The organism is Streptomyces bikiniensis, from assembly GCF_000716625.1.
Taxonomy (GTDB): domain Bacteria; phylum Actinomycetota; class Actinomycetes; order Streptomycetales; family Streptomycetaceae; genus Streptomyces; species Streptomyces bikiniensis.
Window position 1 is genome coordinate 1 of record NZ_JNXJ01000052.1, and the last position, 56,124, is coordinate 56,124.

51 protein-coding genes, 1 tRNA gene, 1 pseudogene and 1 riboswitch (1 of these 54 only partly in view) are annotated in these 56,124 nt (G+C 73.4%); of the genes and pseudogenes, 33 read left to right on the top strand and 20 right to left on the bottom strand.

Annotated features, from left to right (window positions below; translation table 11 throughout):
- Positions 1 to 78: 78 nt before the first annotated feature.
- Entirely contained in the window at positions 79 to 828 is a 750-nt protein-coding gene (locus tag OO47_RS29130) for a DUF4190 domain-containing protein (RefSeq protein ID WP_030216623.1), read from the bottom strand.
- Positions 829 to 1,017: 189 nt separating this feature from the next.
- Between OO47_RS29130 and OO47_RS29135 the strand changes: the two genes are divergently transcribed.
- The 5 genes from OO47_RS29135 to OO47_RS29155 all read left to right on the top strand — a co-directional run bounded on the left by OO47_RS29135 (position 1,018) and on the right by OO47_RS29155 (position 6,599).
- Positions 1,018 to 3,195, top strand: a complete 2,178-nt coding sequence (locus OO47_RS29135; protein ID WP_234323334.1) for an N-6 DNA methylase — start codon at positions 1,018 to 1,020, stop codon at positions 3,193 to 3,195.
- Between the two features lie 114 nt (positions 3,196 to 3,309).
- Positions 3,310 to 3,960 (top strand): hypothetical protein, encoded by a 651-nt coding sequence (locus tag OO47_RS29140; RefSeq protein ID WP_030216617.1) that lies wholly within the window; start codon positions 3,310 to 3,312, stop codon positions 3,958 to 3,960.
- On the top strand, positions 3,957 to 5,567 hold the full coding sequence (locus tag OO47_RS29145) for a serine/threonine-protein kinase (RefSeq protein WP_030216615.1): 1,611 nt from the start codon (positions 3,957 to 3,959) through the stop codon (positions 5,565 to 5,567). Before OO47_RS29140 ends, OO47_RS29145 begins: the two co-directional genes overlap by 4 nt.
- A 154-nt stretch (positions 5,568 to 5,721) precedes the next feature.
- Complete coding sequence (locus OO47_RS29150) at positions 5,722 to 6,102, top strand: LppU/SCO3897 family protein (RefSeq protein WP_030216577.1); 381 nt, start codon at positions 5,722 to 5,724, stop codon at positions 6,100 to 6,102.
- Positions 6,103 to 6,197: 95 nt separating this feature from the next.
- Complete coding sequence (locus tag OO47_RS29155; protein WP_033210711.1) at positions 6,198 to 6,599, top strand: FKBP-type peptidyl-prolyl cis-trans isomerase; 402 nt, start codon at positions 6,198 to 6,200, stop codon at positions 6,597 to 6,599.
- Between the two features lie 3 nt (positions 6,600 to 6,602).
- On the opposite strand, the gene OO47_RS29160 is transcribed toward OO47_RS29155, so the two are convergent.
- Together OO47_RS29160 and OO47_RS29165 are read right to left on the bottom strand one after the other, a co-directional pair.
- The gene (locus tag OO47_RS29160) at positions 6,603 to 6,800 is read right to left on the bottom strand and encodes a DUF397 domain-containing protein (protein ID WP_030216040.1); all 198 of its coding nucleotides are present in this window, start codon (positions 6,798 to 6,800) and stop codon (positions 6,603 to 6,605) included.
- Positions 6,782 to 7,624 carry a helix-turn-helix domain-containing protein gene (locus OO47_RS29165; protein WP_030216037.1) on the bottom strand — a complete coding sequence of 281 codons (843 nt, stop codon included), beginning with the start codon at positions 7,622 to 7,624 and terminating at the stop codon, positions 6,782 to 6,784. The genes OO47_RS29160 and OO47_RS29165 overlap by 19 nt, the downstream gene beginning before the upstream one ends.
- 175 nt (positions 7,625 to 7,799) lie before the next feature.
- Between OO47_RS29165 and OO47_RS29170 the strand changes: the two genes are divergently transcribed.
- The 3 genes from OO47_RS29170 to OO47_RS34225 all read left to right on the top strand — a co-directional run bounded on the left by OO47_RS29170 (position 7,800) and on the right by OO47_RS34225 (position 10,711).
- On the top strand, positions 7,800 to 8,192 hold the full coding sequence (locus OO47_RS29170) for a hypothetical protein (RefSeq protein WP_030216035.1): 393 nt from the start codon (positions 7,800 to 7,802) through the stop codon (positions 8,190 to 8,192).
- Between the two features lie 72 nt (positions 8,193 to 8,264).
- Positions 8,265 to 8,882 (top strand): hypothetical protein, encoded by a 618-nt coding sequence (locus tag OO47_RS29175; protein ID WP_030216033.1) that lies wholly within the window; start codon positions 8,265 to 8,267, stop codon positions 8,880 to 8,882.
- A 95-nt stretch (positions 8,883 to 8,977) separates the two neighbouring features.
- Positions 8,978 to 10,711: an FG-GAP repeat domain-containing protein gene (locus OO47_RS34225; RefSeq protein WP_051716133.1), complete on the top strand. Its 1,734-nt coding sequence runs from the start codon at positions 8,978 to 8,980 to the stop codon at positions 10,709 to 10,711.
- Between the two features lie 71 nt (positions 10,712 to 10,782).
- Here the strand turns inward: OO47_RS34225 and OO47_RS29185 are convergent, their stop codons facing one another.
- Genes OO47_RS29185 through OO47_RS29195 form a run of 3 tightly spaced genes read right to left on the bottom strand, consistent with a single transcriptional unit; the run spans position 10,783 to position 12,394 of the window.
- Complete coding sequence (locus OO47_RS29185) at positions 10,783 to 11,400, bottom strand: GNAT family N-acetyltransferase (protein ID WP_030216028.1); 618 nt, start codon at positions 11,398 to 11,400, stop codon at positions 10,783 to 10,785.
- Positions 11,401 to 11,438: 38 nt separating this feature from the next.
- A complete protein-coding gene (locus OO47_RS29190) occupies positions 11,439 to 12,026 on the bottom strand; it encodes an HAAS signaling domain-containing protein (protein WP_051716132.1) in 588 nt (195 codons plus the stop codon).
- Positions 12,023 to 12,394: a PadR family transcriptional regulator gene (locus OO47_RS29195; RefSeq protein ID WP_030216023.1), complete on the bottom strand. Its 372-nt coding sequence runs from the start codon at positions 12,392 to 12,394 to the stop codon at positions 12,023 to 12,025. The genes OO47_RS29190 and OO47_RS29195 overlap by 4 nt, the downstream gene beginning before the upstream one ends.
- 60 nt (positions 12,395 to 12,454) lie before the next feature.
- Here OO47_RS29195 and OO47_RS29200 point away from each other — a divergent pair, with 60 nt between their 5' ends.
- Together OO47_RS29200 and OO47_RS34230 are read left to right on the top strand one after the other, a co-directional pair.
- Positions 12,455 to 13,003 carry a GNAT family N-acetyltransferase gene (locus tag OO47_RS29200; protein ID WP_051716131.1) on the top strand — a complete coding sequence of 183 codons (549 nt, stop codon included), beginning with the start codon at positions 12,455 to 12,457 and terminating at the stop codon, positions 13,001 to 13,003.
- A gap of 49 nt (positions 13,004 to 13,052) precedes the next feature.
- Positions 13,053 to 13,670, top strand: a complete 618-nt coding sequence (locus OO47_RS34230; protein WP_051716130.1) for a VanZ family protein — start codon at positions 13,053 to 13,055, stop codon at positions 13,668 to 13,670.
- Here OO47_RS34230 and OO47_RS29210 read toward each other — a convergent pair.
- On the bottom strand, positions 13,630 to 15,939 hold the full coding sequence (locus OO47_RS29210; RefSeq protein ID WP_030216017.1) for a YfhO family protein: 2,310 nt from the start codon (positions 15,937 to 15,939) through the stop codon (positions 13,630 to 13,632). The genes OO47_RS34230 and OO47_RS29210 overlap by 41 nt on opposite strands.
- A gap of 261 nt (positions 15,940 to 16,200) precedes the next feature.
- On the opposite strand from OO47_RS29210, the gene OO47_RS29215 reads away from it, so the two are divergent.
- From OO47_RS29215 to OO47_RS29265, 11 genes are all read left to right on the top strand, one after another.
- On the top strand, positions 16,201 to 16,887 hold the full coding sequence (locus OO47_RS29215) for a SurA N-terminal domain-containing protein (protein WP_051716129.1): 687 nt from the start codon (positions 16,201 to 16,203) through the stop codon (positions 16,885 to 16,887).
- A 55-nt stretch (positions 16,888 to 16,942) separates the two neighbouring features.
- Positions 16,943 to 17,902, top strand: a complete 960-nt coding sequence (locus OO47_RS29220) for a nucleoside triphosphate pyrophosphohydrolase (RefSeq protein ID WP_030216011.1) — start codon at positions 16,943 to 16,945, stop codon at positions 17,900 to 17,902.
- 109 nt (positions 17,903 to 18,011) lie between these two features.
- Positions 18,012 to 19,433, top strand: a complete 1,422-nt coding sequence (locus OO47_RS29225; protein ID WP_051716128.1) for a cytochrome P450 family protein — start codon at positions 18,012 to 18,014, stop codon at positions 19,431 to 19,433.
- Positions 19,434 to 19,608: 175 nt separating this feature from the next.
- Positions 19,609 to 20,670, top strand: a complete 1,062-nt coding sequence (locus tag OO47_RS35640) for a transglycosylase family protein (protein ID WP_324606532.1) — start codon at positions 19,609 to 19,611, stop codon at positions 20,668 to 20,670.
- A 258-nt stretch (positions 20,671 to 20,928) separates the two neighbouring features.
- A riboswitch (cyclic di-AMP (ydaO/yuaA leader) is annotated at positions 20,929 to 21,102 on the top strand.
- A gap of 3 nt (positions 21,103 to 21,105) precedes the next feature.
- Entirely contained in the window at positions 21,106 to 21,831 is a 726-nt protein-coding gene (locus tag OO47_RS29235) for a LysM peptidoglycan-binding domain-containing protein (RefSeq protein ID WP_030216002.1), read from the top strand.
- Positions 21,832 to 22,155: 324 nt separating this feature from the next.
- Positions 22,156 to 23,442, top strand: a complete 1,287-nt coding sequence (gene eno / locus OO47_RS29240; RefSeq protein ID WP_030216000.1) for a phosphopyruvate hydratase — start codon at positions 22,156 to 22,158, stop codon at positions 23,440 to 23,442.
- A 100-nt stretch (positions 23,443 to 23,542) separates the two neighbouring features.
- Positions 23,543 to 24,013, top strand: coding sequence for an FtsB family cell division protein (locus OO47_RS29245; protein ID WP_030215997.1), 471 nt, complete (start codon positions 23,543 to 23,545; stop codon positions 24,011 to 24,013).
- A 38-nt stretch (positions 24,014 to 24,051) separates the two neighbouring features.
- Complete coding sequence (locus OO47_RS29250; protein ID WP_030215994.1) at positions 24,052 to 24,678, top strand: DUF501 domain-containing protein; 627 nt, start codon at positions 24,052 to 24,054, stop codon at positions 24,676 to 24,678.
- A complete protein-coding gene (locus OO47_RS29255; protein WP_030215991.1) occupies positions 24,675 to 25,589 on the top strand; it encodes a Ppx/GppA phosphatase family protein in 915 nt (304 codons plus the stop codon). The genes OO47_RS29250 and OO47_RS29255 overlap by 4 nt, the downstream gene beginning before the upstream one ends.
- Positions 25,590 to 26,002: 413 nt before the next feature.
- Positions 26,003 to 27,382 (top strand): NAD(P)/FAD-dependent oxidoreductase, encoded by a 1,380-nt coding sequence (locus tag OO47_RS29260; protein WP_078490025.1) that lies wholly within the window; start codon positions 26,003 to 26,005, stop codon positions 27,380 to 27,382.
- 208 nt (positions 27,383 to 27,590) lie between these two features.
- Positions 27,591 to 28,898 carry an SAM-dependent methyltransferase gene (locus tag OO47_RS29265; RefSeq protein WP_030215973.1) on the top strand — a complete coding sequence of 436 codons (1,308 nt, stop codon included), beginning with the start codon at positions 27,591 to 27,593 and terminating at the stop codon, positions 28,896 to 28,898.
- Positions 28,899 to 28,973: 75 nt separating this feature from the next.
- On the opposite strand, the gene OO47_RS29270 is transcribed toward OO47_RS29265, so the two are convergent.
- Positions 28,974 to 31,505, bottom strand: a complete 2,532-nt coding sequence (locus OO47_RS29270) for an ABC transporter permease (protein ID WP_030215971.1) — start codon at positions 31,503 to 31,505, stop codon at positions 28,974 to 28,976.
- An 80-nt stretch (positions 31,506 to 31,585) separates the two neighbouring features.
- Positions 31,586 to 32,356: an ABC transporter ATP-binding protein gene (locus OO47_RS29275; RefSeq protein WP_030215959.1), complete on the bottom strand. Its 771-nt coding sequence runs from the start codon at positions 32,354 to 32,356 to the stop codon at positions 31,586 to 31,588.
- Between the two features lie 388 nt (positions 32,357 to 32,744).
- Between OO47_RS29275 and OO47_RS29280 the strand changes: the two genes are divergently transcribed.
- The 4 genes from OO47_RS29280 to OO47_RS29295 all read left to right on the top strand — a co-directional run bounded on the left by OO47_RS29280 (position 32,745) and on the right by OO47_RS29295 (position 36,111).
- Positions 32,745 to 32,829, top strand: a tRNA-Leu gene (locus OO47_RS29280).
- A 358-nt stretch (positions 32,830 to 33,187) separates the two neighbouring features.
- Complete coding sequence (locus OO47_RS29285; RefSeq protein WP_033210695.1) at positions 33,188 to 34,582, top strand: DUF2079 domain-containing protein; 1,395 nt, start codon at positions 33,188 to 33,190, stop codon at positions 34,580 to 34,582.
- Between the two features lie 183 nt (positions 34,583 to 34,765).
- Positions 34,766 to 35,668 (top strand): Bax inhibitor-1/YccA family protein, encoded by a 903-nt coding sequence (locus OO47_RS29290; protein ID WP_030215948.1) that lies wholly within the window; start codon positions 34,766 to 34,768, stop codon positions 35,666 to 35,668.
- A 113-nt stretch (positions 35,669 to 35,781) separates the two neighbouring features.
- Complete coding sequence (locus tag OO47_RS29295; RefSeq protein ID WP_033210697.1) at positions 35,782 to 36,111, top strand: hypothetical protein; 330 nt, start codon at positions 35,782 to 35,784, stop codon at positions 36,109 to 36,111.
- Positions 36,112 to 36,194: 83 nt separating this feature from the next.
- On the opposite strand, the pseudogene OO47_RS33665 reads toward OO47_RS29295, so the two are convergent.
- From OO47_RS33665 to OO47_RS29310, 3 genes and pseudogenes are all read right to left on the bottom strand, one after another.
- Positions 36,195 to 36,991: pseudogene (locus OO47_RS33665) on the bottom strand (hypothetical protein).
- A 302-nt stretch (positions 36,992 to 37,293) separates the two neighbouring features.
- Positions 37,294 to 38,514, bottom strand: coding sequence for an acetyl-CoA C-acetyltransferase (locus tag OO47_RS29305; RefSeq protein ID WP_030215936.1), 1,221 nt, complete (start codon positions 38,512 to 38,514; stop codon positions 37,294 to 37,296).
- A gap of 256 nt (positions 38,515 to 38,770) precedes the next feature.
- Complete coding sequence (locus OO47_RS29310; RefSeq protein WP_234323335.1) at positions 38,771 to 39,856, bottom strand: SGNH/GDSL hydrolase family protein; 1,086 nt, start codon at positions 39,854 to 39,856, stop codon at positions 38,771 to 38,773.
- 103 nt (positions 39,857 to 39,959) lie between these two features.
- Between OO47_RS29310 and OO47_RS29315 the strand changes: the two genes are divergently transcribed.
- Both OO47_RS29315 and OO47_RS29320 read left to right on the top strand, forming a co-directional pair.
- On the top strand, positions 39,960 to 41,348 hold the full coding sequence (locus OO47_RS29315) for a cystathionine beta-synthase (RefSeq protein WP_030215923.1): 1,389 nt from the start codon (positions 39,960 to 39,962) through the stop codon (positions 41,346 to 41,348).
- A gap of 431 nt (positions 41,349 to 41,779) precedes the next feature.
- The gene (locus tag OO47_RS29320) at positions 41,780 to 42,625 is read left to right on the top strand and encodes a MurR/RpiR family transcriptional regulator (RefSeq protein WP_030215921.1); all 846 of its coding nucleotides are present in this window, start codon (positions 41,780 to 41,782) and stop codon (positions 42,623 to 42,625) included.
- 22 nt (positions 42,626 to 42,647) lie between these two features.
- On the opposite strand, the gene OO47_RS29325 is transcribed toward OO47_RS29320, so the two are convergent.
- From OO47_RS29325 to OO47_RS29350, 6 genes are all read right to left on the bottom strand, one after another.
- A complete protein-coding gene (locus tag OO47_RS29325; RefSeq protein WP_030215919.1) occupies positions 42,648 to 43,019 on the bottom strand; it encodes a hypothetical protein in 372 nt (123 codons plus the stop codon).
- Between the two features lie 103 nt (positions 43,020 to 43,122).
- A complete protein-coding gene (locus OO47_RS29330; RefSeq protein WP_051716127.1) occupies positions 43,123 to 43,623 on the bottom strand; it encodes a roadblock/LC7 domain-containing protein in 501 nt (166 codons plus the stop codon).
- Positions 43,624 to 43,664: 41 nt separating this feature from the next.
- On the bottom strand, positions 43,665 to 44,441 hold the full coding sequence (locus OO47_RS29335) for a hypothetical protein (protein WP_030215913.1): 777 nt from the start codon (positions 44,439 to 44,441) through the stop codon (positions 43,665 to 43,667).
- Positions 44,438 to 44,863, bottom strand: coding sequence for a hypothetical protein (locus tag OO47_RS29340; protein WP_030215910.1), 426 nt, complete (start codon positions 44,861 to 44,863; stop codon positions 44,438 to 44,440). The genes OO47_RS29335 and OO47_RS29340 overlap by 4 nt, the downstream gene beginning before the upstream one ends.
- A 163-nt stretch (positions 44,864 to 45,026) precedes the next feature.
- Positions 45,027 to 45,506: an SRPBCC family protein gene (locus OO47_RS29345; RefSeq protein WP_030215907.1), complete on the bottom strand. Its 480-nt coding sequence runs from the start codon at positions 45,504 to 45,506 to the stop codon at positions 45,027 to 45,029.
- 4 nt (positions 45,507 to 45,510) lie between these two features.
- Positions 45,511 to 46,920 (bottom strand): type III PLP-dependent enzyme domain-containing protein, encoded by a 1,410-nt coding sequence (locus OO47_RS29350; RefSeq protein WP_078490028.1) that lies wholly within the window; start codon positions 46,918 to 46,920, stop codon positions 45,511 to 45,513.
- 129 nt (positions 46,921 to 47,049) lie between these two features.
- Here OO47_RS29350 and hutU point away from each other — a divergent pair, with 129 nt between their 5' ends.
- From hutU to hutI, 4 genes are read left to right on the top strand one after another with little or no spacing between them, the layout of a single operon-like run.
- Positions 47,050 to 48,759 carry a urocanate hydratase gene (gene hutU, locus OO47_RS29355; RefSeq protein ID WP_030215902.1) on the top strand — a complete coding sequence of 570 codons (1,710 nt, stop codon included), beginning with the start codon at positions 47,050 to 47,052 and terminating at the stop codon, positions 48,757 to 48,759.
- A complete protein-coding gene (locus tag OO47_RS29360; protein WP_033210700.1) occupies positions 48,756 to 49,997 on the top strand; it encodes an allantoate amidohydrolase in 1,242 nt (413 codons plus the stop codon). Before hutU ends, OO47_RS29360 begins: the two co-directional genes overlap by 4 nt.
- Positions 49,988 to 51,328 carry a formimidoylglutamate deiminase gene (locus OO47_RS29365; protein ID WP_030215898.1) on the top strand — a complete coding sequence of 447 codons (1,341 nt, stop codon included), beginning with the start codon at positions 49,988 to 49,990 and terminating at the stop codon, positions 51,326 to 51,328. Before OO47_RS29360 ends, OO47_RS29365 begins: the two co-directional genes overlap by 10 nt.
- 17 nt (positions 51,329 to 51,345) lie before the next feature.
- Positions 51,346 to 52,629, top strand: a complete 1,284-nt coding sequence (gene hutI, locus OO47_RS29370) for an imidazolonepropionase (RefSeq protein ID WP_030215895.1) — start codon at positions 51,346 to 51,348, stop codon at positions 52,627 to 52,629.
- Positions 52,630 to 52,684: 55 nt separating this feature from the next.
- Here hutI and OO47_RS29375 read toward each other — a convergent pair whose 3' ends face one another.
- A complete protein-coding gene (locus tag OO47_RS29375; protein WP_030215891.1) occupies positions 52,685 to 53,035 on the bottom strand; it encodes a VOC family protein in 351 nt (116 codons plus the stop codon).
- A gap of 59 nt (positions 53,036 to 53,094) precedes the next feature.
- Positions 53,095 to 53,448 carry a hypothetical protein gene (locus OO47_RS29380; protein ID WP_030215889.1) on the bottom strand — a complete coding sequence of 118 codons (354 nt, stop codon included), beginning with the start codon at positions 53,446 to 53,448 and terminating at the stop codon, positions 53,095 to 53,097.
- A 234-nt stretch (positions 53,449 to 53,682) separates the two neighbouring features.
- Between OO47_RS29380 and OO47_RS29385 the strand changes: the two genes are divergently transcribed.
- Together OO47_RS29385 and OO47_RS29390 are read left to right on the top strand one after the other, a co-directional pair.
- Entirely contained in the window at positions 53,683 to 54,774 is a 1,092-nt protein-coding gene (locus OO47_RS29385; RefSeq protein WP_030215887.1) for a GNAT family N-acetyltransferase, read from the top strand.
- 327 nt (positions 54,775 to 55,101) lie between these two features.
- On the top strand, positions 55,102 to 56,124 hold the 5' portion of the coding sequence (locus tag OO47_RS29390; RefSeq protein WP_033210704.1) for a glycosyltransferase. Its footprint extends 333 nt past the window's final position; 1,023 of the gene's 1,356 nt are visible here — the first part of the coding sequence; it begins with the start codon at positions 55,102 to 55,104; its stop codon lies off the right edge, out of view.

Here is a 56,124-nt window from a genome sequence, read left to right on the forward strand (position 1 = left end):
GGGCGAGCGTACGGGGGAGGGGTGGGCGCGGGGACGGCGGGGCCCCGAGGGGCCCGGTCCCCGCGGGGACCGGCCGGGTCAGCCGAGCTTCAGCTCCCACTGCGAGGCGTTGTAGTCGAAGCCGGGGTTCACCTCGACCGTCAGGTTCTTGGCGTCCTTGGGGACGTCGAAGGCGACGGTGAGGGTGGCCTTCTTGCCGGGCAGGACGGTGCCCTGGAAGCCCGCGCCGACCTTCTCGTCGAAGATCTGCTCGGCCGCGACGCCGTTCGTCCCGGCGCGCCCGGTCAGCGTGACGAGGGTGGCGTCGAACTTCTTCTTGCCGCCGTTCTCGACGACGACGGTGACCTGGTACGCCTTGTTGCCCTCGGTGTGTCCGGCCGCGAACTCGCTGGGCTTGTACGCCTTCGGGTCCGAGACCGTGACCTTGAGGTCGTCGTCGTAGACCGAGGTGTCGCCGTCCGCCAGGTTCTTGGCCGCCGGGTCCTTGGGCGCGGTCTCCTTGATGGCCTTGTCGATCTCGTCGACCGCGTCGCTGACGGCCGTGAACGTGATGACCGCGCCGACGACCGAGAGGACCAGGGCCGCGAGGCCGAGGAGCGCGCCGGTGAGCGCCATTCCCTTGTTGTCCGCCTCGCCGCGCTTCACGCGCCCCTTGCCGACGAGCCCGAGGACCAGGGCGATCAGGCCCAGGATGCCCGCCAGCCAGAAGAGGAGCGGCACGATGCCGGAGAGCGTGCCGATGATGCCGAGGATCAGGGCCGCGGTGCCGAGACCGTTGCGCATGGCCCGGTGCGGGGCGGCAGGCGGGACCTGGGTGCCGTATGACATGGGTGTGTCCTCCCGGACATTGAAGATGTCTGGTGCGATGGATCAATCACAACAGAGCTTGTGAACCGAGTCAACACGGTTCACAAAAAAGAGATCGGGTCACGCTGTGAAGTGGTGTCGCGCAGTCCCGTCGGTAGGATGGGTGACACACGAGAGTCGCCAGCGGGCCAGCCAGGGGAGACGGGTCAGATGCCGGAGAACGCAGCGGACGCCGGTGCGGCGGAGAAGAACGCGGACACCCCCGCCACGGAGACCGCCCCCGCCACGGAGACCACCGCCGCCGAGGCCGCCCCCGCCGAGGCCGCCCCCGCCGAGGTCACCGCCGCCGGGATCGCCCGGCTCGCCGGGGTCGGCCGGGCCGCCGTCAGCAACTGGCGCCGCCGTCACGCCGACTTCCCCAAACCCGTCGGCGGCACGGAGAGCAGCCCCTCCTTCGCCCTCGCCGAGGTCGAGGAATGGCTCCGCGCCCAGGGCAAACTGGCCGAGGTCCCGCTCAGGGAGCGCGTCTGGCAGCAGGTCGCGGGTCACCCGGCCGGCGCCGTCACCGCCCTCGTCCACGCCGGCTGCGCCCTCCTCCTCGTACGGGACCGGTCGGCGGCCTGGCCCTCGCTCGCCGCCCTCCCCGACGAGCGGCTGACGGAGGTGCTGCCGGTCGCCCTGGAGGAGACGCTGACCGAGCGCCTCGGCCCCGGGCGGGCCGTCCTCACCCCCACCTCGGGCGCGCTCGCCGTCTCCCTGCCGCTCCTGCGCGGGGCCGCCGAGCTCGCGGCCGACACCGGCGCGCGCCAGGCCTTCGAGTTCCTGCTCGGCCGCCACCTCGACGCCAACCCGCGCCAGTACACGCTCACCCCGCCCGGGCCCGCCGCCCTCATGGCGGCGCTCGCGGCCCCCGCGCCCGCCGGCGAGGGCGCCGCCCCGCTCACCGTCCTCGACCCGGCCTGCGGCACCGGCGGGCTGCTCGGCGCGGTCGAGCGCCCCGGCGCCGTCTGCGGCCAGGACGCCGACCCCGACCTCGCCGCCCTCACCGCCCTGCGCCTGGCCCTCGCGGCCGACGCCGACATCCGGGTCAGGTCCGGGGACAGCCTGCGCGCCGACGCCTTCCCGGCGCTCGCGGCCGACGCCGTCCTGTGCCACCCGCCGTTCAACGAGCGCAACTGGGGCCACGAGGAACTGGCCTACGACCCGCGCTGGGAGTACGGCTTCCCGGCCCGCACGGAGTCCGAACTGGCCTGGGTGCAGCACGCCCTGGCCCGCCTCCGCCCCGGCGGCACCGCCGTCCTCCTCATGCCGCCCGCCGCCGCCTCCCGCCGCTCCGGCCGCCGCATCCGCGCCGACCTGCTCCGCCGGGGCGCCCTGCGCGCGGTCGTCGCCCTCCCGGCCGGCGCCGCGCCCCCGTACGGCATCCCGCTCCACCTCTGGGTGCTGCGCAAGCCCGTCCCGGGCGGCCGGCCCCCCGCCGAACTCCTCCTCGTGGACACCGCGTCCGAGCACGCGGGCCCGGGCCGGGAGGGCCGCGACCGGCTCGACTGGCCGGCCGTCCACACCGCCGTACTGGACGCCTGGGCGCCCTTCGACCGGGACGGGACCCTCGCCGGGACGCCGGGCGCGAGCCGTTCCGTCCCCGTCATCGAACTCCTCGACGACGACGTCGACCTCGCCCCCGCCCGCCACCTGCCGCCCCCGGCCGCCGCCGGAGGCGCGGCCCAGCTCGCCGGGGTGCGCGAGCGCCTGACGGAGACCCTGCGCCGCACCCGCGAGCTGACCCCGCCCCCGGTCACCGACCCGCCCGCCGCCGGGGCCGGCCGGCCCACCACCACCGTCGGCGAACTGGCCCGCGCCGGGGCCCTGGTGCTGCGCGCGGGCGGCGCGGGCACCGCCCCCGCCGCCGCCCCCGTCGCCGTCCTCACCGACCACGACGTGTTCGCCGCCCAGCCGCCCTCCGGCACGCTGCCCGACGGCCCGCCCGAGGACCCGGTCCTGCTGGCCGCCGGGGACGTCGTCGTCCCGGTCCTCGGCGGCGGGGCGGCCGTCCGGGTCGTGGACGCCACCGCCGAGGGCGCCGCCCTCGGCCGCAACCTCCAGCTCCTGCGCCCCGACCCGGCGGCCCTCGACCCCTGGTTCCTGGCCGGTTTCCTGCGGGCCACCGCCAACACCCGGCAGGCCAGCAGCTACGCCTCCACCGCGACCCGCCTCGACGTCCGCCGCCTCCAGCTGCCGCGCCTGCCCCTGGCCGAACAGCGCCGCTTCGGCGAGCGGTTCCGCGCCCTCGCCGCCTTCGAGGAGTCCCTGCGGCAGGCCTCCCGCCTCGGGGACCAGCTGGTCCAGGGCCTGTACGACGGCCTGGCGGACGGCTCCGTGGCCCCCTGACGGCGCCTCCGCTCCTCATCTCTTCGACAACGGTTCCGGGTATCCCGGAACCGTTGTCCGTATGGGTGTATACGCTCGTCCTCGCACCCCATCCGTCCGAGCAGGAGCAGCAGGATGTACGGCCCCACGCAGGTCCCGCAGGTTCCGCGGCCGCCCGGGAGTTCCCTCTCCGGTGGCCGGATCGCGCTGCTCGTCCTCTTCTGTCTCCTCGCACTGCTCAGCTGCGGCTTCCTGTCCTGGGCCCCGCTGATCCGGCTCGCGTGCGTCACCCGCAGGGCGCGCGACTGGGTGGTGTGCGGCGTGCTGTTCGCGGTGTCGGCCGGACTGTTCTCGTACGCGGCGGCCACCGGCGACAAGGAGACCGGCACCGCCGAGTCCTTCATCGCGGTCGGCGTGATGGTGTCCCTGGTGGCGGGCTCGATCGCGTACTACCTGTTCGGAGAGATCCGCCACGCGGAGCGGCAGCGCACCGCGCGCGCGTACGGCCCGGTCGGGTACACGTACGGGAGCAGCGGCGGTGCCGCGACCGTCCCGGGCGCGGACGTGCGCCCGAACCCGTACATCGGCCCCGCCGCGCACACGCCCGCCCCGCACACGCCCGTCGGCCCGGCGCCCGCCGTGCCGGTCGTGCCCGGCCCCGCCACCCCCGTGCCCCAGCCGCCCGGCCCCCGCATCGACCAGGTCCGCGCCGAGCTGGACGAGCTGAGCGACCTGCTGCGCAACAGGGACGCGGGCGAGTCCCGGGACGGCGGCGGCGCCCGGTGAACGGACGGGTCGTCGGCGGGCGTTACGAGCTCGCCACCGTCGTCGGCCAGGGCGGCATGGGCCAGGTCTGGACGGCGTACGACGGACGCCTCGACCGCCGGGTCGCGGTGAAGCTGCTGCGGCCGGCCGGCATGAACGGACAGGCCTCCTCCGCCGACGAGCTGCGCCGCCGCTTCGTGCGCGAGTGCCGGGTCACCGCGCGCGTGACCCACCCCGGCCTGGTGACCGTGCACGACGCGGGCAGCGAGGGCGAGGACCTGTATCTCGTCATGCAGTACGTGGAGGGCGCGGACCTCGCCGACCACCTCGCCGAGCACGACCCGTACCCGTGGGAGTGGGCGGTCTCCGTGGCCGCGCAGCTCTGCGCGGTGCTCGCCGCCGTGCACGCGGTGCCGATCGTGCACCGCGACCTCAAGCCGCGGAACGTGATGATCCGCCCGGACGGGACGCTGACCGTCCTCGACCTCGGCGTGGCCTCCGTCCTGGACACCGACACCACCCGGCTCACGCACACCGGCTCGCCCATCGGCAGCCCGGCGTACATGGCGCCGGAGCAGGCCATGGGCGGCGCCGTCGGCCCGGCCACCGACCTGTACGCGCTCGGCGTCCTGCTCCACGAACTCCTCAGCGGGAACGTGCCGTTCTCCGGCTCGACCGCGCTCGGCGTGCTGCACCGGCACCTGTACGACCCGCCCACCCCGCTCCGGCAGCTGCGCCCCGAGGTCCCCGAGCCGCTGGAGGCGCTGGTCCTCCGGCTCCTCGCCAAGGACCCCCGGGACCGGCCGGACGGCGCGCACGAGGTGTACGAGCACCTGCTGCCGCTGCTGCCCGCGCGCGGCGCCCCGGCGGGCCCGATGGACCCGACCCGGCCGTTCCTGCGCCCGCACGCGCCCTGGCCGGACCGCGCGCAGGCCCCGGCGGGCCCGGTGCGCCCGGTCCCGGTCCCTCCCGTGCCCACGCCGCCCGTCCCGGTCCCGCCCGTACCCGCGCACGCCCCGACCCCGGTCCCGCAGGCCGACCCCCGGGTGTACGCGCAGCCGGGGCCGTTCGCGCGCCCGGACGTCGCCGCCGCCGTGGACGAGGTCAAGCGGCTGCTCGCGGAGGGCTCGCTGACCCAGGCCGTGGACGTCCTCGGCGGAATCCTGCCCGCGGCCGAGGCCGAGCACGGGGAGCGGTCGCCCGTCGTCCGCATCCTGCGCAAGCAGTACGCGTCGACGCTGATGGACGACGGCCAGTACCGGCGCGCCCTGCCGGAGCTGCGCCGCCTCGCGGCGGACCGCCAGGCGGAGGCGGGCCCGGCGGACCCCCAGACCCTCCAGTTCCGCTACGACGCGGCGCTGTGCCTGGAGCAGCTGGGGGAGACGGCGGCCGCGCTCGCGGAGTTCCGGTCGGTCCTGCCGTACTACGAGCGGGAGCCCGCCCGGGCCTTCGACATCCGGCAGCGGATCGGACTGCTGCTCCTGGCGGCGGGCGAGCACACGGCCGGCCGGGACCAGCTCCAGCGGCTGCTGTTCGACGCGGAGCGCACGTACGGCCCGTACCACCCGCTCCCGGCGGAGCTGCGCAGGGCGCTGGACCACCAGCGGATGATGGGCCCGCGCCCCTGACGGGGGCCTCCGGCAACGGAACGGCGTCCCTGACGGGACGACAGGATCACGACTCGGCAAATGATCGGCAAGTGGATCTTCGTGATCCTTTTTGCCGTTTTTGATACATGTAACGTTCGCGTCTGATCATGTCCATACCCGCAAGGAATCCTTCATGACGACGCCGCCCGCGCCCTTCCCTTCCGAGCAGCAGCCCGCCCCCGCGAAGAAGGGTTCCGGGATCCTCAAGAAGATCGGCGGTGTCGTCGTCGCGATCGCCGTCGCGATAGCCGTGAAGCTGGGCCTCCCGCACCTCACCGGCGACGCCCCGGTGCACGCCAAGGCCGGCGAGTGCGTCACGGTCACCGGTCCGGACAACGACCCGAAGGTCGACACCGTCGACTGCTCCTCCGGCAAGGCCGACCTCTTCAAGGTCGTCAAGGTCATCGACGACACCTTCGACGTGAACAAGTGCGGCGAGGAGCTGTCGGCGCTCGCGCAGCAGCTCGACTCGGACAAGTTCGTCCTCTGCATGGAAGAGGTCGCCGCGAAGTAGGCGCGCGTACTCCTCGAAAAGGGCCGGAACCCGTGACGGGTTCCGGCCCTTCTCGCGTTCCGCCCTCGTGCGAACGCGCGGGTAGCGTGGACCCGGTGGAGAACGAAGAGACCGCGACGAGCGGACCGACGAAGCCCGAGGTCGTCCTTCCGGAGGGCGACGCCCCCGCCGAGCTGACGACCCGGGACCTCGTCGTCGGGGACGGGGCCGAGGCGAAGCCGGGCGGGGTCGTACGCATCCATTACGTCGGCGTCACCTTCGCCACCGGGAAGGAGTTCGACTCCTCCTGGGAGCGCGACGAGCCCTTCAAGTTCGCCGTGGGCGGCGGCCGGGCCGTCAAGGGCCTGGACCGGGGGATCAGGGGGATGAGGGTCGGCGGCCGGCGCGAGATCGTCGTCCCCCCGCGCCTCGGCTACGGCAAGCAGTCGCCCTCACCGCTGATCCCGGCCCACTCGACCCTCGTCTTCGTGGTGGACCTGCTCTCCGCCACGACCTGAGCCTCAGCCCCCGGGCTTCACCCCGTCCACGAAGGACGCCCAGGCGCCGACCCCGAAGACGAGAACGGGCCCGTCCGGGACCTTGCTGTCGCGGACGGGGACGAGGGGGAGGTTGTCGGCGACCTCCAGGCACTCGCCGCCGTCCTCGTTGCTGTAGGAGCTCTTGCGCCACGTGACGGTGCTCAGGTCGACGGCTCGCACGATGCTTCCTCCAACGTCCGCATGATGAACTTTCTCGAATCGGCCGGGGAGAGGGCCAAGTCGCGGACGAAATCGTATCGAAGCTGGAGCCGGTTGACGGCGGCTGTTTCTTCAACGACCTGACCGGAGTGGGAGGTCTCCAACCAGGCCACCGTCCGGCCGTCCGTGGGCTTCAGGAACATCACGTGAGTGTTCCCGAGGGCGTACAACCCGGCGGAGTGGAGCACCACTTGAATGGTCACGTTCCGGCGTTCACCGATTGTGATGAGGTGCTCCAACTGCTCCTGCCATTCGGCCCGGACCGGTAGCCGTGTGCGGAGCACCGTCTCCGAGATGATCGCGCGGAACGAAGGAGCGTCCTCGCCCTCCAGCAGGGCGTGCCGCCCCCATCGGGCCTCGACCTGCCGGGTCAGTTCTTCACCTTCGAAGCTGCCCCACCCCAGCACGGTGTGCGCGTACGCCTTCGTCTGGAGCAGGCCGGGCAGCAGATAGGGCGCGTAGTGCCACAGGCTGATCGCCTCCGACTCAAGCGTCATGTACCGGCGGTACTGCTCCTTGAACTGGGTCGGGTCCGCCAGCGCCAGTTCCCACAGCGTCAGCAGCAACCCCGGCGTCCCGTAGTACTGGTCCAACGCCTTGACGACCTCCGGGCCGCCCAGCGTCTCCCCGTTCTCCATCTTCGAGAACAGGGACCAGTCCCAGCCCACGACATCGCCCAGTTTCCGCAGGGTCAGGCCCCGTTCGGCCCGCAGTGACCGCAGTTCCTCCGCGAACCGCTTCCTCGGCTCCTGGCTCCGGCCCGTGACCGCCCGTCTCGCCGGCATGGCGCGCCCTCCCCTTGTGGAAGATGTGGAACTACCCGCGCCACCTGCAGAAGTACCGCCCGACCGCGCTCTTCGTTCCCTCGGACCGGGACATCCTCTTCTCGTACCCGGAACACGCACCGTAGTCCACCCGTGGCGCTCCGCGCAGGTGGTGGAAGGGAAGAGGAGAGGGCGCATGGAGTCGCACGGACCGGAGCGCGGGGCGCTCGTGTACGACCAGGTGGCCTGTGTGGTGGGGGAGTTCCGGGGGAGGGCCGGGCCGTACGCGATGCTGCGGCCCGTGGGCGGTGGCCGGGAGTGGCAGGCGGACCCCGCCGACCTGCGCCCGGCCACTCCCGCCGAGCGGCTGAGCGCGGGCGTGCGGGCGGCCAACGACCGGACCCGCGCGGGCGCGGAGGCGACGGGCCCGGTACCGGACCTGAGCCGGCCGCCCCGTCCCGTACCGCACTGCGTGGCGTGTGCGCTGCTCGTACGGGAACGGCGGGAGGCGCGGGAGCGGTTCGACCGCAGCGCGGAGACGGACGCGAACGTCCTGATGCGCCGGCACCTGAGCCGGGACCATCCCTGACCGCAACCTTTCGCGCGCCCCGGGGGTCATGGGTGGGAAGCGTCACGAGGACCGTCAGGGAGCGACCGCCGCATGACCGAGGAAACCGCAGTCCGGGGCCGGAAGGCCTGGTCGTCCCCGCGTGCGAGGGCACTGGCGGCCGGGTGCCTCGTCCCGGCCGGAGCGGTGGGCTGGTGGGCCGATCGGGACGGCGGACTGCTCTGGGTGGCCCGGCTGTTCCACCACCCGCTGCTCTTCGGCGTGCTGGCGGCGGGACTGCTGACGGCGGCGCTGATCGGCGCGGTGCGCAACCTGGCCGTCCGCGTCCTGGCGGGGGTGGCCTTCGGGCTCGTCCTCCTCATGGCCTTCCCCTTCTTTTTCTTCGCGCTCTTCGAACTCCCCCGGGAGGCGTCGGACACGGCGGCCCCCGGCCGCGACGACCGCAGCCTCGTGATCGTGGAGGGATCCGCCATGATCGACCCGCTGTGGTGGGTCTACGTGGACGAGGGACGGGGGCCGTTGACGCGCCGCTGGCAGGTGGGCCACTTCAACGGCGACGCCGCCGAGAACGCCCTCGCCGAGGCCTCCTGGGAGGGCCCCGACCGCGTCCGTCTGGTCACGGGGTACGCCGAGGACGGCACCGAACGGGTCCACCTCATCGACCTCGACCCCGGGACGGGCCGCCCGTCGCGCACGGTGGAGAGGGGCTGACGCGCCCCTCTCCCGCCCCATCCGCCGTCCGGCCGCCCGGAACAGTCCGGCGCGCCGGTACCAGCACACACTTCTGTGAAGGACGTATGAGACACATGATCCGCCGTGCGGCCGTGCTCGGCGCGGCCACCGGCCTGCTCACCGGGGCGACCCTCCTCGCCCCGCACTCCGCGACCGCCACCGGCGAGCTGCGGCTGTCGGGGTATGACGCGGTGGTGGCGCCCGGGGCGATGCCGCGGTTCTATCCGATCGTCGAGTCCGGCACGACCATCTCGGGCAAGGTCGTCGTCGCCGTCGGCACGCAGCCGATGACCGATCCGGAGGGCGCGGGCGCGGGCTTCCCGGCGGGGTACCGTCCCGGCCTCGGTCAGTGCACGCAGCCCGCCGGCTACACCGGTGTCTTCGTCTGTGAGGGGGCTCCGTACCAAGCGCCCAACGTCCTCGTGCCTGCCACCGCCACGGACGCCACCCTCTACTGGGGCTTCGCCTACATACCGGCCGCCGGTGACCTCGACGCGGCGGTGAAGGCGGCCCGCAGCGCGGGCTCCCGCCCGGCCGACGGGCGGCACGGCACCGGCAAGGTCACCGTCAAGTCCCGTGCCCACGCGCTGTTGAACACGGTGGCCTTCGACCTCCCGGCCGTCCCGGACGGCGGCACGGTCCGCCAGCGGCTCCGCGTCCACGCCAACGACGCCGGGAGGCTGTTGTTCCGCATCGACCGTGCCGAAGGGCAGTTCATCGCCTCCGCGCCGCCCATCCGCGTCGACAAGGTCGCCACCGGGCCGGGCGCCGGCTGCGAGATCGGCCGGACGACGGTGCCGGACACCGCCGTCAACCACCTCGTCTGCTCCCTCGAAGCCGGGGATCACGTCATCGACTACGAACTCACCGCCGAGAAGGGCCAGTACGCGCAGAAGCTCCAGGCCTTCACCCGTTACGACATCTACGACCAGGGCGTCTGGGACGAGTCCGACGTCAAGCACACCAGCGCGCCGTTCGCCGTCCAGGGACGTACGGTCAGGCCCGGCCACAGCCTGCTGGGCCGCGACACCGCCGGCAGGCTCTGGACGCAGTCCGGCACCGGTGACGCCGCTCGGCCGTTCGACGAACGCTACGAGGTGGGCCCCGGCTGGCAGACGTACAAGACGCTCACCTCCCTCTCGCCCCTCCGGCAGCCCCTCCACTACCGCAGCGCCGTCAGGCCGTCGGCCGTCACCCGGGGAACGGGCGACCTCGTCGCCCGCGACGCGTCCGGAACCCTCTGGTACTACGACCGCCAGTTCGTCCACGACACGCCGTACGCGACCCGCGTCCGCGTCGGCCCCGGCTGGAACGCCTACGACCGGCTCGCCGGTGCGGGGGACCTCGACGGCGACGGGTTCGTGGACCTGGTGGCCCGCGACGGGTCCGGCGGCCTGTGGTTCTACGGGGGCACCGGCAGGCTCGCCGACGGCAACCGCTTCAAGGCACGCGTGCGCGTGGGCGGCGGCTGGCAGGCCTACGACCGGCTGGCAGGCGGCGCGGACCTGAGCGGCGACGGACGGGCGGACCTGCTGGCCCGCGACAAGGCCGGAATCCTGTGGCTGTACAAGGGGACCGGCAAGGCCGCCGCGCCCTACGCCACCCGCGTGCGCGTGGGCGGAGGCTGGCAGGCCTACGACCAGCTCGTCGTGGCCGGAGACCTCACCGACGACGGACGCGCGGACGCCGTCGCCCGCGACAGGGCGGGGGTCCTGTGGCTGTACAAGGGCACGGGCGCCGCCGCCGTTCCCTTCGCCACCCGCACCCGTGTCGGCGGGGGATGGAACACCTACAACCTGCTCTTCTGAGCGTGTTCTCGAGGCGGGCGCCTTCGTGCCGGACCGTGCGGCCGGCACGAAGGCGCGGGTGCCGCGCGGGCTCAGGCGCTCTTCGGGGCCCGCGGTTCGCGGCGCATCGCCCACAGGACCGGGCCGCCGCCCGGCAGGCTGAACTCGTCGCGCACGACGAAGCCGAAGTGCTCGTACACCGGCAGGTTGTCCGGCTTGGAGGACTCCAGGTGGACCGGCAGGCCCGCCGCGTCGGCCTTGGCGAGGCCCGAGCGGAGGAGGGCGGAGCCGTGGCCCCGCCCCCGGGCGGCGGGGTCGGCGCCTATGACGGCGAGGTACCAGTGGGGCTCGGTCGGGCCGTGCTCGGCGGCGGCCGTGACGGCGTCACGGAAGGCCCCGGCCCGGTCGCCCAGGATCTCCTGGAGCTCCCGGATCGTGTCCGCGTCCGGGACGGCCTTGTCCGCGCCCTCGGGTGACACCCAGAAGGCCGCCGCCGCGTCGGTGCGCTCGCACACGCCGTGGAGGCCGTACTGCCGGGTGAACAGGGTGGTGAAGTACCGGCCGAGGCCCGCCTCGCGGGTGGCGTCGTCGGGGAAGAACCAGCGCATCATCGGGTCGTCGCCGAAGGCGGAGGCCAGCGTGCGGCCGACCGCCGGGGCGTCGTCGATCCGGGCCGTCTTCGGTGCGTTCGTCATGGGCATACGGGTCATTCTGCACCCGTGTTGATCTTCGTCCGTCGCGGGGTGCCTCAGGCGCGGGCGGTCCGGCGGGCGGCGCGGATCAGACGGACCGCGGCCACGACCGGGAGGGCGACCGCCGTCACGAGGAGGACGAGCAGTTCCGCCGGTCCGATGCGGCCCGCCGCGCCGAGGAGGCCGCTCAGGGGGAGCGCGAGGGGGGCGAGCACCACGAGGGCGGTCGCGAGGACCTTGGTGCCCCGCTCCCAGGCGTCGGACGTCCACAGCAGGACCAGGCCCGCGATCAGGACGATCAGGCCGACGTAGGAGCCGAGGAGCACGGCGAGCCCGCTGACGCCGAGCAGGACGGCCGTGTGGGTCGTACGGCCCTTCGACACGCCCTCGGGGCGCTGCCCGGTGGGCGCCCCGGCCGTCTCCGGCTCCTCCGCGCGGGCGGCGGCGACGATCGCGGCGGGGCTGCCGAGGCGGTCGAGGGCGGCGCGGACGGTCTCCGGGTCCCGCTCCTCGCCCACGGCGACGTCGAGGTGTTCGCGCAGGTCCGCGAGGAGTTCCTCGCGGCGCTCGGCCGGCAGGGAGGACGCCTCCCGCCCGACCGCGGCCAGGTAGTCGGTCACGAGGGGGTGTGCGGTGCGGGTCATGCGGAACCTCCGGGGGACGCGGTCAGGAAGTGGTCGACGCCGTCGCGGAAGCGCGGCCAGTCCTCGGTGAACTCGGCGAGCGCGGCCCGGCCGGACGCGGTGAGCGTGTAGTAGCGGCGGGCGGGCCCGGAGGCCGACTCGCGCAGCTCGGTGTCGACGAGACCGTCACGGCGGAGCCGGGACAGCAGGGGGTAGATCGTGCCCTGGCTGGTGGTCATGACGCTGACGGCGGCCAGCTCGTCGAGGATCTCGACGCCGTAGCGGGGGCCGCCCCGGAGGAGCGCCAGGACGCAGTACTCCAGGACGCCCTTGCGCAGCTGTGCGGCGACCCTGCCGGCCGCCTCCGATCTTGCTTCGCCAGGAACCATGTTATGCAAGATACCTCCGGAGGGGGCGTCGATCAACGGACCGCGTGCGACGATCCCCCGGTGACCGAACAGACCGCCGTGCCCGGCACCGTACGGACCGGACGCCTCGACCTCGTCCCCCTCGCCGTCGCGCACGCCGGGGAGATGGCGGAGGTCCTGGCCGACCCCGCCCTGCACGCCTTCATCGGGGGCGCCCCGCTGTCCCCGTCCGAACTGCGGGCGCGGTACGAACGGTTGGCCGCCGGATCGCCGGACCCGTCCGTGGCCTGGCACAACTGGGTGGTACGGCTCCGTGCCGAGGAGCGGCTCACCGGCACCGTCCAGGCGACCGTCACCGACGGCGGCCGGACCGCCGAGGTCGCGTGGGTCGTCGGCACGGCCTGGCAGGGCCGGGGCATCGCGCGCGAAGCGGCCGGGGGCCTGGTCGCCCTGCTCGCGTCCCGGGGCGTACGGACCGTCGTCGCCCACGTCCACCCCGACCACGAGGCCTCCGCCGCCGTCGCCCGCGCGGCCGGCCTCGCGCCCACCGACCGCACGGAGGACGGCGAGGTGCGCTGGGAGCTGCGGGTGGCCTCGCCGGACGCGCTCCCGTACGGGCTTGGAGTCTGAACGACCGGGTACCCGGCGACGGAGATCGTCCGGGAGGGTCGTGTTGGCCATGCAAGGAGGAGTCCTCCTCTCCGTCTGCGCGACGGCGTGCGCCGCCGTGATCGGCGTCCGCCAGGCGCGCAAGGAGACGCGGGAGGCGAGGGAGGCACGGGACTCGGTGTGGCGCGCGCCGTTCGCCGGAACCGGTACGGGGCCGGGGGCGGCGGGCGGAAGAGCCGTCTTCGGCGCCGCGGCGCTGCTCGCCCTCGTCCCGTTCCTGCTCGTCACGCTCTCGCACGGATACGGGACGGAGAGCAGGATCTCGGCCGTCCCGTTCCGGGAGATCCTGGACGCGTCCGCCCACGCCGACGTGGACCTCTCGGACGTGCGGGCCGTCAACCTCGTCGGCAACGCCCTCCTGCTCGTCCCCTTCGGCGCGACCGCCGCGTTCCTGTGGTCGGGCCGTCGGCACGTGCTCAAGACCGCCCTGGCCGGCGCGGCGTTCTCCCTCGTCGTCGAGGTGGCGCAGTACGCGCTCTCCCTGGGCCGCGTCTCGTCCGTCGACGACGTCCTCCTCAACACCGCGGGCGCCGCCCTGGGCGCCTTCCTGGTCCGGCGCAGGACCAGGAGGACGCGGGCGCGGCGGCTCACCCTGCCGAGGCCGTCCCGCGCCGGCGGAAGGTCCTGAGCCCGGCGCGGGACAGCAGGACCAGCACCGCCACCGCCCCCGCCGCCAGGCCCGCCCGCAGCCCCGGCGGCCGGAAGGAGCAGGAGAGTTCCGTGCGGTCGGGGCCGAGGGGGAGCGCCAGGAGGCCGCCGTACGCGGCCGGTTCGGCGTTCTCGCAGCGCCAGCCCGCTATGCGCGGGGCCGCCACGACCGCCGTGCCGCCGCCCGGCGGGAGGACGGCCCGCATCCCGGACGGGGTGACCTCCACCGAGGTCGCCGCGCGGGCGCGCAGGGCCGCGACCGCCGCGCGCAGGCGCCCGTGGTCCAGGCAGCCCAGCTCGCCGGGGCCCGGGAGCGACGGCCGCAGGCCGGGGGTCCGCTGGAGGCCGAGGGACACCATCGCCGCCTGCCGCTTCGGCCGCCCGCCCAGGAGCCGGACCTCGCGGTCGCCCAGGCGGGCCGGGCCCGTGGCGTCCGGGGCCCAGAGGAAGACCTCCGTACCGACCCGGCACGCGCCCGCGTGCGGAGCCTCGTACACCCGGGAGCCGAGCAGGAGTTCCTGGTTCCGGAAGGGCGACGGGCCGTAGGCCGGGGGCGGGCCCGGCGGCCGTACCGTCACCAGGGGCAGGAACGTCTCCGTGCGGACCACCCCGCCGTCCCGCCAGCGCGCCCCCACCCCGAACAGCGCGTCCGTCACCGGGTTGTCGAGGCCGAGCAGGTTCCGGCCCCGCGAGGTCCAGCCGCCGCCGAGCGCGTCCAGGACGGAGGTGAGGACCGCCGGGGTGTGGCTGCTGTAGTACGCGGCGCCCTGGCCGCCCAGGAGCAGCGGGTCGTTGCCCGCGACCCGGGGCAGGCCCGGGTCCGTGCGGTACGCGGGCCAGCCGTCCGCCGCCGCGAGCGCCGCCGCCCGCCGCTCCTGCTCCGGGCCGGACGGCGGGTAGTCGTCCAGCCGTACGAGTCGTTCCCGGTCCGCGTACGCCGTCGTCGCCGACGCCTGGCCGAGCAGCGTGCCCGTCACGAGGAGCGCGGCGAGCACGGCGCACCGGCCCCGGCGGGGGAGGAGCAGGGCGCCCGCCACGGCCGCGAGGCCCGCGCCCGCGAGCAGGAGCGCCCAGGGGGTGAGGACCGGGCTCGGCAGCGCCGCGAGGGCCAGGGCCAGGACGACCGCCGAGCCGCCGGCCACCGCCCGGCGGTCCGGCCGTCCGTGGGTCAGGGTCGTCCACGCCGTCAGGACCAGGACCCCGGAGAGGACGAACGTCTGCCGGTACGGGCTGCCGTTCGGCGTCGCGAAGGCGTGCCAGAGCAGATGCGTCGGGCCCCACTGCATCGACGCCGCCACCGCCGCGCACAGCCCCGGCCACAGCCACCGCTCCCGGCCCGGCACGTCCCGGCGGAAGAGCAGGGCCCCCGCGAGCAGCGGGACCGCCGTGCAGACGAAGGCCGCCGGGGTCGCGAAGCCGTACGTCACCGGGAGCAGCCGGGCGAGGAAGTCCGTCCCGGTCACCGGGGCGAACTCCCGCACCAGGCCCGGGTGGGCCTGCCGGGAGCCGAGGAGGACGGGGAGGAGCACGGGGGCCGCGAGGCCCACCCCGAGGCCCGTCGTGACCGCCGCCCGCACCAGGGTCCGTACCCGGAAGGAGTCCGTCACCGCCAGACGGACCAGGAGGACCAGGGCGGCGCCCAGGGTCGCCATGTACGCCGTGTAGAAGTTCGCGACCCAGCAGACCGCCACCACCAGCGGGCCGAGCAGCGGCCGGCGCCCCTCCCGCACCCACTCGCCCACCAGGCAGAGCAGCGGGAAGGCGATCAGGCCGTCCAGCCACATCGGGTTGTACGTGCCCTCCGCGAGCGACCAGCCGCACAGCGCGTACGAGGCGCCGAGCACCGCCGCCCACCACCACGCCCCCGGGCCGAGGCGGCGCAGCAGGAACGTCGTCGCGGCCGCCGCGACCGCCGTCTTCAGGACGGTGACCGCGTACACCGCGTACTCGACGTCCCCGCGCGGGAAGAGCGCCACCAGCGGGGCGAACGGGCTCGACAGGTAGGTGCCGTAGTCGGGCAGGAAGCTCGTCCCCCAGCCCGCCCGCCAGTCGAACAGGAGCCCGCCGTCCGCCCGCCCCCGCAGCAGGTCCCACAGGTGCGCGTGGAACGGCACGAACTGGTTGGCGAGGTCGTTCACGGCCCGGTGGCGCGGCCCGAAGGGGAAGACCCGGGCGACGGCGTCCCCGCCGCAGACGGCGACGACGGAGAGGAGGGCGGCCAGGAGGCACGCGCGGCTGTTCTTCGGCATGACGGGTCGAATATGCCAGCGAAAGCGGGCGAAACGGCGGGACGGGAAGGCAGTTCACGCGATGGTCGCCCGGAGGTCACCCGCGGCCGCCGCGGGCGCCGGACGGCGGCGGGAACGGGTGGGGCGGGCCGACACCCGGGTGACGGGTGAGTCGTTGGGGGAAACAGTCGCTCCGAAGTGGTGGCTCCGGCCCCGGTGACTCCCTACCATCGATCACCGCAAGGTCGTCCAACTGACGCACGACCAGCCCGGGAGGCTCCTTTGCACCGCCGCACGCAGCCCCGCACGCCCCGTAAGCCCCGCACGCCCCGCCGCACCGCGCTCGCCGTCTCCGCCGCACTCCTCGTCGCGGCCCCGCTGCTCACCGCCTGCGGCAGCGACGCACACCCGGGAGCCGCGGCCGTCGTCGGCGGCGAGCGCATCGACGTCGCCGGCCTCCAGGCGCAGGTGAAGGACGTCCGGGACGCGCAGGCGGCCTCCCCGGAGTCCGCGCAGCTCGTCGCGGCCACCGGCGACCTCGGCCGCCGCAAGCTCAACAGCATGATCTTCGACCGGATCGTCGAGAAGGTCGCCCGCGACAACGGCGTCACCGCCAGCCGCGCCGAGCTCCAGGCGACCCGCACCGCCTTCGTCCGCCAGAGCGGCGGCGAGGACCGGCTCGCCGCCGCCCTCCTCCAGGAGCAGGGCGTCGCCCCCGGCCAGATCGACGGCGTCGTCCGCCGCAACGTCCTCCTCAACAAGATCGCCGCCAAGGTGGGCGCCGACGACAGCCCCGAGGGCCAGAAGAAGCTGACGGGCGTCTTCACCGCCGCCTCCAAGGACCTCGGCATCGACGTGAACCCGCGCTACGGCGCCTGGGACGACGCCCAGATCCAGCTGGCCACCGCGACCCCGCCGTGGCTGCGCCGGATCAGCCAGGACCCGAACGCCGCCGGGGCGGGTGCCTGAGGCCGGCTCCCGGGGGCGGTGCCTGCCGCCGGGCGGGCCCGGGTAGGTTCGAGGGGTGACTTCCGAAAGCCCCGGCCGCGTCGTCCTGCTCACCGCCAGCCACCGCGTGGCCCCCGGACTCCTGTCCTGGCCCGCGTGGCAGGCGCTGCACTCCGCGGACCGGGTGCTCTGCCCCGACGAGCACCACCCCCAGCTGCCGTACCTGCGGGAGGCGGGCGTCGCCGTCGAGCACGCCCCGCCCACCGCCGAGGAGCTGGTCGAGGCCTGCGCCGGGGGCCGCACGGTCCTGCTGCTCGCCTCCGGCGAGGGCGACCGGCGCCTCACCGACGGCCTCGCCCGGCTCGCCGGCTCCGGCCGGGTCGCCATGCCGGAGCTCGAACTGCTGCCGGGCTCGTACGACCTGCCCGGCGCCCGCCTCCTCGACCTCGTCCAGGTCATGGACCGGGTCCGGCGCGAGTGCCCCTGGACCTCCGCGCAGACCCACGAGGGGCTGGTGAAGTACGCCATCGAGGAGGCGTACGAGCTGGTCGAGGCGATCGAGGACGAGGACCGCACCGCGCTCCGGGAGGAGCTGGGCGACGTCCTGCTCCAGGTCGTCTTCCACGCCCGGATCGCCGAGGAGGACCCCGAGGAGCCGTTCTCGGTGGACGACGTGGCCGGGACCCTGGTCGAGAAGCTGATCCACCGCCACCCGCACGTCTTCGGGGACGCCACCGCCGAGACCCCCGAGGACGTCCACGCGCACTGGCAGCGGACCAAGGCCGTCGAGAAGCGGCGGGAGTCCGTCACCGACGGCGTACCGCTCGGGCAGCCCGGCCTCGCGCTCGCCGCGAAGCTGGCGGGCCGGGCGCGCGCGGCCGGCCTCGACGTGGACCTCCCGGCGGACGGGGGCGTCGGCTACGAGCTGCTCGCCCTCGCGGCCCGCGCGGAGGCGGCGGGCGTCGACCCGGAGACGGCGCTGCGGGCCGCGGCCCGGACGTACCGGGACGCGATCCGGGCGGCGGAGGGGCTGTGAGGCGGTAGCGCCGTACACATACGAAGAGGAGGGCCGGGCCCGGCGGGGGCGCCCGGGCCGTCCCGCACGGGCCGCCGGGGCGCGCGGGGGCGCGCTGTACGGTCGGGGGGTGAGTGACAGCACCGCCCCGGACCCCGAGCCGCACCCCGCACCGACCTCCGGCCCGGCCTCCGGAACGGACCCAGCCTCCGGAACGGCCCCGGCTTCCGGAACGGCCCCGGCTTCCGGAACGGCCCCGGCCCCCGACGCGACCCCCGCCCCCGGCAGGGGCTCCGCGCCCGAGCTCTTCACCTGGGAGTTCGCCACCGACCCGTACCCCGCCTACGCCTGGCTGCGGGAGCACGCGCCCGTGCACCGGACGACGCTGCCCAGCGGGGTCGAGGCCTGGCTCGTGACCCGGTACGCGGACGCCCGGCAGGCCCTCGCGGACCAGCGGCTGTCCAAGAACCCGGCGCACCACGACGAGTCCCCGCACGCCAAGGGCAAGACGGGCATTCCGGGCGAGCGCAAGGCCGAGCTGATGACCCACCTGCTCAACATCGACCCGCCCGACCACACCCGGCTGCGGCGGCTCGTGTCGAAGGCGTTCACCCCGCGCCGGGTCGCCGGGTTCGCCCCGCGCGTCCAGGAGTTGACCGACCGGCTCATCGACGCGTTCGTGGAGAAGGGGAGCGCGGACCTCATCCACGAGTTCGCCTTCCCGCTCCCCATCTACGCCATCTGCGACCTGCTCGGCGTGCCCGAGGAGGACCAGGACGACTTCCGGGACTGGGCCGGGATGATGATCCGCCACGGCGGCGGGCCGCGCGGCGGCGTCGCCCGGTCGGTGAAGAAGATGCGCGGCTATCTCGCGGAGCTGATCCACCGCAAGCGCGAAGAGCCGGGCGACGACCTGATCTCGGGGCTCATCAAGGCCTCCGACCACGGCGAGCACCTCACCGAGAACGAGGCCGCCGCCATGGCCTTCATCCTCCTGTTCGCGGGGTTCGAGACGACCGTGAACCTGATCGGGAACGGCCTTTACGCACTTCTCCGCAATCCCGGACAAAGAGAACTCCTCCAGGACTCCCTCGCCGCCGGCGGGACCGGCCTCCTGGAGACCGGGATCGAGGAGCTGCTGCGGTACGACGGGCCCGTGGAGATGGCGACCTGGCGGTACGCGACGCGGGCGCTGACCATCGGCGGGCAGGAGATCCCGGCGGGCGACCCGGTGCTCGTGGTGCTGGCCGCCGCCGACCGGGACCCGGAGCGGTTCGACGGGCCCGACGTGCTCGACCTCGCCCGGCGGGACAACCAGCACCTCGGGTACGGCCACGGCATCCACTACTGCCTCGGCGCGCCCCTCGCCCGCCTCGAAGGGCAGACCGCGCTCGCCACCCTGCTGACCCGTCTGCCGGACCTCCGGCTCGCCGCCGACCCGGCCGAACTGCGGTGGCGCGGAGGGCTCATCATGCGCGGTTTGCGCACGCTTCCGGTGGAGTTCTCCCCGTCCGTACCCCTCTCGCACGGTGACGGTCCGTCAGAAATGTGATCTTCATGTGATCGAGTGGCCATCGACTTGTGACGAGCGTTCGAATGCCGCTACGTTTCCCGGCAGTCTCAGCCGTCACGCGAAAGGCGTACCTATGCGCTCCGGGAACGGACGACACCGTCGCCCCCGTCAGGCCCCCGCCATCGTCGTCGCCGCGGGCGTGACCGGATCCGCCATGGCGCTGCCCCTGCTCGCCACCGGATCCGCGTCCGCCGCCGACGCCGCCACCTGGGACCGCGTCGCCGAGTGCGAGTCGGGCGGTCAGTGGAGCGCCAACTCCGGGAACGGGATGTACGGAGGCCTCCAGTTCACCCAGGCGGACTGGGAGCGTCACGGCGGCCTGGCGTACGCGCCCAGCCCCGACTTGGCCAGCCGCGCCCAGCAGATCGCGGTGGCCGAGAAGGCCCTCGCCAAGGGCAGCGACGCCTGGGCGACCTGCGCGCCGATCGCCGGCCTGACGAACGACGGGAAGCCCACCGGGGTGGACCCGGGTCCGGCCACGGCCCCGACGACCTCCGTGACGCCCGTCCCCGAGTCGGGCTGGAACTCCGGCGCGTCGGGCGCCCCCGCGGCCACGCCGTCCACCGGGGCGCCGGAGTCCTCCGCGACGCCGTCCGCCCCCGCCGCGCCCGCAACGCCGTCCGCACCGTCCTCGCCGTCGGCTCCCGCCGTCCCGGCGGACCCGACCGCGCCGACCGCCCCCGCGACGCCGTCCGCGCCGACCCCGCCGTCCGGATCGACCGGATCGACCGGGGCGACGAACCCGGCGGACCCGACGCTTCCGGCCGACCCGACGGTCCCCGTCACCCCCAGTGAGTCCGTTACGCCCGGTACGCCTGTTACGCCCGGTATTCCGGGAGGTGAGGGAGCGTCGGTCGCGCCCGGCACGGGCAAGCACCGGGGCGAGGCCGCTCCGGAAGAAACCGGCAACCCGGACACTTCCGCCGAATCCGGCCGACATGCCTCAGGTAAGGGTGAGTCGCCCGAAGAAACCGAATCGACCCCCGTCGCCGACGAAGCGAATGATTCGGACGTAACGGACAGTCAGGGCTCTTCGGGTGAATACGTCGTGCGACCGGGTGACAGCCTTTCGGGTATCGCCCAGGCGAACGAACTCCCCGGAGGCTGGTCCGCCCTCTACGACGCCAACAAACGGACCGTGGGCATCGATCCGGACCTCATCCTCCCTGGTCAGAACCTTGATCTGACGCCGGGTTCGGTCTCGACGGCCGGGTAGTTCGTGGGCGTATGTCCGGTTCCGGACGAGTGAGACATGGGTCTCTTTGTCCCAACTGGCGTGTCGCGCCCGCAAACTCCGCTTCCGTCGTCTCTCACCTGCGCAAACAGTCCCCTCCGAAGGGCAAGAAGAGGCGAAATTCGTCATATGAGCCTCTTTGAACTTCGGAGGGTTCTGTGTCTACGGTCGTCACCGCTCGCCACCGCGGGCCCCGTCGACCGAAACGCCGAATCCTGCCGTCGGCCGATGGGAACAGTCGTCGCGCAAGCGCCGGAGGCAGGAGCGGGGGACCCAAGGTAAGCGCCGGGCCCGGCCGTCGAGACAGACGGCCGACGACCGGCTTGGGGTGAAGCCGCGTGCTAGGACACGCGGCCGGGCAACTCTTCGGCCCGAACCCGACAGCTCACCTCGCAGGCGTCGGTGAGGAGAATTCCCATGCTGTTTTCCGTCAAGGGCAAACACCGCCGTCCCTCCAGGGCCACCCAGCTCGCCGCGCTCGTCGGCGTCACCGGTGTCGCCGTCGCCGCCCCGCTGATGACCGCGGGCACCGCCTCGGCCGCCACGGCCTCCGAGTGGGACCGCGTCGCCCAGTGCGAGTCCGGCGGCAACTGGTCGATCAACACCGGCAACGGCTACTACGGCGGCCTCCAGTTCTCGGCCTCCACCTGGGCCGCGTACGGCGGCACCGCCTACGCCTCCACCGCCGACCAGGCCTCCAAGTCGCAGCAGATCGCCGTCGCCGAGAAGGTCCTCGCGGGCCAGGGCAAGGGCGCCTGGCCGAGCTGCGGCGTGGGCCTCTCCGGCGCCTCCTACGACGGCGGCGCCGCCGAGAGCGCGCAGCAGGAGCAGCCGAAGCGGCAGCCGGAGCAGAAGAAGCAGCGCACGGCCGAGCAGCCGACCACCCGCAGCGAGCAGCGCCAGGCCCCGAAGCAGGAGCGCCAGGCCGCTCCGAAGGGCACCCAGAAGACCGTCACCACCCCGACCGGCAAGACGGTCAAGAAGGGTGACGGCGAGTACGAGGTCGTGGCCGGCGACACCCTCAGCAAGATCGCCCAGGCGCAGGGCGTCAAGGGCGGCTGGGCCCAGCTCTTCGAGCTCAACGAGGACGTCGTCGAGAACGCCGACCTGATCTACCCGGGCCAGCAGCTCCACCTGAAGTGAGCCCGGCGGGTCGCGTGAGTCCGGCGGCTCACGCGCCCCCGAAGACCCTCCCGCGGTGACCCACCCCGGCCCGGCGCGCCCGTCCCCCGTGCGCGCCGGACCGGGGTTCCGCCTTTCACCGGGGCCTCCCGAGGCCCACCTGATGACTACCGTCCAGTAGATCCGGGGCCCTTCGCCCCCCTATGCGTGCCCTTGGGTCCTTTTTCGTCCCAGGGGGCGGGCGCCCGGCCGGTCGGAGCCTCCGGGGCGGTTAGGCTCTTGCCGCAAGGCCAAGCGACCCTGCACCGACCTTGCGTCACATCCCGCGTCACATCCCAGAAGGAGATGCTCGTGCCGTCCATCGACGTCGTCGTAGCCCGGGAAATCCTGGACTCCCGAGGCAACCCCACGGTCGAGGTCGAGGTCGGCCTCGACGACGGCAGCACCGGCCGTGCTGCCGTTCCGTCCGGCGCCTCCACCGGTGCGTTCGAGGCCCTTGAGCTCCGCGACGGTGACCCCAACCGCTACCAGGGCAAGGGCGTCGAGAAGGCCGTCCTCGCCGTCATCGAGCAGATCGGCCCGGAGCTCGTCGGCTACGACGCCACCGAGCAGCGCCTGATCGACCAGGCCATGTTCGACCTGGACGCCACCCCGGACAAGTCCTCGCTCGGCGCCAACGCCATCCTCGGCGTCTCCCTCGCCGTCGCGCACGCCGCCTCCGAGGCCAGCGACCTCCCGCTCTTCCGCTACCTGGGCGGCCCGAACGCGCACCTGCTGCCCGTTCCGATGATGAACATCCTGAACGGCGGGTCGCACGCCGACTCCAACGTGGACATCCAGGAGTTCATGATCGCCCCGATCGGCGCGGAGTCCTTCTCCGAGGCCCTCCGCTGGGGCACCGAGGTCTACCACACCCTCAAGTCCGTCCTGAAGGCCAAGGGCCTCTCCACCGGTCTCGGCGACGAGGGCGGCTTCGCCCCGAACCTCGGCTCCAACCGCGAGGCGCTCGACCTCATCCTCGAAGCGATCAAGCAGGCCGGCTACGTGCCCGGCAAGGACATCGCGCTCGCGCTCGACGTCGCCGCCTCCGAGTTCTACAAGGACGGCACGTACGAGTTCGAGGGCAAGGCCCGCTCGGCCGCCGAGATGACCGAGTACTACGAGGAGCTCGTCGCCGCGTACCCGCTGGTCTCCATCGAGGACCCGCTGTTCGAGGACGACTGGGCCGGCTGGAACGTCATCACCGAGAAGCTCGGCGACAAGGTCCAGCTCGTCGGCGACGACCTGTTCGTCACCAACCCGGAGCGCCTGGCCCGGGGCATCGAGGAGAAGTCCGCGAACGCCCTGCTCGTCAAGGTCAACCAGATCGGCTCGCTGACCGAGACCCTCGACGCCGTCGAGCTGGCCCAGCGCAACGGCTTCAAGTGCATGATGTCCCACCGCTCCGGCGAGACCGAGGACGTCACCATCGCCGACCTGGCCGTCGCCACCAACTGCGGCCAGATCAAGACCGGCGCCCCGGCCCGCTCCGAGCGCGTCGCCAAGTACAACCAGCTGCTGCGCATCGAGGAGATCCTCGACGACGCCGCGGTGTACGCCGGCCGCAGCGCCTTCCCGCGGTTCAAGGGCTGACACCCGCTGCGCCCTTCCGCAGGGCGGCTTCCGTACGTCCCCGTACTCGGTCCCGTACCGTGTGCGGGGACGTCCGCGTGAACAGGGGAGGCGACACGACATGGCCGTGAAGGACCGGGACCGGTTCTCGACCGCGACCCGGCTCAGGCTGCTCGGCGAGCAGACCGCCGCCCGTGTCTACCGCTCCCAGACCCGCCGCCAGGCCCGCCGCTCCCGGCTCACCGGCCGCGCGGCCTTCCTCGCCCTCGTCGTCTGCTCCCTGGTCGTGGCCCTCGCCTACCCCATGCGCAGCTACGTCTCCCAGCAGGGCGAGATCGCCGAGCAGGAGCGCCGGGCCGCCGAGGCCGCCCGGCGGGTGCAGGAGCTGAGGGACGAGAAGGCCCGCCTCCAGGACCCGGCCTACGTCCGCCGCCTCGCCCGCGAGCACCTGCACTACGTGCTCCCCGGCGAGACCGGCTTCACCGTGAACGACCCCGGCGCGGAGCAGCGGCCCCGCGCCGACCAGGGGGCGGCGGACCGCCCCTGGTACGACAACCTCTGGGACGGCGTGGACAACGCCGACCGCCGCTGACCCCCGTACGACCGACGACCTAGGCAACCAAGGCAGACATGCAAACGCCCCCTCCGCAGACCGAACGCACCGAGCCCACCGAGGCGGACGTCGCCGCCTTCGAGCTCCAGCTCGGCCGGCCGCCCCGCGGCCTGCGCGCCATCGCGCACCGCTGCCCCTGCGGGCAGCCGGACGTCGTCGAGACCGCGCCCCGGCTCCCCGACGGCACCCCGTTCCCCACCACGTACTACCTGACCTGCCCCCGGGCGGCCTCGGCCATCGGCACCCTGGAGGCCAACGGGGTCATGAAGGAGATGCAGGCCCGGCTCGCCACCGACCCGGAGCTGGCCGACGCCTACCGGGCCGCGCACGAGGACTACCTCGCCCGCCGCGACGCCATCGAGGTCCTGGAGGGCTTCCCGAGCGCCGGCGGCATGCCGGACCGGGTCAAGTGCCTGCACGTCCTCGTCGGCCACTCGCTGGTCGCGGGCCCGGGCGTGAACCCGTTCGGCGACGAGGCGCTGGCGATGCTGCCGGAGTGGTGGGCCAAGGGCCCCTGCGTCACCCCGTGCGCGGCGCCGGAGGAGGAGGACGGCTGGACGGTCGAGGGCGACCGGGACGGCCACTTCGCCTTCAAGCCGGTCGACGACGCCGCCGACGCTTCCGGTGAGGGGGAGGGCAAGTGACCCGGGTCGCCGGAATCGACTGCGGTACGAACTCCATCCGCCTGCTCGTCGCCGACGTGCACCCGGAGACGGGCGAGCTGGTCGAGCTGGACCGGCGGATGACGATCGTCCGGCTCGGGCAGGGCGTCGACCGGACCGGCCGGCTCGCCCCCGAGGCACTGGAGCGCACCTTCGCCGCCTGCCGCGCGTACGCCGCCGTGATCGAGGAGCTGGGCGCCGAGCGCGTCCGCTTCGTCGCCACCTCCGCCTCCCGCGACGCCGAGAACCGCGAGGACTTCGTGAACGGGGTCGTGGAGATCCTCGGCGTCGAGCCCGAGGTCATCACCGGCGACCAGGAGGCCGCGTTCTCCTTCGCCGGCGCCACCGGCGAGCTGCCCGGCACCGAGACGTACCTGGTCGTGGACATCGGCGGCGGCTCCACCGAGTTCGTCACCGGCACCGACCACGTCCGGGCCGCCCGCTCGGTCGACATCGGCTGCGTCCGGCTCACCGAGCGGCACGTCCGCCACGACCCGCCGACCGCCGAGGAGGCCGAGGCGATCCGCGCCGACGTCCGGGCCGCGCTCGACCTGGCCGCCGAAGCCGTGCCGATCGACACGGCCGACGTCCTCGTCGGCCTGGCCGGCTCCGTCACCACCGTCGCCGCCATCGCCCTCGGCCTCCCCGCGTACGACTCCGAGAAGGTCCACCACTCCCGGATCTCCGCCGAGCAGGTCGCCGAGGTGACCGACCGGCTCCTCGCCTCCACCCACGACGAGCGGGCCGCGATCCCCGTGATCCACCCCGGGCGGGTCGACGTGATCGTCGCCGGGGCGCTCGTCCTGCGGGAGATCGTCGAGCGCGTCGGGGCCCGCGAGGTGGTCGTCAGCGAGCACGACATCCTCGACGGAATCGCCCTCTCCGTCGCGTAGTCCGCCCCGCGGACCTCGATGGGAAGGCTCTATGCGTCGCATAGAGGGGTGCTATCGAGCCTTCCCGCGGGCCTCCGCCGGGAAAGTTCGTGAAGTTCTTCACAAGGAAAAGGGCCCTGAGGGAGTCCGAAGGGGGCCGTTGGGCCCTCCGAGGGGCGCCTCAGGGCCCTTTCGCAGGCGCGGAGGCCGATCCGCCCGGTGTTTCCATCGCGTGAACGGGGCCTCCGGTTCAGGGTTAAGGAAGGCTCTCCGGTCCAGTTCACGGGGGGTGAACAACGTTCGCCACTGCACCCCGGTTCCTTTGCAGGAACATGACGTGGATCACGTGGGCGGCGGAGTGTAGCAGAGGTGTCCGGGAACCTTGTGAAGGGGCGCACGATCCCACCCCCCGGACGGGGTGGATACTCGATGGCATGAGCACCACGGAGCGTCCCAGGATCCTCGTAGTAGGCGGCGGGTACGTAGGCCTGTACGCAGCTCGGCGCATCCTCAAGAAGATGCGCTACGCGGAGGCGACCGTCACGGTCGTCGACCCGCGGTCGTACATGACCTACCAGCCCTTCCTCCCCGAAGCCGCCGCCGGCAGCATCTCGCCGCGCCACGTCGTCGTCCCGCTGCGACGCGTCGTCCGCGGAGCCGAGGTGCTCACCGGCCGGGTCACCACCATCGACCAGGACCGCAAGGTCGCCACGATCGCCCCGCTCGTCGGCGAGGCGTACGAGCTGCCCTTCGACTACCTGGTCATCGCGATGGGCGCCGTCTCCCGCACCTTCCCGATCCCCGGCCTCGCCGAGCAGGGCATCGGCATGAAGGGCATCGAGGAGGCCATCGGCCTGCGCAACCACGTCCTCGAACAGCTGGACAAGGCCGACTCGACCACCGACGAGGAGGTCCGCCGCAAGGCGCTGACCTTCGTCTTCGTGGGCGGCGGCTTCGCCGGCGCGGAGACCATCGGCGAGGTCGAGGACCTGGCCCGGGACGCCGCGAAGTACTACCAGAACGTGTCGCGCGAGGACATGCGCTTCGTCCTGGTCGACGCGGCCGACAAGATCCTTCCCGAGGTCGGCCCCAAGCTCGGCCAGTACGGCAAGGAGCACCTGGAGAGCCGCGGGATCGAGATCTACCTCGAAACCTCCATGGACTCCTGCGTCGACGGCCACGTCGTGCTGAAGAACGGCCTGGAGGTCGACTCCAGCACGATCGTGTGGACCGCCGGCGTCAAGCCGAACCCGGCGCTCTCCCGCTTCGGTCTGCCGCTCGGCCCCCGCGGCCACGTGGACTGCAACGAGAAGCTCCAGATCAACGGCCTCGACTACGCGTGGGCCGCGGGCGACAACGCCCAGGTCCCCGACATGGTCGGCCGCCGCGCGGGCAACCCGAACGCCTGGTGCCCGCCGAACGCCCAGCACGCCCTGCGCCAGGCCAAGGTCCTCGGCGACAACGTGGTGGCCGGCATGCGCGGCTTCCCGCAGAAGGAGTACAGCCACGCCAACAAGGGCGCGGTGGCCGGACTCGGTCTGCACAAGGGCGTCGCCATGATCGTCATGGGCAAGGTGAAGATCAAGCTCAAGGGCCGTCTCGCCTGGTACATGCACCGCGGCTACCACGGCATGGCGATGCCGACCTGGAACCGCAAGATCCGCGTCTTCGCCGACTGGACCCTGGCGATGTTCCTCAAGCGCGAGGTCGTCTCGCTCGGCGCCATCGAGTCGCCGCGCGAGGAGTTCTACGAGGCCGCCAAGCCCGCCCCCGCCCCGGCCGCCCCGGCGCAGGAGAAGGCCAAGGCCTCCTGAGGCTCCGACCGTAAGAGTCGCAGGAGCAGGACCGCAGCAACTCGCAGTGCCCGCAGTACCCCCGCAAGGGCCGTCCGCCATCCGTGGTGCGGACGGCCCTTCGCGCGTTTTGCCGACTCGTTGCACCGGGCCGGGAGTGCCGGTGACCACCGACGGTGTTCCCTTGGTGACGGACATTTCTGGGGCACTGATCACGGAGGTGGGGACCATGGCCGACGCCGCGCCGCGGCTGGCGACTCTCGCGGAAGAACTCCTCGGAGGACCGCTCCCGGTCCGGCTGCGGGCCTGGGACGGCAGCGAGGCCGGCCCCGCCGGCGCCCCCGTCCTGATCCTCCGCGACCGCCGCGCCCTGCGCCGGATGATCTGGAAGCCCGGCGAACTGGGCCTGGTCCGCGCCTGGGTGGCCGGCGAACTCGACGTCGAGGGGGACCTGTACGAGGTCCTGGACCGGCTCTCCGGACTCCTCTGGGAGCGCGACGGCGACTCCCCGGGCCTGCTCGCCGCCGCCCGCGACCCCCGGCTGCGCGCCGCCGCCCGCTCCCTGCTCCGGCTCGCCGGGCCGCTGCCGCCGCCCGCGCCGCCGGCCGAGGAGGTCCGCGGCCGCAGCGGCGGCCGGCACACCAGACGCCGCGACCGGCAGGCGATCAGCCACCACTACGACGTGGGCAACGACTTCTACGCCCTGGTCCTCGGGCCCTCGATGGTCTACTCGTGCGCCTACTGGCCGGCCGGCGGCACCGGCGGCACCCTGGAGGAGGCCCAGCGCGCCAAGCTCGACCTGGTCGCCCGCAAGCTGGCCCTGAAGGAGGGCGACCGGCTCCTCGACGTGGGCTGCGGCTGGGGCTCCATGGCCCTGCACGCCGCCCGGGAGTACGGCGCCCGGGTCGTCGGCGTCACCCTCTCCCGCGAACAGGCCGCTCACGCCCGCAAGCGGATCGCCGAGGAGGGCCTGGCGGACCGGATCGAGATCCGCGTCCAGGACTACCGGGACGTCGCCGACGGCCCGTACGACGCGATCTCCTCCATCGGCATGGCCGAGCACGTCGGCGCCGTGAAGTACCGGGAGTACGCCGACACCCTGTACGGGCTCCTCCGGCCCGGCGGGCGGCTCCTCAACCACCAGATCTCCCGGCGCCCCGAGCCCGACGAGGCCGCCTACGCGATCGACCCCTTCATCGACGCGTACGTCTTCCCCGACGGCGAACTCGCCCCCATGGGCCGCACCCTGACGACCCTGGAGGACGCCGGCTTCGAGGTCCGGGACGTGCAGGCCCTCCGCGAGCACTACGCCCTGACCCTGCGCCGCTGGGTGGCCAACCTGGAGGCGGAGTGGGACCGGGCCGTCCGGCTCGTCTCGCCGGGCCGGGCCCGCGTGTGGCGGCTCTACATGGCCGCCTCCGCCGTCTCCTTCGAACGCAACCGGATCGGCGTGAACCAGTTCCTCGCCGTGAGGACCCCGGCGTCGGGGACGAGCGGACTGCCGCTGCGGACGCGGGTCTGGGACGAGAAGGCCTGACCGCGGCGCGCGTACGGGAAAGGGCCGGCCTCCCGGAGGGGGAGGCCGGCCCTTCGCCGGTGGCGCGGTGAGGCGTTACTCGGTCTTGATGGCGGCGAGCATGTTCAGGCGGGCCGCGCTGCGGGCCGGCCACAGCGAGGCGAGGACGCCGACCAGACCGGCCAGGACCAGGAAGACGCCGATCCGCTCCCAGGGCAGGACCAGGGCGTAGCCCGGCAGGCTGCTCTTGAACGTCTCGCCGATCGCCCAGCCGAGGAACGCGCCCAGGCCGATGCCGACGACCGCGCCGAACACCGAGATGACCACGGCCTCCAGACGGACCATCCGCTTCACCCGGCGCCGGTCGAGGCCGATCGCGCGGAGCATGCCGATCTCCTGCTGGCGCTCGAAGACGGACATCGCGAGGGTGTTGACGACCCCGAGGACGGCGATGATCAGGGCCATGCCGAGCAGGCCGTACACGATGTTCAGGAGCATGTTGATCGGGCCGCCGAAGGCGTCGCGGATGTCCTTGTGGTTCATCACCGTGATGCCCGGGTTGTCGCCCATGGCCTTCGACAGCGCCTCGGCGTTGGCGGCGGAGGCGCCGCCTTCCATCGCGACGTAGACCTCCCGCGTGTAGGGCTGCTGCTCGTGGGCGTTGATCAGCTTGCGGTCGATCATGACGGGGGAGACGAACTCGCTCTCCTCGTAGATCGCGCCGACGGTCAGCTTGCCCTTGGCCTTGTCCAGGTACTCGACCGGGACCGTGTCGCCGACCTTCAGGCCGCGCTTCTCGGCGGTCCTGTCGGCGATCGCGATCTGCCCCTGTCCGAGCGAGGCCAGCGAGCCGTTCACGACGTGGAGGTTGAGGACCTTCTCGATGTCGCCGGGGGTGACGCCGGAGGCCGAGACGTACGAGCCCTCGATCTCCAGGGCGCCGGCCTGCTGCGGGGAGACGGCCGTGACGCCGGGGGCCTTCGCCAGGGCGGCGATGGCCTCCTCGCTCAGGCTGTCGCCGCTGGCCATGGTGACCATGTAGTCGGCCTTGATCTGGTCGACGGTCATCTTGTCGATGGCCGTGCCGACGGTCGCGCCGATCACCGAGAGGCCGGTGACCAGGGTCAGGCCGATGGCGAGCGCGGAGGCGGTGGCGCCGGTGCGGCGCGGGTTGCGGACCGCGTTCAGTCCGGCGAGCTTGCCGGAGATGCCGAACAGGCCGACGAAGAACGGGCGGATCAGGGCGATCACGGGCCGCGACAGCATCGGGATGAGCACGATCACGCCGATGAGGGTGAGGAACGCGCCGCCCGCGATGAGCATGCGGCCCTCGTCGCCGCCCTGGCCCGCGCCGAGCACGATCAGGACGACGCCGAGCGCGGTGAACGCGGCACCGACGGAGTTCCGCAGGACGAGCGACTTGGTGCTCGCGGTGGCGTGCACGCTGTTCATGGCGGCGACCGGCGGGATCTTCGCGGCGCGGCGGCCGGGCAGCCAGGCGGCGAGCATGGTGATCAGGACGCCGACGGCGAACGCGGAGACGACGGGCGCGGGGCCGACGACCAGGCCGCCGGCCGGGATCTTCAGGTCGAAGGCGTTCATGGCCGACCGGAGCGCGACCGCCAGGCCGACGCCCAGGACGAGGCCGACGGTCGAGGCGACCAGGCCGACCAGACCGGCCTCGGCGAGGACGGAGCGGGTGATCTGCCTGCGCGAGGCGCCGACCGCGCGCATCAGGGCCAGTTCCTTGGTGCGCTGGGCGACCAGCATCGTGAAGGTGTTGGCGATGAGGAAGACGCCGACGAAGAGCGCGATGCCCGCGAAGCCCAGGAGCACCTGGTTGAGCGCGCCGAGCCCGGCCTCGATGTCCTCGGCCTGCCGGTCGGCGAGGGCCTGCCCGGTCTGGGCGGTGGCCTGCTTCGGGACCACCTTCAGGACCTCGTCGAGCAGCTTGTCCGGCTGCGCGCCGGAGGCGGCCGTGACGGTCAGCTCCTGGAAGTACCCGGGCTTCAGGTACAGCTTCTGGGCCACGGAGGTCTCGAAGAGGACGAGGCTGCCGCCGGCGTTGACGGCGCCGTCCTCGGTGGTGAAGACACCGGAGAGGACGTACTCCTTCACCGGGCCGTTGGTGGCCACGCGGACGGTGTCGCCGACCTTGTAGCCGCCCTTGTCGGCGGACGCCCGGTCGAGCGCGATCTGGTCGGCGCGGACCGGCCCGCCGCCCGAGGCGAAGTCGTACGCGCGGTCCTTGCCGTCCTTGCCGGGGGCGAAGTTGGTGCCCTTGTTGGACCAGCCGACGCCGATCAGCTTGCCGTTCTTGTCGGGCACGCCCGCGAAGCCGCCGACGCGCGGGGCGACGGAGGCGACCCCGTCGAGCCCGGCGACCTCGTCGACGTCCTTCTGGGAGAGGCCGGGCGCCTGCCGGGCGTCCTCGGGGTTCGGGTGCATCTCGACGGCGACGGCGACGTCGTCGTAGCTCTTCGCCGACTGGTTGCGGAAGGCCTGGGAGAGGGTGTCGGTGAAGACGAGGGTGCCGGAGACGAAGGCCACGCCGAGCATCACGGCGAGGACGGTCATCAGCAGTCTCGCCTTGTGCGCGAGCACGTTGCGCAGGGCGGTACGGAACATGGGGTGTCCTGAACGGAGGGGTGGGGCGGACGGAGGTCGGGGGCGCGGGGCGCCGCGCTACGAGGCCGGGCCTGGCGGCGTCAGCTCGTACGGCCCTTGGCGTCGAAGGCCTTCATGCGGTCGAGCACGCCGTCCGCCGTCGGGTGCAGCATCTCGTCGACGATCCGGCCGTCCGCGAGGAAGATCACGCGGTCCGCGTAGGAGGCGGCGACGGGGTCGTGGGTGACCATGACGACGGTCTGGCCCAGCTCCCGGACCGAGTTGCGCAGGAAGCCGAGGACCTCGGCGCCCGAGCGGGAGTCCAGGTTTCCGGTGGGCTCGTCGCCGAAGATGATCTCGGGGCGGGAGGCGAGCGCGCGGGCCACGGCCACGCGCTGCTGCTGACCGCCGGAGAGCTCGGTGGGGCGGTGGGTGAGCCGGCCGGAGAGGCCGAGCATGTCGATGACCTGCTGGACCCACTGCTTGTCGGCCTTGCGGCCCGCGATGTCCATCGGCAGCGTGATGTTCTCCATGGCCGTCAGCGTCGGCAGCAGGTTGAACGCCTGGAAGATGAAGCCGATCTTGTCCCGGCGCAGCTGGGTGAGGTGCTTGTCCTTCAGGGTGGACAGCTCGGTCTCGCCGATCCGCACCGAGCCGGAGGAGAAGGAGTCGAGGCCGGCGACGCAGTGCATGAGCGTCGACTTGCCGGAGCCGGAGGGGCCCATGATGGCGGTGAACTCGCCCTGCCGGAAGTCCACGGTGACGTGGTCGAGCGCGACCACCTGGGTCTCGCCGTGTCCGTAGACCTTCGTCAGATCCGTGGCGCGGGCGGCCACCGCGGTGGCGCGGGACACGGTGGGGGAGGTGGTCACGAGGAGGACTCCTGTCACTGCTGGGCTGTTTCGGGAACCCCTCCATCGTGTCGAGCGTTCCGCCCCGGAGCGTCCGCCCACGTGCCCGTTCCCGGGGCAGTCTGGAGTCGGACCGGGGACCCCGTCCCTCCTCCTGAGGTATGACCGGACCCCCGAGAGCCGCCGCCCGGGGGCCTCCGCGCGGAGGTGACACAAATGCGACGACTTTTCGTCATTCCACGGGGTGCGGGTTTGCGCCTGCGACCCCGGTCACAGTTCGCCGAAAAGGCCCCTACCTGGACTGACGCACCCTCAGGCCTCAATAAAATAAGACAACATCAGAGGCGATCTTCCGCTGAACGGGGGAAGCGCCCCGATAGGCTCATGTGCCAACGCGGAGCTTCGCGACGCCCGGATGGTGGAATGCAGACACGGCGAGCTTAAACCTCGCTGGCCTTCGGGCCGTACCGGTTCGAGTCCGGTTCCGGGCACCACCGATGTCAGTGCCGCCGACCGGCGGGGGAGTCCGTTCTCCGCCGGCCCCGCCGGCCCCGCCGGGCCCCGGGGAGACCGGGGCGCACTCCACGCGCACCTCGGACACCCCCCCGGACGTGCCCGTGCGCACCCCGGACGCTCCGCAGGTACGGAGCGGATCGCTCCGTTCCTCCCGCTCACCGGCCCGTCCGTCCGGGCGCCCGCAGCGACCCCGAGGGGCGTCGACCGCCCCTGTTACCCTAAGGGCCCCTCCGCCTCCTGTTAGGTTCTTATGTCGACATGAATATCCTGAACCTTTCGGCAGTGCCCTCTCAGCGGCGCGCACCGGAAGGGGGTGGCACGGCACCCGGAAGGAATGTGCCGAAACCGGCGGAGCGGTATTCGAGGAAGCCCGCCCTCCTCCTTTCCGGGATTTTCTTCCTGGTTTATCTGGCCCTATCCGCACGGCGTCACGCGATACACCTCACGACCGGATACGACCTGGGGATCTTCACTCAGATAGCGAAGTCCTACTCGGAGTTCACTGCTCCGTACGCACCCCTCAAGGGGACCGGATACAACGCGCTCGGGGACCATTTCCACCCGATCCTCGCCGTTCTCGGACCCCTGTACAAGGTCTTTCCTTCGAGCTATACGCTCCTGGTCTGCCAGGCGGCCCTGGTCGCGGTCTCCGTCGTTCCGATCACGCTGTGGGCCCTCGAAACCAGGGGCCCGAAATTCGCCTATTGGATCGGAATCTCCTACGGGGCCTCGTGGGGCATCGCGGAACTCGTCCAGTTCGACTTCCACGAAGTGGCCTTCGCGGTGCCGCTGCTCGCGTTCTCCGTGTGCGCCGCGGGACGCGAGAGGTGGCGCGCGGCCGTCCTCTGGGCGGTCCCCCTGGTCCTGGTCAAGGAGGACCTCGGACTCACGGTGGCGGCGATCGGCGCGTACGTGGCGTGGAAGGGGCCCCGGCGCACGGGGACCGCGCTGGCCCTCTTCGGCGCGGTGGCGACGCTCCTCGCGATGTTCGTCGTCCTGCCGTCCGTCAACCCGCTCGGCGAGTTCGCCTACTGGCCGCCCGCGGAACCCGAGGAGAAGAGCCTTCTCGTGAAGGCCGCGGCCACGTTCTGGCCACCGGTCAAATGGCTCACGGTCCTCATGCTCCTCGCCCCCACCGGATTCCTGGCGGTCCGCTCCCCGCTGCTGATCGTCATGCTCCCCACCCTCGGCTGGCGCTTCACCTCCGATTTCCCCAACTACTGGGGAATGGACTTCCACTACAGCGCGGTCCTGATGCCGGTCGCCTTCGCCGCCGCCGTCCACGCGGTCGCCTCGGGGCGGATGATCACCCGTAGGCTCCTGCACGCCGGAGCGATCGGGGCGGTGGCCACGTGCGTCACCTTCTTCTCCGCCCCGTTCCACGAACTCGTACTGCCGAGGACGTGGGTCGCGTCCGAGCACGTCCGCGTGACCGAGGAAATCCTCGGGAAGATCCCCGACGGCGCCACGGTGGCCGCGTCCAATCGCCTGGCCGCCCAGCTCGCGTACCGGACCACCGTCAGCGAAGTGTGTCTCTTCCCCCGTTCCTTCGCGCCGAAGGAACCGCCCCGGTGGATGGTCTACGACAACGCCGATCCGTCCGACCTGGAATGCGCCACCGGAAAGTCCCTGGAATCGTCCGCCCCGCACGTCCCCGGCTACCGGATCGTCGAGCGCCGGAACGGGATCACCCTCCTGGAGCGGGCCGGAGGCCCCGCGGGACGGCCCTGAGGACCGGGGCACCGGGCCGGCCGCCCGACCGGTTCCGGCGGGAGGTGCGTACACCCCGCGCCTCCGGAGAGGAAGAGCGGGAAGATGAGGGAAAGATCCTCCCCGAGCACTAGGGAGTTTCTTTTGCCTACGCATTACCCTTGACGCAGGGCCGCGCCGTGCGGTCCGCCATGGAGGAGTGAGATGAGGAGCAGCAACCCGGTCTTCTCGCGACGGGGGTTCAGCCGCGACAACGGCTACGCGGGCTTCAACGCGCAGCAGCCGCAGGCCGGGGGCCCCGCCGTCGGAACCAACCCGTACGCCACCGGCAACCCGTACGCCGGTGACGCGACGAACCCGTACGCGACCAACCCGTACGCCCCGCAGGACACGCAGCTCGGCGCCCCGCAGCAGGCCCGCGGCAACGTGATGACGATCGACGACGTCGTGAGCCGCACGGCCATGACGCTCGGCACAGTCGTGCTCACCGCCGTCCTGTCCTGGCTGCTGCTGCCGGTCGACCCGGCCAACCTGGGCAAGTCCTACGGCATCGCCATCGGCGCCGCCCTGGTCGCCCTGGTCCTGTCGCTCGTGCAGTCCTTCAAGCGCAAGCCGTCGCCCGCGCTGATCCTGTCCTACGCCGCCTTCGAGGGCGTCTTCCTCGGAGTGATCTCGGCCGCCGTCTCGACGTACATCGCCGACGGCGTCGTCATCCAGGCGGTCCTGGGCACCATGGCGGTCTTCGCCGGCGTGCTCATCGCCTACAAGATGGGCTGGATCCGGGTCAACCGGCGCTTCTACGGCTTCGTGATGGCCGCCGCGATGGGCTTCATGCTCCTCATGGTGACCAACCTGCTGTTCGCCGTCTTCGCCGGCGGTGACGGCCTCGGCTTCCGCAGCGGCGGCCTCGGCATCCTGTTCGGCGTCATCGGCATCATCCTGGGCGCCTGCTTCCTCGCCCTCGACTTCAAGCAGGTCGAGGACGGCGTGACCTACGGCGCGCCGCGCGAGGAGGCCTGGCTGGCCGCCTTCGGCCTCACCATGACCCTGGTGTGGATCTACCTGGAGATGCTGCGTCTGCTGTCGATCCTCCAGGGCGACGACTGACGCACGACCCCCTGACTCGGGGGGAAGGGCCCGTCCGGCACCGCGCCGGGCGGGCCCTTCCGCGTTCCCCGGCCCGTTGGCGGGCGGCCCGGGGCGGCGCGTAGGGTCGCGGGGTGCTTGATACGAGTGACCTGACCGCCGCCGTGGAGCGGTTCGCCGACCGGCTGCGGGCCGCCCCGCAGAGCCGCCTCCAGCGGGGCGCGGCGGCCGAGGGACTGGCCCTCGCCCGGGAGCTCGCGGTGCGCGCGCAGCGCGTCGAGGAGCCCGGCCGTGAGCCGAGGACCATGCCGGACGCCGGGATCTTCACGGTGGCCGACCAGCTGGTGGTGGCCGGGAGCGACCTGGCCGAGGCACTGCGAACGGCCCCGGCCGGCTCCCGCGAGGGGGAGCTGGACGAGGCCGTGGGGCTCGTACGGGAGGCGGCGGAGCGCTCGGGGCTGTAGGGCCTGTCCCGAGCCACCGCACCGGACGCCGCGGCCCACCCGACCCCGATCCGCCGGACAGGCCCTGGGGCCCGTCCCCGGGCCTACAGGGAGGCGATCACGCGGTCCGCGAGGATGTAGACGTTCTCCTCGTCCGTGTCGCCGTACGAGAAGGTCAGGGCGAAGGCGCCGGGACCGGGGTGCGGCCCGCGCGCAGGGCCTCCGCGAGGCGCTCCGCGGTCTCGCGGTGCCCCGGGGTCATACAGAGCGTGGTGCCGTCCGCGAAGACGTACACGTCCAGGGTGCCCAGCGGGCCCGGACGGACGTCGGTCAGGGCCGTGCGCGTGTCGGCCAGCTCCTCCAGGCGCGCCACCGTCCGCTCGTGGTCGGTGACGACCGGGGTCTGCACCGGCACGAAGTCCGGGTGCGAGGGGTGCCGGCGCCGGGCCGCGGCCAGCTCCGGGGAGTCCTCGGGGAACTCCTCCAGCGGCTCCGCCGCGCCGTCGAGCGCCGCCGCCTCGGCCTCCATGGCCTCCAGGGCCATCGCCTCCAGGCCCACGAAGTCGCTCTGGCGCGGCACGAAGAAGGCGTTGTCCTCGGCGGGGCCGCCGAGACCGCCCAGCAGGGACGGGGCGTCGGCGGCGTCCCGGGCCTCCTGCGCGGCCCAGAAGGCCCGTGCCTCGGCCAGCTCGCGCTCGCGCTCCTCGGCCAGGGCCTCCGCGACCGCGGCCCGTATCTCGGCGGCGGGCGTGGCGCGGGCCGCGGGGACCGTGGCGCCGTGCCCGGCGGCGAGCTCGCGCCGCAGGGCGCTGACCTGCTTGCGGAGACCGTGGACGGCGTGCAGGGCGGCAGCGCCCACGGCCGTGGCGGCGGCCGTGGTCAGCAGCAGGGCAAGAGGCATGGCGCTCACTGACGTACTCCCGATTCCGAGTCGATCCCCCGACTTCCTACCTCAGCTTGTCGTGAGGCGGGGGCCGCTGTCAGTGCATTACGTCACGAATTGGACAGGTATTTCTGCCCGGCGTTTGGTCCCGAAACCGCGCTGACCTGGGAAAACGAACTCCCCCGGGACGTAGGTCACATCCTGGGGGAGATTCGGTCACGGCTGGGACGCGACGTGGTTAGCCGTCGCTCGCGAGGAGATCGGGGCTCGGCTCGGGCGCTCGCTCTTCCGGGCGCGCCGGACTTCGCCTCCGCTGCGGCTCAGCTCAGCCGCTCGATCACCATCGCCATGCCCTGGCCGCCGCCGACGCACATGGTCTCCAGGCCGAACTGCTTGTCGTGGAACTGGAGGCTGTTGATCAGGGTGCCGGTGATGCGGGCGCCGGTCATGCCGAAGGGGTGGCCGACGGCGATGGCGCCGCCGTTGACGTTCACCTTGTCCAGGTCCAGGCCCAGCTCCTGGTAGGAGGGGATGACCTGGGCGGCGAAGGCCTCGTTGATCTCGGCCAGGTCGATGTCGTCGATGGTGAGGCCGGCGCGCTTGAGGGCCTGCTTCGACGCCTCGACCGGGCCGAGGCCCATGATCTCGGGGGAGAGGCCGGAGACGCCGGTGGAGACGATCCGGGCCAGCGGGGTCAGGCCCAGCTCGCGGGCCTTGGTGTCGGACATGATCACCAGGGCGGCGGCGCCGTCGTTGAGCGGGCAGCAGTTGCCGGCGGTGACCAGGCCGTCGGGGCGGAAGACCGGCTTGAGGCCCTGCACGCCCTCCAGGGTGACGCCCGCGCGCGGGCCGTCGTCCGCGGAGACGACCGTGCCGTCCGGCAGCGTCACCGGGGTGATCTCGCGCTCCCAGAAGCCGTTCTTGATGGCCTGCTCGGCGAGGTTCTGCGACCGCACGCCGAACTCGTCCATCTCCTGGCGGCCGATGCCCTTCCAGCGGGCCAGGTTCTCGGCGGTCTGGCCCATGGCGATGTACGCGTCGGGGACGAGGCCGTCCTCGCGCGGGTCGTGCCAGGTGGAGCCCTCGGAGGCGGCGACCTCGGCGGTGCGGGCCTCGGCCTCGGCGAAGAACGGGTTGTGCGTGTCGGGCAGGGAGTCCGAGTTGCCCTTGGCGAAGCGGGAGACCATCTCGACGCCGGCCGAGACGAAGACGTCGCCCTCGCCCGCCTTGATCGCGTGCAGCGCCATCCGGGAGGTCTGGAGCGAGGAGGAACAGTAGCGGGTGATCGTGCAGCCCGGCAGGTGGTCCATGCCCATCTGCACGGCCACGATCCGGCCCAGGTTGTTGCCCTGCTCGCCGCCGGGCAGACCGCAGCCCAGCATCAGGTCGTCGATGTCGCGCGGGTCCAGCTCGGGCACCTTCGCCAGGGCGGCCTGGACGATGGTCGCGGTGAGGTCGTCCGGGCGCAGGTCCTTCAGGGAGCCCTTGAAGGCCCGGCCGATGGGGGAACGGGCGGTCGAGACGATCACGGCTTCGGGCATCACGGCTCCATGAGGGTGCGGAGTGGGCGGACTGAAAGGGAAGTTACCCGTACGTACTGCACGGGGTCACCGGGCCGGGCGTGTGATGCGGACCTCTTTTCTAAGCGGGCGCTCAGTAAAGGGGCTCTCCTCGGGAACGGCGTCCGCCGGGACTTTGTTCCCGGGGCCCGGAGGCCGGGCAACCGGGCGGCCGGGCTCCTGGGCGGCCGGGCTCCTGGGCTTCCGGGCCCCGGGACCCCGGGCTCCCGGCGGACGATCAGTTGGCGGAAGCCTCCGGCGAAGGGGCGGGTTCCCCTGCGGTCTCCGCAGCCCCCGCGGCCTCCGCCACCCCCGCGGCCTCCGCCGCCCCCGCCGCCCCCGCGGTCTCCGCCGCTTCGGGCGCGACCGGCAGCCGCCGCCTGCGACGGTGCTTGAGCAGGGCCCACGGCGCCCGGGCGCCCGTGACCTCGGTGCCCGCCTCCCGCGCCGCCTCGGCCGCGGCCTTCGCCACCGGCAGCATGTTCTCCCGGCGCGCCGGCTCCAGCCGGTCGGCTTCCGGCCACGCGCCGAGCACCGCGCAGACCGTCGGCAGGACGGCCATCGCCGCCGTCGCGTACCCCTCGGCCGACGGGTGGAAGCTGTCCACCCCGAACATCTCGCGCGGGTTCGCCGCGAACTCCGGGCCGAGCAGGTCGCCGAGCGACACCGTCCGCCCGCCCTGCTCCACCACCACGATCGTCTGCGCCGCCGCCAGCTGCCGCGACGCCCGCCGGGCCAGCCAGCGCAGCGGCTGGTAGACCGGCTCGATCGTGCCCAGATCCGGGCAGGTGCCGACGACCACCTCCGAGCCCGCCGTCCGCAGCCGCCGCACCGCCGCCGCCAGGAGCCGTACCGACTCCGTCGCCGGCATCCGGTGCGTCACGTCGTTCGCCCCGATCATGATCACGCACACGTCCGGCGGCCCCAGGGGCTGCGAGAGCAGCAGCGACACCTGCCGCTCCAGGTCGTCCGAGCGCGCCCCCGACAGGGCCACGTTCCGCAGCAGCACCGGCCGCTCCGCCACCGCCGCGAGCCCCGAGGCGAGCAGCGCGCCCGGGGTCTGGCCGGTGCGGCGCACCCCCTGGCCCGCCGCCGTGGAATCACCCAGAAGGGCCAGCCGCAGCGGGTCCTCCGTCCCGAACGCCCGGCCGTACAGCCCGTCCGCCGCGGGCGGCAGCGGGGCCGCCCCGCCCCCCACGGTCCGCTTCGCGATGTGCGCCTCGGCGAGCAGGACCCCCACCGCCGCGACCCCGAGGAGTCCGATGCCCCCACCGCCGTACGCCGCACCCGCCGCGATCCGCCGCGCCACCCTCGCCCTCGACATGGGGCCGTCACCTCCTTCAAGCCGTTCAGGGTGTAACTGCCCCGTAACCCGCTCCGAGTACGCATACGCTGGCCACACCATTACGGAGACCCCGGAGATTACGGTGCAATTCCACGACTCGATGATCAGCCTCGTCGGCAACACCCCGCTGGTGAAGCTCAACCACGTCACAGAGGGCATCCAGGCGACCGTCCTGGCCAAGGTCGAGTACTTCAACCCCGGCGGCTCGGTCAAGGACCGGATCGCCCTGCGGATGATCGAGGCGGCCGAGCGCAGCGGCGAGCTGAAGCCCGGTGGCACCATCGTCGAGCCCACGTCGGGCAACACCGGCGTCGGCCTGGCGATCGTGGCCCAGCAGAAGGGCTACAAGTGCATCTTCGTCTGCCCCGACAAGGTGTCGCTCGACAAGATCAACGTGCTGCGCGCGTACGGCGCCGAGGTCGTCGTCTGCCCCACGGCCGTCGACCCGGAGCACCCGGACTCGTACTACAACGTCTCGGACCGGCTCGTCCGCGAGACGCCGAACGCGTGGAAGCCCGACCAGTACTCCAACCCGAACAACCCGCGCTCGCACTACGAGACCACCGGTCCCGAGCTGTGGGAGCAGACGGACGGGAAGATCACCCACTTCGTCGCGGGCGTCGGCACCGGCGGCACCATCTCCGGCACCGGCAACTACCTCAAGGAGGCCAGCGGCGGCGCCGTCAAGGTCATCGGCGCCGACCCGGAGGGCTCCGTCTACTCGGGCGGCTCGGGCCGTCCGTACCTGGTCGAGGGCGTCGGCGAGGACTTCTGGCCCAGCGCGTACGACCGGAAGGTCGCCGACGGGATCGTGGCCGTGTCCGACAAGGACTCCTTCCAGATGACCCGCCGCCTCGCCAAGGAGGAGGGCCTCCTCGTCGGCGGCTCCTGCGGCATGGCCGTGGTCGCGGCCCTGGAGGTCGCCCGCGAGCTCGGCCCCGACGACGTCGTGGTCGTGCTGCTGCCGGACTCCGGCCGCGGCTACATGTCCAAGATCTTCAGCGACGAGTGGATGGCCGACTACGGCTTCCTGGAGGACACCTCCTCCGCCACCGTCGCGGACGTCCTGCGCCACAAGGAGGGCGGCCTGCCCTCCCTCGTCCACATGCACCCGGACGAGACCGTCGGCCAGGCCATCGAGGTGCTGCGCGAGTACGGCGTCTCCCAGATGCCCATCGTGAAGCCGGGCGCCGGCCACCCCGACGTCATGGCCGCCGAGGTCGTCGGCTCGGTCGTCGAGCGCGAGCTGCTGGACGCGCTCTTCACCAAGAAGGCGTCCCTGGAGGACCCGCTGGAGCGCCACATGAGCGCGCCGCTGCCGCAGGTCGGCTCCGGCGAGCCCGTGGCCGACCTGATGGCCGTCCTGGGCGAGTCCGCCGACGCGGCGATCGTCCTGGTCGAGGGCAAGCCGACCGGCGTCGTCAGCCGCCAGGACCTGCTGGCCTTCCTGGCGGGCGGCACCGCGAAGTAGGCCCGGACGCGGGCGGGCGGCGGCGCCGGGCGGGTCCGGGCGCGGGCCGCGCGGAGGTGTTCGCGCAACTGGTACGAGCACGTCACGTCCGTGCAGCACCCGCTTAACACGGGTCCGGCAGATTGTTCCTCGTCGGCGTCACGGACTTCCGGAGCGGCTCCCGGGCCTCCAGAGACGCCGCGGACGCGGACCGGCCCTGACCCGGGTCCGTGTCCCTCGCGGGGACCGCCGTCGTCCCGCCCCCCGGCAACGGGGGTGCGGCGGTCCCCGCGCCAAGCTCCGCGGAAGGGCCCCTCCCGGTGGTGAGGGGCCCTTTCCCGTGTCCCTTCCGTGCCCCCTTCCCGTGCCCCCTTCCGCCCCCGCCCGTGCCGGATCGTGCATATCCTTATGCAGAGCGATGTGCGAGTGAATAGGTGAAAGGGGAGGGCGACGTGAGCGACAGCCCGGCCGGTCGGCTCCAGGCCCTCTTCGAGGGGCACCGGCTGACGCCGACCCAGCGGCGGATCGCGCACTGCATGGTGCGGCGCGCCGCGGACGTGCCGTTCCTGTCCAGCGTGGAGCTGGCCGAGCTCGCCGGGGTCAGCCAGCCCTCCGTCACCCGCTTCGCCGTCGCCCTCGGCTTCGACGGCTACCCGGCGCTCCGCCGCCACCTGCGCGAGGTCGCGCCTCCCGAGGCCGAAGCCGGTTCCGGCGGGGGCGAGGAGCACAACGAGTACCAGCAGGCCGTGCTCGCCGAGATCGAGAACCTCCGGCACCTCGCCGGGCTGCTCGCGGACCCCGGGCCCGTCGAGCGGGCCGGCCGGCTGCTCGCCCGCTCCCGCCCGCTGCCCGTGCTCGGGCTGCGGGCCGCCTCCTCGCAGGCGCGCGGCTTCGCCTACTTCGCCGCCAAGGTGCACCCGGACGTGCGGCTCCTCGACGAGGGCGGCTCGATGCTCACGGACCGCGTCGACGCGGCCGTACGGGCCGGGGCCACGGCTCTGCTCTGCTTCGCGCTGCCCCGGCACCCGCGCGAGGTCGTCGAGGCCCTGGAGTACGCGCGGGCGGCCGGACTCGCGGTCGTGACCGTCGCCGACTCGGCGTTCGCGCCCGTCGCCGCCCACAGCGACCTGCTGATCCCGGCCGCCGTCGGCACCGGGCTCGCCTTCGACACCGCCTGCGCCCCCATGATGCTCGGCCGGGTCCTCCTGGAGGCCATGGCCGACGAACTCCCCAACGCGCAGGCGCGCCTGGAGGAGTTCGACGCGAAGGCGGCGGCGCGGGGCCTGTTCGTGGAGTAGCCGGCCGGACTCCTTCCGGCCGTCAGACCTCCAGCTCGTTCTCGATCTTCTTGAGCTGGTGGCGGGCCATCGCCAGGTTCGCCCGGTCCTTGTGCAGGGCCAGGTAGAGGAAGAGGCCGTTGGTGTTGCGCCCCTTGAGCAGCCGGATCAGGTGGTAGTGGGTGCCGAGGGTGATGAGGATGTCCTCGATCTCGTCGTTCAGGCCCAGCATCTCCATCGCCCGGACCTTGGCCCGGACGACGTCGGTGTTGCCGGCCGCGGCCACGTTCAGGTCCAGCTCCTTGCCGCCGCCGATCGTGCCGAGCGCCATGCCGCTGGTGTAGTCGACGAGCGCAGCGCCGATCGCGCCGTCGATGGAGGCCGCTTCCTTGAGGGAGGTCTCGGTGTTCGCCATGGTGTCGTACTTCTTCCTTCTGGGGTTACGGACTTCAGGGGTTGCGGGCTTCGGGGACTGCGGGCTTCCGGGGTGCGGGTTTCAGGGGGCGCGGGCTCCCCGGCTACGCGCTCCCGGGCCGGCGGACCTCCCGGACCGGGGGGCCCGCGGCGGGCGGCGGCTTCCCCGGGAGCGGGGGCCTGCCCGGGTACGGGGGCGGGAGCTGCCCCAGCCGGTTCGGCTCCCTGCGCTCAAGCGCGCCGTCGACCAGCTCGCCTATCCTGGCGCTGGACCTGCGGGCCTCCAGGTGGAGCCGCCCCACGTTGATCCGGGGCTCCGCGAGCAGCGTCAGGACGGCCGAGCCGCCCGCCGCGTACGTCGCCACGTAGCCGCTCTCGCCGCGTACGAGCAGTTCGCGGAAGCGGCCCTGGCCGGTGGAGTCGGTCAGGCGCTGGCCGACGCCGAGCGCCGCCGCGGTCAGCGCGGCCACGCTCTCGGCCTCGCCGTCCACGGTGTCGTGGGCCAGGACGAGTCCGTCGGCGCTGGCCGCCAGGGCTCCGGTGAGCTGGGGCAGCCGCGCCCGCAGCCGTCTCAGCTCGCCGAGGACCTCGGCTTCTGCCGTCATGAGCTGTCTCCTCTCGGCGCGCATGCGCAGGGCACGCCTCATCACAGGTGTGCCTCCAGGGCGTCACGGAGCCGGCGCAGCAGGGCGATGTCGGGATCGGGCACCGGCGGGACGGGTAAGAGGGCCGGTGGCACGGGGTCGGGTTCGGGTTCGGGCGTGAGCGGGGTCTCGACGAGACCGGCGGCGGCGAGCCTCCGTACGTCGAGGAGGGTGTGGAAGGCGGGGCGGCCGAGCAGCCGGGCCAGCTCGGCCGGGGTGCGCTCGCCGTCGGCCGCCGCGAGCAGCGCGCGCTGCCGGGCCCCCACGGTCTGGCCGGGGGCGGCGGGGCGGGGGACGACCGGGGCGGTGTCCACGGCGGGGTACGGCCAGACGGCGTCGAGGAGTTCGCGGCGGCGCACCGTCTCGCGCTCGACTGCCTCGGCCGAGACCGGCCGCACCGTCCCGAACCAGTGCCCCACCCCGTACCGGAAGCGGGTCGGGCCGCTGGTGGGGGAGAGGGCGAAGAAGGCCGCGTCGAAGACGGCGCCGAGGTGGCAGATCTCCAGCTCCCCGTCCTGGAGCCGGCCGCTGTCGACCAGGAAGCGGCCCACCGCGCGGTGGGCGCCGGCCCGGTCGACGGCCTCGTCCCAGTTCTCCCGGGGCAGCCGGCCGCCGGTGGTGAGGAGGACGTCGACGCCGGGGGCGGCCGGGCTCTCGGCGTGCACGACCCGGCCGTCCACGAGGTAGAGCGTGCCGTGGTCGCGCAGCAGGGCCCCGGTGGCCTTCTCGGCGGCGAGCCGGACCAGCATCGGGGAGACGGGGGTGGCGACCGCGCTCATCCGAGGACCAGCTTCTCGGCTATGTCGCGGAGCCTCATGCGGGCGAGGGCGAGGTTGCCGGTGTCGCGGTCGAGCCAGAGGTGGAGGAAGACGCTGCTGTCGAAGGAGGTCTCGACGAAGCGGAGGACGTGGTAGCCGGCGCGGGTGGTGACGATCAGGTCCTCGACGGGGGGTCCGCCGGCCTTCTCGGGTCTTCCGTCGTCCCCGCCCCCTCCGGAGTCGTCGTCCGTCGCCAGGAAGGTGTCGAATTCGGCCGCCGAGCGGGCCAGTTCGGCGGTCTCGGCGGCCGTGGTCTCGTGGTCCCCGACGGGTGACTCGCCCGCCGTTCCCAGTGCGAGCCCGCTGGTCCAGTCGACCAGGGAGGCGCCCCGAGCACCCGGTAGGGTCATGGCCTCCGTCAGGCACTCGTCGATTCCGGGCACGCGGATTCCCCTCCCGATGCGGCGTGCGAACGTGCGGCAGTGACGGTGACGCTACTGAACGTTCCGCTCCGCGGGAGGTGTTCTGGCATTTTCCATCGGAACATGCCCGGGTCTGACGGAAATTGATCCCTCCTACGTGGCGGACACGTGCCACGGGGCCGCGTCAGGTCCGGTACTCCACGGCGTGCGCGATGTCCGACAGGTCCTTCGCGAGCGCCTTGGCGACCGCCTTCGCCCCGAGGCGGGCGAACGCCCGGCCCAGGAGGCCGGGGGCGCGCCCGTGCGCGGGCCGGGCGGAGAAGGACATCCGCAGGACGGTGGACCCGGTCCCGTCGGGCGCGAGGGTGAGCTCGGAGACGTAGTGCATGCCGTGGGAGTCGGCGACCGTGACGTACCGGTCGGGCGGCTCGCATGCGGTCACGGTCATCTCCTCCGTCGCCTCCCGGCCCAGCATCCGCCGGGTCTCGCGCCAGCGCGTGCCCACGTCGAAGCCGCCCGGGGTGAGCACCTCCACCTTCCGGACGCCGGTCAGGACGCGGGGCAGGTCCGGCAGGTCGGTGATCGCCTCCCAGACCGGCCCGGGGGAGGCGGCGACCCGCCGTTCGACGACGACGCAGGTGGTGTCCGCACTCGTTCCGCTCATGTCCTCATGGAAGCCGGGGCGAGGGGGCGGCGCTACCGGACGACCGGTCACCTTCCGCCCGTCCCCGGGGCCGCACCGGCCCGCCCGGGGGCCGTACCAGCGCGTCCGCCAGGTCCCCGCCCGCCTCGGCGACGATCTCCTCGGGCGTCTGGGCCCTCCGTACGGCCGTGAACGCCACCGTCCCGTCCTCCGCCGCGTCGAAGCCGTGGATCGCCGGCCGGGGCAGGCTGTTGTACGCGTAGTGGTGGGCGAAGTAGTACGCGCCGGTGTCCGGCACCGCCACCACGTCCCCCGGCCGCAGCAGCGGCAGCTCGCGGGCCGTGGCGATCAGGTCCCCGGCGAAGCAGGCGGGCCCCGCCACGTCCTGGACGGCGGTCTCCCCGGTGCGGGGCCGCCCCTCGGAGTCGTACGCGAGGACGCGCAGCGGCCAGGAGCCGGGGGCGTAGACCGTACGGGTGGCGAGCTGCACGCCCGCGTGGGTGACGGCGATCGGGCGGCCCCCGGAGGTCTTGGTGTACTCCACCCGGGCGAGGACCGTCCCGTGTTTGGCCAGAAGTGAGCGCCCGAACTCGGTGACGAGGCGGTAGCGGCCGTCGAAGAGCCCGGGGACGGCGTCGGCGAGCAGCCGGGCGTACTCCGCGTACGTCGGCGTCTCCTCGTCGGAGGCGAAGTTCACCGGCAGGCCGCCGCCGATGTCCAGGGTGTCGACCTGTCGGCGGCCGGCGGCCCGGTTGATCTCCTCGGCGAGCGCGTACGCCTCCCCGACGCCCTGCGCCATCAGGGCGAGCGGCACGCCCTGGGAGCCGGTGTGGGTGTGCAGCCGGGTCAGCCACGGGCGGTCCAGGTAGGCCTGGACGACGGTCTTGCGGGCGCCCTCGTCGCGGAGCGCCACGCCGAACTTGGAGGTGGCGGTCGCGGTGGAGAGCGCGTCGATGGAACCTGCTCCGACCTGCGGGTTCACCCGGAGGCCGAGGGGCGAGGCGGTGGGCGCGGCGGCCACGAGGGCGTCGAGCCGGTCCAGCTCCTGGAGGTTGTCGGCGTTGACCGCGACCCCGAGCGCGAGGGCCCGGCGCAGCTCGTCCGGGGTCTTGGCGGGGGAGTCGAGCACGGTGTGCTCCGGCGGGACCCCGGCGGCGCGGGCGAGGGCCAGCTCGCCGGGGCTCGCCACCTCGGCCCCGATCCCGGCCTCGTGGAGCAGGCGCAGGACGGGGACGAGCGGGGCGGCCTTCACGGCGAAGGCGTGCAGCACGGGCGCGTCGGTGACGGCGGCGAAGGCGCCGGTCAGGGCGGCGGCGGAGGCGCGGATGCCGGCGGTGTCGAGGAGGGCGACGACCGGTTCGGCGGGGGAGAGGAGTCCTTGGTCGACGGAGGCGCGGACGGCGAGATCGCGACGGGAGGAGGCCATGGGACCCATGGTCGTCCATCGGGTGCGGGAGCGGGAGGGGACGGGTCCCGCGCCGCGCCTCCCGCCCGGCCCTGTTGACTACATCTATTCATGCCGCCAGGATGTGAATATCTGAACGACATTCGAGGAGGCACCGCCATGTCAGGACCCCGCCCCGTACGGGCCCCGCGCGGTACGGAACTGAGCGCCCTGGGATGGCAGCAGGAGGCCGCCCTCCGGATGCTCCAGAACAACCTGGACCCCGAGGTCGCCGAGCACCCCGACAAGCTCGTCGTCTACGGCGGCACCGGCAGGGCCGCCCGCGACTGGCGTTCCTTCGACGCGATGGTCCGCACCCTGCGCACCCTCAAGCAGGACGAGACGATGCTCGTCCAGTCCGGCCGCCCGGTCGGCGTCATGCAGACCCACGAGTGGGCCCCGCGCGTCCTCATCGCCAACTCCAACCTGGTCGGCGACTGGGCGAACTGGGAGGAGTTCCGGCGCCTGGAGCAGCTCGGCCTCACCATGTACGGCCAGATGACGGCCGGCTCCTGGATCTACATCGGCACCCAGGGCATCCTCCAGGGCACGTACGAGACCTTCGCCGCCGTCGCCGCGAAGAAGTTCGGCGGCACCCTGGCCGGGACCATCACCCTGACCGCCGGGCTCGGCGGCATGGGCGGCGCCCAGCCGCTCGCCGTGACGATGAACGACGGCGTCGCGATCTGCATCGACGTCGACCCGCGCGCCATCGAGCGCCGCATCGAGCACCGCTACCTGGACGTCAAGGCCGACTCCCTGGAGCACGCCCTCGCGCTCGCGACCGAGGCCCGCGACGCCCGCCGCCCGCTCTCCGTCGGCCTCCTCGGCAACGCCGCCGAACTGCTGCCCCGGATGCTGGCCGAGGGCGCCCCGATCGACATCGTCACGGACCAGACCTCCGCCCACGACCCGCTCTCCTACCTCCCCGTCGGCATCGCCTTCGAGGACATGGCCGACGCGGCGGCGAAGGACCCGGCCGGGTTCACCACCCGGGCCCGCGAGTCGATGGCCCGGCACGTCGAGGCCATGGTCGGCTTCATGGACGCGGGCGCCGAGGTCTTCGACTACGGCAATTCGATCCGCGGCGAGGCCCAGCTCGCCGGATACGACCGCGCCTTCGCCTTCCCGGGCTTCGTCCCGGCGTACATCCGCCCGCTGTTCTGCGAGGGCAAGGGCCCGTTCCGCTGGGCCGCCCTCTCCGGCGAGGCCTCGGACATCCACAAGACCGACAAGGCGATCCTCGACCTCTTCCCGGAGAACGAGTCCCTCGCGCGCTGGATCAGGATGGCCGGCGAGCGCGTCCACTTCCAGGGCCTGCCCGCCCGCATCTGCTGGCTCGGCCAGGGCGAGCGCGACAAGGCCGGCGCCATGTTCAACGACATGGTCGCCGACGGCACCCTCGCCGCCCCCCTCGCCATCGGCCGCGACCACCTGGACTGCGGCTCGGTCGCCTCCCCGTACCGCGAGACCGAGGCCATGCTCGACGGCTCCGACGCCATCGCGGACTGGCCGCTCCTGAACGCCATGGTCAACGTCGCCTCCGGTGCCTCCTGGGTCTCCCTCCACCACGGCGGCGGCGTCGGCATGGGCCGCTCGATCCACGCGGGCCAGGTCTCGGTGGCCGACGGCACCGCCCTCGCGGGCGAGAAGATCCGCCGCGTGCTGACCAACGACCCGGGCATGGGCGTCATCCGGCACGTCGACGCCGGTTACGACATCGCGGAGCGGGTCGCCGACGAGAAGGGCGTCCGCATCCCGATGCGCGAGGACTCCCAGGACGAGGCGTCCGGCTCCGGCGTCTCCGCCTCCGGGGAAGGCTCCGCGTGAGCGAGACCTTCCACGCCATGTGGCGGTCGCTGCGGCCCCTCGGCCGCAGCGCCGCCTCCGGTGGCTACCGCCGCTACGCCTGGACGGACGCCGACGCCGACTGCCGCCTCTGGTTCCGGATGCAGGCCGAGGCCCGCCGCCTGGACGTCGAGACCGACCGCAACGGCAACCAGTGGGCCTGGCTCGGCGACCCCACGGCCGGCGACGCCGTCGTCACCGGCTCCCACCTGGACTCCGTCCCCGACGGCGGCGCCTTCGACGGCCCCCTCGGCGTCGTCTCCTCCTTCGCCGCCCTCGACGAACTGCGCGCCCGGGGCGTCTCCTTCAAGCGCCCCCTCGCCATCGTCAACTTCGGCGACGAGGAGGGCGCCCGCTTCGGCCTCGCCTGCGTCGGCTCCCGGCTCACCGCCGGACGCCTGACGAAGGAGCAGGCGTACGAGCTGCGCGACGGCGACGGGGTCGGCCTCCCGCAGGCCATGGAGGCCGCCGGGTACGACCCCGAGGCCATCGGCCCCGACCCGGAGCGGCTGGCCCGCATCGGCGCCTTCGTGGAACTGCACGTCGAGCAGGGCCGGGCCCTGGACCTGTCCGGCGACGCGATCGGCGTCGCCTCCTCCATCTGGCCGCACGGCCGCTGGCGGTACGACTTCGCGGGCGAGGCCAACCACGCCGGCACCACCCGGCTCGTGGACCGCCGCGACCCGATGCTCACCTACGCCGAGACCGTCCTCGCCGCCCGCCGCGAGGCCGAACTCGCGGGCGCCGTCGCCACCTTCGGCAAGATCGCGGTCGAGCCCAACGGCGTCAACGCCATCCCCTCCCTCGTGCGCGGCTGGCTCGACGCGCGCGCCGCCGACCAGGACGCCCTGGACGCGGTCGTCGCGGGCGTCGAGACGGCGGCCCGCGACTACGCCGACCGCCACGGCATCGACCTCACGGTCGTCCGCGAGTCCTTCACCCCGGTCGTGGACTTCTCGCACGCCCTGCGCGACGAGCTGTCCCGGATCCTGGGCGACTCGGCCGCCGGCACCCCGGGGCCCTCGGGCAAGGTCCCGGTCCTCGGCACGGGCGCGGGCCACGACGCGGGCATTCTGTCCGAATCGATCCCGACCGCCATGCTGTTCGTACGCAACCCCACGGGCGTCTCGCACTCCCCGGCCGAGTTCGCGGCCGAGGACGACTGCCTGGCCGGGGTCCGCGCACTCGCCGACGTACTGGAGGAGCTGGCGTGCCGCTGACGACCACGTACTGGCTGGAGCACGCCTGGATCGACCCCGTCGTCGAGCCGGGCGTCGCCCTGGAGGTGGCGGACGGCTGGATCGCGGCCGTCCGCACGGGCGTGGAGGCCCCGCCCCCGGGCGCCGAGGTCCTGCGCGGCCTGACGGTTCCGGGCCTGGCCAACGCCCATTCGCACGCCTTCCACCGCGCCCTGCGCGGCACGGTCCAGGTCGGCTCCGGCACCTTCTGGACCTGGCGCGACACCATGTACAAGGTCGCCCAGCGCCTCACCCCCGACAGCTACTTCGCCCTCGCCCGCGCGGTGTACGCGGAGATGGCGCTCGCCGGCATCACCTCCGTCGGCGAGTTCCACTACCTCCACCACGCCCCCGGCGGCGCCCCGTACGCCGACCCCAACGCCATGGGCGAGGCCCTGATCGCGGCCGCCGCCGAGGCCGGCATCCGCATCACCCTCCTCGACACCGCCTACCTCTCCTCCGGCTTCGGCGCCCCGCCCGAGCACCACCAGCTGCGCTTCACCGACGGCACGGCCGACGCCTGGGCCGAACGGGCGTCGGCGCTCAAGGAGCGGGACGGCGCACGGATCGGGGCGGCGATCCACTCCGTACGGGCCGTCCCGGCGGACCAGCTGGCCGCGGTGGCCGACTGGGCCCGGCGACGGGAGGCACCCCTCCACGTCCACCTCTCGGAACAGACGGCCGAGAACGACGCCTGCCTGGCGGCCCACGGCCTCACCCCCACGCAACTCCTCTCCGAACACGGCGTGCTCGGCCCCCGCACGACCGGCGTCCACAACACCCACCTCACCCCCGGCGACGTGGCCCTCATCGGCTCGTCCTCCACCGGCACCTGCATGTGCCCGACGACCGAACGCGACCTCGCGGACGGCATCGGCCCGGCGGTGGACCTCCAGCGCGCCGGCTCCCCCCTCTCCCTGGGCAGCGACAGCCACGCGGTCGTGGACCTCCTCGAAGAGGCGCGGGCCATGGAGCTCGACGAGCGCCTGCGCACCCACATCCGGGGCCACTGGACGGCGGCCGCGCTGCTCCGCGCGGCGACGGCGGACGGCCACGCGGCCCTCGGCTGGCAGGAGGCGGGCGAGCTGACGCCGGGCGCCCTCGCCGACTTCACGACGATCGCCCTGGACTCCGTCAGGACAGCGGGACCGGCACCGCGTCTGGCAGCCGAGACGGCGGTATTCGCAGCGTCGGCAGCGGACGTGCGTCACACGGTCGTGGGCGGCCGCCACGTCGTGCGGGACGGGGTCCACTCGTCCGTACCGGACGTGCCCCGGGCCCTCGCCGACTCGATCGCCGCCCTGCGCGGCTGAAGGAGACACCCCTCACCATGAACACCGGCCCCGAGACGAGGAACAGCGCGGCGGCGACCTCCGCCCCCACGAGCGCGAACAGCGCCGTGGCGACGCCCGCCACCGCCATCGTCAACATCGCGAGCCTGGTCACCAACGATCCCTCCCTCGGATGGGGGTCCCCCCGCTCGAGCAAGTTCGAGAGCGGGGGAGGAAGTCTTCTGGGGCTGATCCGGGACGCGGCCGTCGTCGTCGAAGGCGACCGCGTCGTCTGGGTCGGTGAATCCAGCAAAGCACCCGCCACTGACAACCGGGTCGACGCGGGCGGCCGGGCGGTGATCCCCGGCTTCGTGGACTCCCACTCGCACCTGGTCTTCGCGGGCGACCGCACGGCCGAGTTCAACGCCCGCATGTCCGGGCGGCCGTACGAGGCGGGCGGCATCCGCACCACGGTCGCGGCGACCCGCGCGGCGAGCGACGAGGCCCTGTCGGCGAACGTCGCCCGCTACCTGCGCGAGGCCCTGGCCCAGGGCACGACCACCTTCGAGACGAAGTCCGGCTACGGCCTGACGGTCGAGGACGAGGCCCGCGCCCTGCGCATCGCCGCCGAGCACACGGACGAGGTCACGTACCTCGGCGCGCACATCGTCCCCCCGGACTACGCCGACGACCCGGCGGCCTACGTCGACCTGGTCACCGGCCCGATGCTGGACGCCTGCGCCCCGTACGCCCGCTGGGTGGACGTCTTCTGCGAGAAGGGCGCCTTCGACGGCGACCAGGCCCGCGCGATCCTCACCGCCGGCAGGGCGAAGGGCCTCCACCCCCGCGTCCACGCCAACCAGCTCTCGTACGGCCCCGGCGTCCGACTGGCGGTGGAACTGGACGCGGCGAGCGCGGACCACTGCACGCACCTGACGGACGCGGACGTGGACGCCCTGGCCTCGGGCGACACGGTCGCCACCCTCCTCCCGGGGGCGGAGTTCTCCACCCGCGCCGAGTGGCCGAACGCCCGCCGCCTCCTGGACGCGGGCGTCACGGTCGCCCTCTCCACCGACTGCAACCCGGGCTCCTCCTTCACCTCCTCCGTCCCCTTCTGCATCGCCCTGGCGGTCCGGGACATGGGCATGACCCCCGACGAGGCGGTGTGGTCCGCCACGGCCGGCGGCGCGGCCGCCCTCCGCCGCACCGACATCGGCCGCCTCGCCCCCGGCACCCGGGCCGACCTCACCCTCCTGAACGCCCCGTCCCACGTCCACCTGGCCTACCGGCCGGGGGTGCCGCTGGTGTCGGAGGTGTGGCGGAGGGGCGTGCGGGTGGTCTGAGGCCCGGGGGGAGGAGGACGGGGCCGCGCGGGCCGGCCGGTGGCGTCGGGGCCCCTCAGGCCCGGTGGCCGAGCACGTTGACGACCCGGCCGTCCGGGTCCCGTACGAAGAAGCGCCGGACGCCCCACTCCTCGTCCGTCAGCGGATGCACGATCTCCGCGCCCGCCGCCCGCACCGCCGCGTACACCGCGTCCACGTCCTCCACCTCCACGCTCAGGTCGGGGGAGACGGGAGCCGTCGCGTCCGCGCCCATCAGACTGATCTGGGCGGCGGGCACGGCCGGCGAGGCGAGCGTCGCGATCCAGCCGTGGTCCATGACCTGCTCGAAACCGAGGAGCCCGTAGAAGTCCCTGTTCTCCTCGGGGGACTCGGTCCGGAGATTGGGGACCGCGCGGCGCACGCTCATCGGGCACTCCTCGGCACGGGAAACGGCGTTCAGCGACGTTCATCGCCGTTCAGTGGCGTTCAGCGGAACTCGTGTACCACCTCGATCTCCCCCACGATATGCGCGTTGAACTCCTCCAGCTCCTCCGCCGGCACCCACAGTTCGAGGATCGTCCGCCCGCCCGCCTGCTGGACCGGGTACCTGCGCAGGAACTCCGCGTCGACCTCGAAGCGGGTGACGAATCCGGCACCGCTGTGCTTGACGTTCCAGTCGCGGGCGATCCGGATCGCGTACTCCTCGTTCAACACCGGGTAGAAGATCGGCTGCTCCGGAAGCCGCGGCGGCCAGGCGCGCCACCCCGACTCCCGGACGAGGTCCAGCTCCACGGGGCCCGTGGGGCGCCAGAGGGTGGTCGTCGGGCGGTGGGTGGTCATGGCGTCGCCTTCTTCCGGGAAAGGGGTGGCCAACGGTAGGGGAGCGCTCGTACCGCGGCCACGGGGTTTCCGGAGCGGGCGGGTGGAAGTGCGGCTCGTGGCAAGGGACTTCGCCGTGTCCCCACCTTCACGGGTTGGTCACGGAAAGACCGAGTATCCCTGTCTCCGAGCGTTGCGGACCGGTACCGTCCTGTCCTGGCAGTGCCCAGGGGGTTGGACCGGGGGGTCGGCAGGGTGAGTGCTTTTCGTGTGCGGATCGTGCGGCCGGGGGAGCTGAGCGAGCGCGAGGTCGAGGCGTGGCGGGACTTGCGGGTCAAGTCCGGTGCGCCCGCGAACCCCTTCATGGAGCCGGAGTTCACCCTCGCCGTGGCCGAGGTGCGGCCCCGGTCGCGGGCCGCCGTGTGGTGGGAGGGGGACGAGCCGGTCGGCTTCTTCCCCTTCGAGAAGGGGCCGCTGGGGCAGGGCCGGGCCATCGGCTTCGGCGTCTCCGACAGCCAGGGCGCCGTTCTCCGTCCCGGGCTGCGGCCGGACGCGCGGGCGGTGCTCCGCGCCTGCGGGATCGCGACGTGGGAGTTCGACAACCTGGAGGATGGACAGCCCGTCTTCGCGGGCGCCGCCGCCGAGTCCTTCGCCTCCCCCGTCATCGACGTCGGCGAGGGGTACGCCGCCTACGAGGCGCTGCTGCGCGTCCGGTCCCCCAAGTTCCTCAGGACCACCCTCGCCAAGGAACGCCGGCTCGCCCGCCGCGCCGACGGCGAGGTCCGGTTCGTCTTCGACGAGCGCGACCCGGCGGCCCTGCGCACCCTCATGGAGTGGAAGTCCGCCCAGTACCGCAGGACCGGCCGCGGCGACCGCTTCGCCCAGGAGTGGATCAGCACCCTCGTCCGCCGCCTCCACGAGCGGAGCGCGCCCGGCTGCTCCGGCGTGCTGTCCGTGCTGTACGTGGGGGAGCGGCCGATCGCCGCGCACTTCGGGCTGCGCTCCGCGACCGTGCTGTCCTGCTGGTTCCCCGCGTACGACCCCGAGTTCGCGACGTACTCGCCCGGCCTCGTGCTGCACCTGCGGATGGCCGAGGCGGCGGTGGGAGCCGGGATCGGGATGCTGGACCTGGGGCGCGGCGACGCCGAGTACAAGGACGCGCTGAAGACCGGGGAGCTGACGGTCGGCGAGGGGGCCGTCTTCGTCCCCGGTGCCCGGGCCGCCCTGCACTGGCTGGGGCGCGAACCCGCCCGCCGCGCCCACGGCTTCGTCCGCGACCGGCCCGCCCTCGCGGCCCGGGCCCGAGCCGCGCTCAACGGCGTCGCCCGGCTGCGGGGCCACCGATAGCCGCGGCGGGCGGTGACGGGGCCGCCGGAGGGGCCGATGGAGGAGCCCCGTGTGCCGCGGCGCACGGCCCCTTCAGACCCGGCCCTCCCGAACCAGCCCTCCCGAACCAGCCCTTCCGGCCCGACCCTCCCGAACCGCTCCTTCCGGCCCGACCCTCCCGAACCAGCCCTTCCGAACCGCTCCTTCCGGCGCGACCCTCCCGAACCGCTCCTTCCGGCCCGGCCCTTCCGAACCGTGAGGCCTGGCCCGGGTGGGGTCCCTCCGTTCCGTCCCGGCCCGTCGCCCCGCGTCCCCGCGCCCGTCTCCGCATCTCCCTGGGGAGCCCCGTTGAACAGCCGCCCGCCCCGCCCCCTCTCCGTCGCCGAGCTCGACCTCGCCGCGCCCGACGGGCCCGTCCTGTCGTTCCGGCCCGCACCCGGCGGCCCGGAGGTCGGGGCCGGTGACGTCTACGCGCTCGTACGGCTCCGGGGGCGGCCCGCCGCCACCGTCGTCGGGACCGTCCCGGACGGCGAGGACCCCGCCGGCGTGCTCGCCGCCCTCGCCCGGGAACGGCTCGCCCGGCCCGCGCCCCTCTCCGACGCGGAACGGCTCGCGGAAGCCCGGGGGGAAGCCGACACCGGGGCCCGGGGGGAGGACGACGCCGGGGCCCCGGGGGAAGCCGATGTTCGGGCCCGGGGGAAAACCGGTGCGGCCGCCCCGCCCCGCACCTCCGTCGTCGTCGCCACCCGGGAGCGTCCCGAGCAGCTCGCCCGTGCCCTCGACTCGCTCCTCGCCCAGGACCACCCCGACTTCGAGGTCGTCGTCGTCGACAACGCGCCCCGGACCGCGGACACCCGGGACCTGGTCGCCCGGAAGTACGCCGACCGCGTCCGGTACGTCCGCGAGGACGTCCCCGGTCTCGCCGCCGCCCACAACGCCGGGGTCGCCGCCGTCCGGAGCGAGGTGATCGCCTTCACCGATGACGACGTCGTCGCCGACCCGCACTGGCTCACCGCCCTCGCCGGGCCCTTCGCCGCCGACCCCGGTCTCGGCTGCGTCACCGGCCTGATCCTGCCCGCCCGGCTCGCCACCCCCGCCCAGGTCCTCCTCGAATCGCACGGCGGCTTCGCCAAGGGCTTCGCCCCGCGCCTGTACGATCCGGCCCGGCCGCCCGCCGACGAACCGCTCTTCCCGTTCACCGCCGGCAGCTTCGGTTCCGGCGCCAACATGGCCTTCCGCGCCGAGGCCCTGCGCCGGGCCGGCGGCTTCGACCCCGCCACCGGCACCGGGACCGCCGCGAAGGGCGGCGACGACCTGTACGCCTTCGTCGCCGTCCTCTCCGCCGGGCACAGGCTCCGCTACACCCCCGAC

Bases quoted from the DNA above. Each gene is read 5' to 3' on its own strand.
- OO47_RS29130 (WP_030216623.1), bottom strand. From the start codon at position 828: ATGTCATACGGCACCCAGGTCCCGCCTGCCGCCCCGCACCGGGCCATG.
- OO47_RS29135 (WP_234323334.1), top strand. From the start codon at position 1,018: ATGCCGGAGAACGCAGCGGACGCCGGTGCGGCGGAGAAGAACGCGGAC.
- OO47_RS29140 (WP_030216617.1), top strand. From the start codon at position 3,310: ATGTACGGCCCCACGCAGGTCCCGCAGGTTCCGCGGCCGCCCGGGAGT.
- OO47_RS29150 (WP_030216577.1), top strand. From the start codon at position 5,722: ATGACGACGCCGCCCGCGCCCTTCCCTTCCGAGCAGCAGCCCGCCCCC.
- OO47_RS29165 (WP_030216037.1), bottom strand. From the start codon at position 7,624: ATGCCGGCGAGACGGGCGGTCACGGGCCGGAGCCAGGAGCCGAGGAAG.
- OO47_RS29170 (WP_030216035.1), top strand. From the start codon at position 7,800: ATGGAGTCGCACGGACCGGAGCGCGGGGCGCTCGTGTACGACCAGGTG.
- OO47_RS29175 (WP_030216033.1), top strand. From the start codon at position 8,265: ATGACCGAGGAAACCGCAGTCCGGGGCCGGAAGGCCTGGTCGTCCCCG.
- OO47_RS34225 (WP_051716133.1), top strand. From the start codon at position 8,978: ATGATCCGCCGTGCGGCCGTGCTCGGCGCGGCCACCGGCCTGCTCACC.
- OO47_RS29185 (WP_030216028.1), bottom strand. From the start codon at position 11,400: ATGACCCGTATGCCCATGACGAACGCACCGAAGACGGCCCGGATCGAC.
- OO47_RS29190 (WP_051716132.1), bottom strand. From the start codon at position 12,026: ATGACCCGCACCGCACACCCCCTCGTGACCGACTACCTGGCCGCGGTC.
- OO47_RS29195 (WP_030216023.1), bottom strand. From the start codon at position 12,394: ATGGTTCCTGGCGAAGCAAGATCGGAGGCGGCCGGCAGGGTCGCCGCA.
- OO47_RS34230 (WP_051716130.1), top strand. From the start codon at position 13,053: ATGCAAGGAGGAGTCCTCCTCTCCGTCTGCGCGACGGCGTGCGCCGCC.
- OO47_RS29210 (WP_030216017.1), bottom strand. From the start codon at position 15,939: ATGCCGAAGAACAGCCGCGCGTGCCTCCTGGCCGCCCTCCTCTCCGTC.
- OO47_RS35640 (WP_324606532.1), top strand. From the start codon at position 19,609: ATGGCGCTGCCCCTGCTCGCCACCGGATCCGCGTCCGCCGCCGACGCC.
- OO47_RS29235 (WP_030216002.1), top strand. From the start codon at position 21,106: ATGCTGTTTTCCGTCAAGGGCAAACACCGCCGTCCCTCCAGGGCCACC.
- eno (WP_030216000.1), top strand. From the start codon at position 22,156: ATGCTCGTGCCGTCCATCGACGTCGTCGTAGCCCGGGAAATCCTGGAC.
- OO47_RS29245 (WP_030215997.1), top strand. From the start codon at position 23,543: ATGGCCGTGAAGGACCGGGACCGGTTCTCGACCGCGACCCGGCTCAGG.
- OO47_RS29250 (WP_030215994.1), top strand. From the start codon at position 24,052: ATGCAAACGCCCCCTCCGCAGACCGAACGCACCGAGCCCACCGAGGCG.
- OO47_RS29260 (WP_078490025.1), top strand. From the start codon at position 26,003: ATGAGCACCACGGAGCGTCCCAGGATCCTCGTAGTAGGCGGCGGGTAC.
- OO47_RS29265 (WP_030215973.1), top strand. From the start codon at position 27,591: ATGGCCGACGCCGCGCCGCGGCTGGCGACTCTCGCGGAAGAACTCCTC.
- OO47_RS29270 (WP_030215971.1), bottom strand. From the start codon at position 31,505: ATGTTCCGTACCGCCCTGCGCAACGTGCTCGCGCACAAGGCGAGACTG.
- OO47_RS29290 (WP_030215948.1), top strand. From the start codon at position 34,766: ATGAGGAGCAGCAACCCGGTCTTCTCGCGACGGGGGTTCAGCCGCGAC.
- OO47_RS29305 (WP_030215936.1), bottom strand. From the start codon at position 38,514: ATGCCCGAAGCCGTGATCGTCTCGACCGCCCGTTCCCCCATCGGCCGG.
- OO47_RS29310 (WP_234323335.1), bottom strand. From the start codon at position 39,856: ATGTCGAGGGCGAGGGTGGCGCGGCGGATCGCGGCGGGTGCGGCGTAC.
- OO47_RS29325 (WP_030215919.1), bottom strand. From the start codon at position 43,019: ATGGCGAACACCGAGACCTCCCTCAAGGAAGCGGCCTCCATCGACGGC.
- OO47_RS29330 (WP_051716127.1), bottom strand. From the start codon at position 43,623: ATGACGGCAGAAGCCGAGGTCCTCGGCGAGCTGAGACGGCTGCGGGCG.
- OO47_RS29335 (WP_030215913.1), bottom strand. From the start codon at position 44,441: ATGAGCGCGGTCGCCACCCCCGTCTCCCCGATGCTGGTCCGGCTCGCC.
- OO47_RS29345 (WP_030215907.1), bottom strand. From the start codon at position 45,506: ATGAGCGGAACGAGTGCGGACACCACCTGCGTCGTCGTCGAACGGCGG.
- OO47_RS29350 (WP_078490028.1), bottom strand. From the start codon at position 46,920: ATGGGTCCCATGGCCTCCTCCCGTCGCGATCTCGCCGTCCGCGCCTCC.
- hutU (WP_030215902.1), top strand. From the start codon at position 47,050: ATGTCAGGACCCCGCCCCGTACGGGCCCCGCGCGGTACGGAACTGAGC.
- hutI (WP_030215895.1), top strand. From the start codon at position 51,346: ATGAACACCGGCCCCGAGACGAGGAACAGCGCGGCGGCGACCTCCGCC.
- OO47_RS29375 (WP_030215891.1), bottom strand. From the start codon at position 53,035: ATGAGCGTGCGCCGCGCGGTCCCCAATCTCCGGACCGAGTCCCCCGAG.
- OO47_RS29380 (WP_030215889.1), bottom strand. From the start codon at position 53,448: ATGACCACCCACCGCCCGACGACCACCCTCTGGCGCCCCACGGGCCCC.